Source organism: Paenibacillus antarcticus, from assembly GCF_001637225.1.
GTDB lineage: Bacteria > Bacillota > Bacilli > Paenibacillales > Paenibacillaceae > Paenibacillus_AQ > Paenibacillus_AQ antarcticus.
Genome location: NZ_LVJI01000001.1, coordinates 346,029 through 403,699 on the forward strand (window position 1 = coordinate 346,029; position 57,671 = coordinate 403,699).

The following is a 57,671-nucleotide window of genomic DNA, read 5'->3' on the forward strand; positions in this document are numbered from 1 at the left end:
CTATACAAAAGGAACCCTCCGATAACGATGCACATAACTCTCTCAGCTCTACTCAGCTCATAGATGCTATAGTCAGGAAGAGCGGGGCGCGATGGATCTATCGTACTAATTCTGGCTGTCTTCTCTTTCGACTTTGTATTAGACTTCACTTTAGTCATTACTCTCACTCATACTTCACCTCCTCACCCCCCATCACAATTACATCATCAAGACCAGCCATCTTTAACTTTTCTATATGTTGCATGGATTGACCGCAGGGCTCGAGCTCTCCTATGATTCGTCCATCCTTCTCCCCACTCTCCCTAAATCGAAAGAGAGGACTCACGTGTACCTCTCCGCTCTCCATACCCAGCACCTCACTAATTTCTGTAACTCGCCTTGAGCGATCACGTAACCTAGATAGATGAACTAAAATATCGATAGCCGAACTAATCTGCTGACGAACGACAAGAATGGGAAGATTAGCCCCACTGAGTACCATTGTTTCAAGGCGACTAATCATATCCTTTGTGCTGTTGGCATGCCCAGTTGAGAGGGAGCCATCATGTCCCGTATTCATTGCCTGTAGCATGTCTAAAGCCTCACTCCCACGGACCTCCCCGACCACGATTCGATTCGGACGCATACGTAAAGACGATCGAATCAGATCACGAATCGTAACTTCTCCCCTTCCCTCCGTATTAGCATTCCTTGTCTCCAAAGAGACTAGATTAGGGACAGTTACAATCTGGAGTTCTGCTGAATCCTCTATCGTAATCACACGTTCATCTACCGGTATGAACTGAGATAAAGCATTAAGAAACGTTGTCTTCCCCGATCCTGTACCTCCACTGATGAATATGTTGTATTTTCCAACTACCAATTTCTGAAGAAAGCGTGACGTCTCCTCACTTAATGCACCACGCCTCACTAAATCACTCATCGTCATCGGTGACTCTGGAAATTTACGAATCGTCATGGTGGGCCCCTTCAGAGCAATGGGTGGTAGAACAATATTGACACGCGATCCGTCTTTCAACCTCGCATCCACAATTGGTGATGACTCATTAACTACACGGTTTACGCCTGCCACAATAGTCTGAATAATGTCTTCTAAGCGGTTCTGTGACTCGAACTGTTGCGTGATACGTTTTACCTCTCCCTCTTGTTCTATGAATATGTCTTGATGGCTGTTAATCATAATTTCCGTAATGGACGGATTATCTACTAAGGGCTGTAGAACATCTAATCCACGGAAAGAGTCATATATACGACGAATGAGTGTACGTTTCTCCATTGCTGTTAAATCCTGTAATTCTCCTCGCTCAAATACCGTTCTTTCGATATATTTAATTAGCTCAGCATCATCCACAGAAGATGTCACGTCTAGACCCGATCTAATACTACTTCGAATCATCTTGAACATTTCTTCATCCATGTGGCGCTCCCCCGACACCAGAAGGTAAGATATCTCCTACTAAGTCTCTACATAGATTCAGAATATCTCTTTGAAAGATCGGTGAACTCAAAAGTATCTCCTCATGACATACCTGCTTCCACGAAGGGATATATGGTAAGACACCATCAATTTGTTCAATATGGATCGGGAGTGTATTCGTTAAACTTCCAACATAACGATTCAATATAAATCGACTCTTTTGCATCATGTCATTGAATAAAGAGGGGTTACTTCTCTCTATAAAAGAAAGCCATTGTCCGCTCTTGTACATACTGATCACATCATCAAGCAGCATCCATACTAGACTCTCACAAGACTCCATGACAGCTTCGCACCGTTCTCCTGCTCCTGTATCTGTATCCACGATCAGGACATCATATTGTCCGCTCTTTGCTAATAACTGCATGAGTTGACAGACATCGTCCTTACTCATCTGAAGCCATTCCTTAATGTTAGTTAGTGGCTCGAATATATCCGCCTTTATTGCTTCATGTGAAACTACATAAGATGAAATAGAAATAGATGAGTAATCTTTCAATTCTTGTGCAGCCTTCAATTCGTATAGCAGACGAGAAAGCCCTTGCCCACTTTCTCTACTTCTAATCTGCCTTGGAAAGACAGCACTACTATTCATTGTCTCCAAATTAAGATAGAACACCGATAAGCCAGAAGCCCCTAACTGCTTCGCCATATTTAATGCCGTTGTCGTCTTTCCACTCCCTCCAACGGCAGATAACATTCCAATCATTGCTGTCTCTCCCAAAGTTCGAGAGGATGCTAGCCTTGCCTGACTTACAGTCAGATCGAGAATAGCATCAATCAATTGCGAAAGAGGTTGATATTTCGCAAGAACAGGACCCTTCAAAGAACTCTGTCCCATGTCATCTAGGACAATCCATGTTACTGTCTGATCTCCTTGATTCAACCAAGGGTCTAGAAATACCCTTTCCGCTACTACGACTTCTGGTCTTTCATTTCCGTTCATATACTGTAGAAATTTGTTTACCTCAGTAAATGCGATGACTCTCATTTTCTCACCATACTCACTACCATGGACATACCGAAGTAAAGGCTCTATATATTCACTTTCCTCTACCGCTAGCACTACTCTTACAGGAATCACAAATCTCCCTCCTTCCAAATACAAAAAAAAGCACCGTTCAACAGCCGCAATCATGCGGTTGTTAAACGGTGCTTCCGTTTACGATCTATTAATTTACTGATAGAATATCACAGTTTATTCCAGCCAGCAAGAACATTTTAATATCTTCATTACTTCACCATAATTCATTCCATCATCGGTGCTCCATTAATAGATACATCTCTGCACACATTTCATTCACATTATAAGGGTAACATATCTTCGGAATTCACTTTGGATTTACATGCCTTACATACACCTACCACAGTCCCATTGGCACTTGCATAGAAAGTGATTTTATTAATTTTTTTACAATAGGTACATTTCTGCATCATTTGCATATTATTCTTCGCCTTCTCAAACTGAATGACATTCCGACTCGATTTCCGAGCCTTTAGAGTCCTTACCCACAAAATCAGTCCACCGATAATCAAGAGCGCAACGATAACTAACCCGATATATTTCACTGAACAGACTCTCCCCACTTTATTCTAGAAATCTTTCCTTAAGCTCCGGTGACGGTAACATGCATTGATCCGACTTTCCGAACCACCGATAGCGGTTGAGAGCTACGTAATGGTATATCGCATCCCTTATAGCTCTCGGAACGATAATGAGACCATATACAAGCGGCCATGGAAATTTCAAGTGTCTAGAAATACGTAAAGCTGCTGTTGATTTCGTATAATAATTCCCATCTTGAATTAAGACAATCGTATTTATTACATCTGTAGGCAATCCACCTTCAGCTAACAAGGTCTGTCCCGTATGCGACTGTAAGGAGGCAAAGTGAAATTTCCCGCCATGATCATGTCGGACAATAAACTTGGTGGCACCTTGACATAGATTACAAATACCATCAATGAGTACAATGGATGAAGGACACGTTATTGAAGAACCGTTCTTAATCGTATCCTGATTGCTTTCTTCCATGCTTATCCCCGCCTCTCATCATTTCTCATTTGACCTCATTATCATACCACGAGACAAACCATCTTTCTTATAACAAAGAAAAAAGCGCAGGATAATTTCCCACGCTTTCTTACTATCCAAACATTACTTAGCAATAGCCTTTTCAAGCCATTCGTTATCAATGATCTGCTGCTGTAGAACGCCACCAAAGTTCTCCATACATTTGCAAATGAAGTCTTTGCGACATATAGGACAAGGTGTTTTTAACAGCCTGCTGATGTTGGTCATTTTCCATTCTGGATAACGGTTATAAAACGTGCGGCACTGTGTTCCGTCTGCCAAATAGATGATGAATTCATACAATCCATCTTTCTCATTGTTACTGGCTTCTTCCACGTTCGAAATTATTGGTCTGTACGACATCAGTATCACCCATTTTATATTAAATTTGCTAACAAAATCTAAAGAATGCTCATCCAACAAGTACTTAGACATTTTAATGAATTTTCAACTTGATGTCAATTTATTATACCACTACTATGATCCGAATGAGTAGTTCTTGCCAAGTTCATATGAAAACAACCATTTTTCTGACGACTTAAGAAGTTTCCACAGCCTGCAAAGAAGTTTGTATTAACACAATATAATTATATATTAATATTTCTTTATGATAAAATAACAGGGTATGGTGTACGCTCGCTTCGATCCATTTCGCTTTTATTTGTTTTTCCGTACATTTAATGAATAAGGTATTAAGAGTTAATACTTAAAAAAATGTTAGGAGATGAATACCATGAGTATATACAATTATCAAGTGAATACCATCCGTGGAGAACAGGTCTCTTTATCAGATTATCAAGGAAAAGTACTTCTTATCGTCAATACGGCAAGCAAATGCGGGTTTACCCCTCAATACACGGGACTGCAAGAACTCTACGAGAAATTTAAAGATCATAATTTCGAAATTTTAGGGTTCCCTAGCAATCAATTTAAAGAACAAGAGCCAGGATCTAGCGAGGATATTGAGCAATTTTGCCAAATAAATCATGGCGTAACCTTCCCATTATTCGAAAAAATAGATGTTAAGGGCAATACTGCCCATCCATTATTTCAATACTTATCGAAACAAGCTCCAGGTGTTCTTGGTTCTACAGCAGTGAAGTGGAACTTCACTAAATTTCTGGTCGACAGTGACGGCAAAGTCATCCAACGTTTTGCTCCGGCGACTACGCCTGATAAACTCGAACATATCATTGATGATCTATTGAAGTAAATGACAACTCTCCATCCGAAGTTTCTTACAACAAAAAAACCCACTTCAAATCTGAAGTAGGTTTTTTTGTGATCCTAAAGGTAAAGAGACTTACTCGATGCGGTCGGCGGGATTTGAACCCGCACACCCAATGGGCACTACCCCCTCAAGGTAGCGTGTCTGCCGTTCCACCACGACCGCTTATAATAAAAAGAATCATCTTTTAGCAATACAATATATTTTACATGTATGACCACTAAAAGTAAAGAACGGTACACTATGGAGCTGAAAACAGGTACCTTCACGTTCATGATGAGTACCCGTTTTTAAAGCATATAAGCTAAGCAAGTTATTCTAATTGACGGTTTCGTCTGTAATCTGTAAATTTAATGTATTCCTTTATAAAATCAATTTCTCGTTTGCTTAATTTAAATGTTTCAGGTTGTAGCGTATCTATTATATATTGTTCTCGCTCTTCCTTTAACAATTCATTCTTCGATTCTTTACCCAAGATGAGCCAATCTAAGCTAGTATTGAAATAAGCGCCAATCTCAACTAATTTATTCGTACTTGGTGTGGACTTCCCTCTCTTCCAATCACCCAAATTCCCAGTACTGATTCCTAACTCTTCGCAAAACAACTTCTTAGTCATCCTTTTGTTCTTAATTAGGTATTCAATTCTCTCGTAAATAGTCTTCAACTTATGACCGCCTTCCAATGTTGCAAATAAAATTAAAAATGACGTATATAAGTAAAACCTCTTGAACTCTGACGTAACAAACGTATATAATAATCGTTAGTTTCTCATTGAATTATATCACATAATTTCCACCTATTTGTAATATTTCATTCATTTTGCAGGGAGAGAGTAACTTATGCCTAATTTGACCTCCACATTTCATAACGAAGTCATTCATTCATTGCAGCATAGCATTGCAGTCCTAGATTGTGATGGTTATGTGATTGCTGTAAATCCAGCTTGGGGTTTAATGTCTACGTCAAATAACGTCCCTTCAAATTTTCAATGGATTGGTATTAATTTTTTTCAAATTTGTGAATCTCCTTTTCGTACAGAGAATAGAGAGATAAGCACTTTGTTAATGAATTCTTTTCAATCCATTTTGCATGGACAGTTACAATCATTTTCTCATGATTTTAGCTTGATGGTAGGTCATAAGACGCAATGGTTCATGTTAGATGTATCTCCACTTGTAGCCTTTGGGATGAATTCTATTAAGGGGGCTATTCTATCTCTAACGAATATTAGTTCAAGAAAACAATTAGAACATGATTTACAGGAATCTCTTTCGCAAATTCGAACCCTTCGAGGACTTATACCGATCTGCGCTGTCTGCAAACGAATCAAAGATGAAGAGCTATGGAATGCCATTGAACAATTTTTGGAGAAACATACTTATGCTGAGTTCACACATGATATTTGCCCAGATTGTATACGTAGTCTATACCCTAAATATTCTTCTGTGTTGGATCGCCCAACCGAATCATAATCCAAGACCAAGTAAACACTAGGTTTGAATTACTTTATATCGTGATTGACAATTTTAGTTGTCCTACATATAATTGTTATGACAACTATATGACTAAGGAAGTGTTTATTTTGCTTAGATTTTCTTCCCCCGAACAGGCTATTGGATATAGATATACCCCTGTATTCCGTAAAATAAGCACCTTATTTGCACATCAACTCAGACCTTATGACATTACTCCTGAGCAACGATCCGTACTCTATCAGTTATATCTTGAAGAGGGCATTAACCAGAAAGAACTCGCATTACGTACCGATAAAGATCAACCTACCGTAACTCGAATCTTAGATGTCCTAGATAAGAAACAACTCATTATTAGACGCACGGACCCTGCAGATCGCAGGGCGTTTTTGATCTGTGCAACAGATTCTGCTAAGAAACTTATTCAGGATACGATTCCCCTCGAGTTAGCTTTGAATGAGCTGTTAGTATCCGGAGTCACAGATGAACAGCTCCAGTTATTAGAGCAAATCATGCAACAAATCCAACATAATATCGATAAAATATATCAAGATTAGGAGTATTGAAAGCATGAAAAACATTCAAGAGAAACTCTGGACCCGAGACTTCATCATGCTCAGCTTTTGTAACTTGCTATTATTTTTAAATCTACAAATGATATTATCTCCAATGTCTGCCTATGTTAAAAACCATTTCGGTGCAAATGATCTGACTGTTAGTCTGTTCACAACTGTTTTTGCGCTATCTGCCATTGCTTCACGATTGTTCTCTGCCAAAGCATTAGAAAAAGGAAAAAGAAACACCATCCTTTTCACAGGACTTATTCTCATCATACTCGCTACCTTCGGATATTTATGGAGTGGGACATTAGCATTATTACTAACTATGCGTGTTGTATTTGGAATCGGCTTCGGAATGGGAAGTACAACCTTGCCAACGATGGCATCCGGCGTAATATCCGTCAGACGATTAGGTGAAGGTTTAGGTTATTTCGGTTTATCAACGAGTATCGCCTTGTCTCTGGGTCCCGTCATCGGGAGCTTTTTATTAGATCAACAAGGTTTCACCACATTAGTATATGCAACCTTGGGTATTTCTCTGCTGATACTGCCCTTAATCTATCCCTTAAGTAAAAAAGTAAAGGTGCCATCTATACCAACTAAAGATCTATCAATAGCAACGAAACAACCAGGTTTCAACAAAAGTCTACTTTTACCAAGTTTACTTAACATGTTGATGTCTATCACATATGGCGGGTTATTAAGCTTTTTAATTCTTTTCGGAAAAGAAGCTCATCTCGCGAATGTATCGTTATTCTTCTTATTTAATGTTATTTCCGTTATTATCATCCGTCCGATATCAGGTAAACTTTATGACCGTAAAGGCCATGTCGTTCTTCTCATACCAGCCGCTCTATTTCTAATTGCCGGATTAATTTTACTTTCTTATTCAACGACTACCGGTTTCTTAAGCATTGCAGCATTATGTTATGGTGTGGGTTTCGGTACCGCACAACCTACACTTCAATCTTGGATGATTCAATCTGTATCCCCACAACAACAAGGCATGGCCAATAGTATGTATTTCAATTCACTTGATCTCGGGGTGGCCATAGGCGCTCTCCTTCTAGGACAAATCGCTTCCCACTCCAATTATGCTATGATGTACCGCTATTCATCTATATTCCTTGTATTATTCATTGTAATCTATGCTATTTATATGATGAAGCAATTCAAGACTAATGCATCACGAAAACAATCTTTAGGATGATTTCAGATCTAACGCCCTTGTAACCATCGAAAGACGGTTTCAAAGGCGTTTTTTTCAACCATATCCAACTAACTCTATCCTTCTTTCGACAGCACTTCAGCATAGTAGTCACCCCAGTGCGGTTGTGTTCCATCCTTATCCTGATATCCATACTCTTCTACAAGGCCCCATGTACTAAATGCTTTTCCAGATTTCCTCATAATTTCAGGATCTGCAGCCAGTGATGCTACCGCACGACCAATGTAACATGGTGTTTCTGAAGCTATAAAATGAGGATCTTTACGTGCACCCTCTTGCCAGTTCTCCTCCATCACACCAAAGTACTCAAGCATAGCTTCCGAACGTAGAAATCCAGGTGAAAGCGCAAGTGCACTGACATTTGAATCAGACAAGTCTGCACCCATTGCATTAGCCAGATGAATCACGGAGGTTTTAGCCAGGCTGTAATAAAGATTGCCGCGGTAATCGTAGTTACACCGTCTGTTATTTCTATAATTAGTCCGCTCCTCCTCTTCTGCATCAGTGGTGCCCCATAATAGCTCGTAATCATATGCGAAAAAACAGCACGTTGCTGCAATGCCTCTACCTGCTCCCCGAGTAGCTCCAGCCACAAAGCGACCTTCCCTTGTAAATCCGGCACTTAATGTTCCCTCCACTCCAACAATTCTGTTGGTCAAAAGTGTAGTTTAAACTTGCATATTGAAGCAAGAATGTGCAGACAACAAAAAATAATCCCTACCGTAGTAAGGATTACTTAAATGAAACTATAATGCGGGCGAGAGGATTTGAACCTCCACGGGGTTACCCCCACTACCCCCTCAAGGTAGCGTGTCTGCCGTTCCACCACGTCCGCGTAATAATGGTGAGCCATGAAGGATTCGAACCTTCGACACCCTGATTAAAAGTCAGGTGCTCTACCAACTGAGCTAATGGCTCTCGGTGACTTCACAATGATGTGTGCCATAAGTGAGGAAAAAATTAAGATTAAAATGGTGACCCGTAGGGGAATCGAACCCCTGTTACCTCCGTGAAAGGGAGGTGTCTTAACCGCTTGACCAACGGGCCATAATGAATGACTTCTTGTGACGACAAAAATGATTATAACAAAAATATAATACCATGACAAGCATTTTTTTATAAAAAAAAGAACCCGTTAGGTTCATTGGTTAAACACTAATCAAATCAGCTAATAAAAATGGCGGAGAGAGTGGGATTCGAACCCACGCACCGCTTACGCAGTCTAACCCCTTAGCAGAGGGTCCCCTTATAGCCACTTGGGTATCTCTCCAAATAATAATGGCTCCCCGAACAGGGCTCGAACCTGTGACAACTCGATTAACAGTCGAGTGCTCTACCAACTGAGCTATCAGGGAACAATAAACATGAATACAAACATTAATATATCATCCTGATGAATTCGAGTCAAGTTCATATATTCGCAGCTTACCGCTACATTTTCCACAACGGTAGCGCTTGGGGTCCACCTTCCGCTTACGAAGATACGCCATTCCGCATTGACTACAAGTCAGCTTATACCGGTAAGGCTGAGGCTTTCTGGCTTTAGTTCCAGGTAGAGACTGACAGAATCTACTCCCCCCTACTTGCTTCAAAAGCTGTTTGAATTCTTGATCACGATGTCGGTATCCTCTACCTCTCAGATGGAGGTGATAGTGACACAATTCATGTTTTATAATTTTTTCTACTTCTTCATTGCCGAAGTTATCCAGTTGATGCGGATTAATCTCTATATTGTGCCCTTTCAGGAAATACCGCCCTCCTGTAGAAGACAATCGACCATTAAACATGGCACGATGTTGAAACGGGACTCCGAAACTATCCATAGAAATCTTCTCTACCCATGCCTGTAGTTCCTCATTCGTCATATTTTCTTTCATAGATTCGGTACGTTTCCTTTCGAATGGTCATATAGAAACAACAATTTGAGGGTTAGCATAACTTTAGTTCAATCCATATACTTGAATTTTAACTTCATCATACGCTACACTGTCAAGTATAGCGATTGAGAGAAAAGATAGTATAGCATTTATTTATTTTATAAGGAGGATTCCAACAAGATATGGCAAAGATGAGATACGTTATTCTACAGCAACAACAGGAACTTCAGTTTGTAGAAATGCCTGCAGACTACGCTTACCAGTTAAGTGCCCTTAATTTACGCCTCAATAAAGAGATCAGTAAACTGACAGCCCTTGAAATCCCAACCTTGCCACTGGCTATCGCTGAATGCGATACTTTAGATCTTTTACAAGAACAATATTCGATACAAAATGGACTACATTACATCAATGAATTAGAACAATCCTTTTCATCCATTGATGAGAAAAGCTATCCAATTATATCACTACTCACGGAAATCCGCGCTCTACAAGCTCAACTAGAGCAATGGTACGAAGAAGAATTCGAATAGATAACATGTAGACCTGCACAAATTGGGCTTCTCCTCCATATGTTAAACATACAGATGGAATGCAAGAGGAGGAGATACCCTTGCCGCAATGGCTAAGCAATCAATTAATGCGTGCTTTCATTAAAAGAGATCGTCGCCAAATTAAACTGCTTAATGAGTGCTGGTTTTTCTACCACAATGCTCCTGATGATAACAGTAGTCGGTCTTCATAAGTGACATCATACTTATATGTACATGAAAAAAAGCTTCGCCATCCTTATAGGGAGGCGAAGCTTTTTCTTGCCTAGTGATCCGTTGATTAAACCTGATCCTTCCTAGGGTTCCTCATCGTAAGTCCAACACGGCCCTTTTTCTCATCTATATTGAGTACCCATACCGTCACATTATCACCAACAGAGACGATATCCATAGGGTGCTTAACATAACCATTACTTAATTGTGAGATGTGTACTAATCCATCATTTTTGATTCCGATATCCACGAAGGCTCCGAAGTCAATAACATTACGTACAGTACCTTGCATCTCCATACCCGGTGCTAAGTCTTCCATCTTCAACACATCTGTTCGGAAGATAGGCAGAGGCAGCTCCTCACGAGGATCGCGTCCAGGACGCTGTAAGCTTTCCAATATATCACGTAATGTTGGTACACCAACATCTAGTTTGGTTGCTAGAATCTCAACATCTTGTTGTTCCAGGATGTGACTAAGTTCTTGGCTTCCCAACTTCTCTAACCCCACATTTAATTCACGGAAAATACGATCTACAACGGAATAGGACTCTGGATGGATCGGAGTGCTATCAAGCAGATCCTTTCCTTCCGAAATTCTCATAAATCCAATACATTGCTCGTACGTTTTTGCTCCTAAGCGTGGAACCTTTTGCAGTTGTTTACGAGTTAGGAACTTACCATTCTCTTCCCGATACTTAACGATATTCTTGGCAGTTGTCGCATTCACTCCTGCTACATAAGACAATAGCGACGGTGAAGCCGTATTTACATCAACACCAACATGGTTAACTGCTGATTCAACAACTGCCTTGAGGCTCTCTTCCAAATGTTTCGGACTCACATCATGCTGATATTGACCGACACCGATGGCTTTGGGATCAATCTTAACTAACTCAGCTAATGGGTCCTGAATACGACGAGCAATGGAAACTGCACTCCGCTCAGCAACATCCAGATCAGGGAATTCTGCTGCCGCTAACTTAGAAGCAGAATACACACTTGCACCTGCTTCATTGACGATTAGATATGCAAGTTCTTTGTCGTTCAGATCACTAATGATTTCAGCAACGAATTGTTCAGTCTCTCTAGAAGCCGTTCCATTCCCAATAACAATCAATTGGATCTTATACTTAGAGATCAATTCTTGGAATTTCTCGGTTGCTTCCCGCTTCTTATTATGTGGTGGCGTTGGATAGGTAACTGCTACTTCTAGAAGTTTACCTGTATCATCCACTACCGCAAGCTTACAGCCTGTACGGAAGGCAGGATCTACACCCAACACACAACGACCTTTCACTGGCGGTTGTAAGAGCAAGCTACGTAAGTTGCCTGAGAAAATAGAAATCGCTTGATTCTCACCCTTTTCCGTCAGTTCTGCACGAATCTCCCGCTCAATAGATGGTGCGATTAGACGTTTGTATGCATCTTCAACAACGGATTGCAGTACTTTTTTCACAACAGAATCGCCCTTGATTACTTGATTACCCATGTAGGAATGGATGGATTCAGCTGGTACGTCGAGACCCACTTTAAGAATGTTCTCTCTTTCACCACGATTAATAGCAAGAATGCGGTGAGGAGGCATCTTCTTAGCTAATTCTTTGTAACTATAGTAGTTCTCGTATACAGACTCTTGTTCTTTATCCTTTGCCTCGGAATCCAACAATCCATGATCCATCGTATATCGGCGTACCCAAGCACGGATCACAGCTTCATCTGCAATGTTCTCAGCAAGGATATCCATTGCGCCTTGGATCGCATCCTCAGGTGAATCCACACCTTGTTCAGCATCTACATATGACGTTGCCTCACTGGTTAAATCTCCTTGCTTAGGCTGATCCCATATCCAACTCGCCAAAGGCTCCAAACCTTTTTCCTTCGCCATACTTGCGCGAGTTTTGCGCTTTTGCCGATATGGACGATACAGATCTTCCACTTCTTGCAATTTGACTGCTTGTACAATAGACGCCTTTAATTCAACTGTAAGTTTTCCTTGCTCATTTATAATTCGAATGACTTCCCGCTTACGTTCTTCTAAATTCCGCAAGTAGCCTACGCGTTCTTCGATATCCCTTAATTGATTCTCATCGAGTTCTCCCGTCATTTCTTTACGATAACGAGCAATGAATGGTATGGTATTCCCCTCATCCAATAAACCTACTGTTGTACGAACTTGCTTCAAAGAGATGTTCAATTCTTTAGCGGTCTGTTTAACAATACGTTCTTGTTCTTCCGCTTTCATCTCGGCTTCATCTATCTCTACAACTGCTTCTTGTTCTGACAATGATATCCCTCTTTCCAACTTAGCTATAGAACCCTATTATCACAAACTTTCGAGTAGATTTCCACCCTACCCACTTTAGGCACCTTGAACTGAAGCAGATCTCAACCTCTTCTTTTGTCTATAATAATTCATTACTTACCAGACATCAGGAAAGGCGCACCCTTAGGTCCGCCTTATTTCCCGCTATAATATAAACCGAAGATAATCCTTTAAAAATCAATTAAGCTTAAAGAGATTAGCAGAGCTTCATCTACCTTCTTCATGGTTTCCTCATCAAGATGTGTAATTTTATCTGTTAGTCTTTGTTTGTCAATCGTCCGAACTTGCTCCAGTAAAATGACGGAATCCCTGTCAAATCCATGAGAGATTGCATCAATCTCTACATGGGTAGGAAGCTTTGCCTTTTGAATTTGCGCGGTAATCGCTGCTACGATTACCGTAGGACTGAAACGATTACCAATGTCATTCTGAATGATCAAAACAGGCCTTACCCCTCCCTGTTCAGATCCTACAACAGGTGAAAGGTCCGCGAAAAATACATCACCGCGTTTTACAATCAATGTTCACACCCCGCTTACTGAGCGGCCTAAAGTGCTGTCCGCATCTTCCTCTGCGTGGAAAGCCTCAGACGCCATGGTCAAGTTAATCTTTGCCATTTCCATGTAGCCACGTTGCATGGACTCACGGATGTATCTCTTCTTCCGTTCCGTCAAATACAGTTTCATGGCTTGCCTTATGAGTTCACTACGATTGGAATTCTCCAGCGCGACGATCCCGTCCACTTCCTGCAAAAGATGATCTGGTAAACTGATCATTATTCTCTTCGTGTTCTGCAAATTAGCCACCTTCTCTTCCACCCCCACAACACCTTATCACCTGAGCACCAGTATAGCTTAATTCAAGGAAATTTATACAAAGGAATATATATGCTAATCGTATATCATGTATGCTACATTCCATTATAAACTACAATCAGCATTTACGTAAGACATACTCTTACTTTCAAAAGACAACAATTGAGATCTTATCTTACGATCCTTTGTCCTTATTAAAAGCCAATTGGTGATCATACCTAAAGCATTAAGGGGTTGACTACGTGTTGAAGGACTCCACCTTGAATATAGTGGCGCGGAATCCTTGCGGCTAACATACAGATCACTTCGTAATGGATGGTACCTAGCTTGGATGCCAACTCATCTGCAGTAATACAATCGCCAGACTGTTGGCCGATGAGAACAACCTCTTCACCCACTTGAATTTCTTTTGCCTCTTCAGCAAAAGATTGCATTGATACCATACACTGGTCCATGCAGATTGTTCCGACGATAGGAATGCGGCGTCCGCGTATCAGTACTTCTGCCTTGCCACTCAACCTACGAGAATATCCATCAGCATAACCGATCGGAAGAGTCCCAATAACTTCATCATCTTCCGTCACATATTTGCTACCGTAACTAATTCCCGCATGTGGAGGAAGCGTCTTTACATATACCGTTTGCGTCTTTAGCGTCAATACCGGGATCAATGCAATCTTTTGAGCATTCACTTCATCTGACGGATAGAGTCCGTACAAGCTGATGCCTATACGCACCATATTATGAGATATAAGTGGCATGTCGATTGCAGTCGCACTGTTTCCCGTATGTATAATAGGGATATGATACCCCTTCTCTCCTAGTGCATCAGCAACGCATAGAAACCGTCGGTACTGCTCCAGTGTATAACTTTTATCTTCTTCATCTGCCTTGGCGTAATGAGTAAACATCCCTTCAACTTCAATACCTGTGGTCGAGAAAGCCTTTTCTATAAAAGATTGCGCTTCATCAGGGAATAGTCCAAGTCGTCCCATTCCACTGTCGATCTTGATGTGTACTTTTAGAGGTTTAACAGTACTTTGAACCGGTAATTGACTCATGGCATCAAGTACTTCCTGAGTAAATAATGTTACCGTAATATCATTCTCCCAAGCGACCTGGATAGCTTCAGGAGGCGTATACCCCAGAATCAAAATTGGGAGCTGTATACCTGCTCGACGAAGCTCTAATGCTTCATCTAAGAAAGCAACACTCAGATAATTAGCACCCACTTTCTCCATCACTTGAGCCACTTTCACCGCGCCATGTCCATATGCATTGGCCTTTACACAAGCTAATATCATCATATCTTGTGGTAATGCCGAGCGGAAAACATGATAATTTGCAATGAGATGGTCCAAATTAATCTCCGCTATTGTTGGTCGATAGTTTACTAGCAATTCCAGTCACCTTCTCTGAAGTTTGAGCAATCATCTTTAGATGTTTGTATTAAACTAATGGTAATGTTCTGGAAGGCGTCTGTCAATTGTCCTTAAGCTATCTGGTACCGTCGTTTATCCACATACGCCATAACCTATAAAGAAAAGACGGATGTCCTTAATTGTAGAGGGAAAGTACCCCAACAATACGGACATCCGTCTACAACTATTATTTACCCGTTTGTTCGGATAAAGACTCTGCGATTTTTCTCATTTCAATATCTGGAAGATTAGCACTCGTAATTCGGAATTCAATTCCATCATCCATCCACGTTAATGTCTTCTGTTCATCCCCAGTCAATAGTCCCACCGTAAACCCTAGATCGATCACTTCACCTGGTGCAATGGATACCGCACGATCAAGTGGCCGTGCTTCCATTACTGTGTATTGATACGTTCCGTCATATCGTAATACTACGGCATGATCTTTACTATTAGCTATTTGAGTTATACCATTCTTCACAACACCCTCAGGAATATAGTTTGGTTCGATAACACCGAAGCTACCTAATTCCTTCTTAACCGGTTCAGGTTGCGTTCCTTCGGACAAGACTGGTTCGATTGCATTACCAGACTCATCTACTTCTGTAATCGTTCCAAGCGAATCACCCATAGCTGTCATGTTACGTTGCATATCGAATGAATCTTTTTCGAATTTGGCATTGAATTCAAATTCATTAAATTTCACTTCAACAACAACATTAGCTTCGGAATCCGATACCTGTACCTGCTTCGGTGCATAACTGTCTTTATTCAGCCAAATCTTTTGCCGAACAAGAGATTGACTGTGATAATTCGCTGCAACATCAAATACATAACTTTCCTTGTCATCTACGAATTGGCGGGTGTTGTCCGTGAGGATACCTCTGGCCAGTGTCTGAAATAAATACACTTGCCCTTGATTCTCTGGCCAATCACTTTGGAATCTAAAGCTTTTGTTCAGACTTGGTGTAAGAACGAATACCCCATCATCATTACGTAGAACGACTTGCGTAATATTCTTCTGAGCATTCTTCAAGCTAATCCGATAAAACGAAGGATTCTGATACCATACTTCCACATCATACTGCTGTGGCTTCTCACCTGTGTACAACGTCATGTTACCTTTACCTTTGTACGAACCATCCTTGCTTTGTAACTTGTCGACCACGTTGTTCAGGTCTTTAACGACGGAAGCAGCATCCTTCTTTCCACCGCAACCTGCCAACACGACGGTAACGCATAACACCATAGCAAGCACCCACGATATCCGGCGCATGACATCATCCCCTTTATCCACATGTATTGAATTGATTAGTACATGTTTATGAGGGACTTGGTCACATTATGCAGACTAGCATGACAAGCTTGAAAAATCGCTCGTTAATGTTCTTGTGACAGACGATAGAACCGCGTGTGAATGACCTCTCTCGTGTAAGCCAATAGATGCTTAGTGAAAAGTCTACGTTTTCTGAACAAAAAGAGGCTTAGTGAGAATATCCCACCAAGCTTCTCTAGCACACTAAATTATACGAGTTACTTGTTCAATAATATGAATAGCATTTTCGCAATTTCAGCGCGAGTTACACTACCTTGTGGATCAAATTTATTGTTCCCTTTTCCATTCATCAGTCCGGATTCTTTCACTTGAGATACGGCCTCCTTGGCCCACACAGACACATGGCTCATATCAGCAAATGCTGGAATAGAAGATCCTCCACTTGCTTGTTTCTTATACTCTGACATTTTCATCAAAATCGCTGCGGCTTCCTCACGACTGATCGTATCCTTTGGACGGAATTTCCCGCTAGTTCCTTGGATCAGCCCCAATTTAGCCGCTTGCGCTACAGCGTCTGCATAATAAGCATTCGTAGGTACATCCGAGAATGAATGTTCTACGGCCTTCGTATCCAGTCCCAATGCACGTACAGCCAATGTAACAAAGTCGGCTCTCTTTACGTTCAGCTTAGGACTATAGTGATTCTCATCCGTACCGTTGATGATATGTTTCGCTGTGAGCTTGCCGATATAATCAGCTGCCCAACTTCCTGATACATCTGCAAACTCCTTGTGGTACTCCAGTACTGCAAATGATGAGAAATGATTCGTAGTAAAGGTAACCGTGTTGCCACTAAAGATGCCCCCCTTGTATTCGGGCTTCGTACCGTTTAAGTAATATACTCCCGCATAGTCAGTATTCAGCGGATATTGTATTCCATTAGGCCAAGTTCTCTCAACCGTAACTGGACCTGTTAATTCATGTATTTGCGTCTCCGTTTGTCCCATGATTGTAACCATGCTGAGCGTGTATACCAGACCCGATATTGTATATTTCTTGTTACTACCAATAGACTGGGTAATGGAGTTCTGCATGGAAGTATTCATCGTCGTATCCATCCGAAGTACAAGTAGATCCGCATCATTTAGATGTTCCGGTAGTGAAGCTGCAGACAGTGTCACAGTCAATTCTGGTGCAACAATTATGATGGTTAGGTTGTTGTTCTTCGCTTTTTGAACGCTGGCGGAGGGTAGATGAATTACAGGTACTATTCCTTGACCAAGCTTATTATTCAGCGTAATCACAATTTTACCATTCACTGCACCTGTAATAGCCTTATCTAGAACAGCATCTTCTACTTTATAAATTCCGTCCGCCGCTGGATTAATGGTAATTTCCCCTTGAGCTATCGGTGGCACGGGTGTAGGAGTTGTCCCGGCTCCCTGATTAGGCGATCCGTTATTACCACCCGTATTACTTCCCCCGCCAGGAACTTCTGGATGTACGACTTCGTCAGCTGCTCCGGTATAGAAGCCCCAAATATCTGAGAGCGTACTTCCACTGTTCTGATCTTCAGCCTTTGTATACCACTGCTGGTAACTGTTCGGGCTTAAGTTCATCAAGTTCACGGAAGTCTGAGCACCACTCCTCACTTTCGTATTCGAACCGATTAGTTCATCGGTATAGACCTTCACGCTAATATAATCAGTCGCAACACGTTTGGTCTTCGGTTGTAAATCTAGATCTAACGTAAATTCGTCTTTATTCGGATTCGTAAGTGGATCATAGAAATTATAGTCGTCCAAATGCGGTGAGTATGTCTTGATATGAAGCTTATTATTCTTCATGTCGAACTGCATCAGACGGATATATCCAAGTCCGCCTTCCGGTGCTCCTTGGTAATCAGCAAGCATCTGGAATACTTTACGATCAGCTACGCCGTCACCGTTATCATCCAGCTCGTCCACTTTCAACTGAGCATCGTGATAATGTCCCGACAATGTAGCAAAAACATTCTTATTCGGTTTAACTACTTTTTCAAAAATTTTATCGGCAATGGGTGCCCTGTTATTCGATACCAGCATATATTCATGCAGACTGAGAATCGCTTTACGTTCCGGATATTTAGCAACAACCTCATTCATCCAGTCGATTTCCTTGTCCCCAAGTCCCCAGCCCATGTAGACGATAATAAAATCATTTCCGTTAGATGACACTAAATCATAGTGTCCACGGTTGTTTTCATAGGAACCTGCAAATGTTAAATTGTTCTTAAAACGATCTTCACCGAAATACTGTTGGAACTTCGTATAGTCATTATCCTGATGACCTACATCATGATTACCTGCCAGAACGCCGTAAGGAATCTGAGCATCTTCAAGTACCTTCATATCCTTACTAGCTTCATCCCATTGATAATCCTGATAGGATTTATCTACAACGTCCCCTGTGTGAATAACATATTTGATATTCATCTTTTCTTTTTGATCAACAACCCAGTTCACAATCTTCTCATAAATCTTCGGATAGCTTTGGGAATAGTATTGAGTATCAGACATCCATACGAAAGAGAAATCATAAGGATCCTGTGTTTCCGGTGTTGGTTTATTAGTAACTGCCGGGGTACCCGCTTGTACGGCAATCTCATCTTGCACCATAACCTGAATGATCTGAGCGTTTGCATACTCTCCTGCTTTCACGACTGCATTTAATTCAAAATCTTCTGTACCTGCAATAGTATGGTCAAGCTGTATCCATTTGTTCGGTGAAATGCTCCATGCATACAGACTGACTTTGCGACCTTCTAGGGATTTACCCTTCCAGTTGATCTCCACTACATCCGATTGCTTCACGGATGAGTCTAACTTCACTTCAAAACGCTGATATGGGAATTTCTCCACGGAATCATTAATAAGATACTCCCCATCTACTGCGCTAATCTTCTTATAGTCATCAGGGCTAAGTGCCTTTTCACCAGACGGAACCATTTCCTTCGGCGGTTCAGTCACCGATGCATTGATGTAACCCGTAAATCCTTCTGCGCGGTTGCCGTCATATTTAAATCCTTTGTAGAATAAAACATCCAATAAATCACCCGTCGGATCCTGTACCTTCACTGTAAGTTTAGCGTTGCTACCAACATTGTTTTGTCCATGTGTTGGACTAATCAGCTGAGGTGCTAGCGGATTCTCATCTGGTACGTTAAAGTTCACATTTACTTTCGCAATGTTCCCTACTTTATCCGTTGCATTGATTAACAATTTATGCGTTCCACCAACCATCTGACCGGATGAAGTTGTGTAAGGAAGTTCAATAATCTTATCGTCAAGTTTCACTTCAACCGTATCTACACCTGCAAAGGCATCTTCAATGATTGCATCCAGTGTCATAGCACCACGATATTCTTTGCCTTCTTCAACCGATGGCTTAATGGAAGGTGCGGTATTGTCCACGATTACTTTAGAAGTAACTTCATGTGAGCCACTCGACACAGATATCTCATGCGGGCCATCCGCAACCGTCGTTGTATCCCATGAATAGGCTTTGGAATTCACCTGATTCGCATTTAAGTCGAATCTGAAACCGATCGATTCAGACTTGCCCACTGAATCTCCCATTTTGATCTGCTTGTCCCGTTCAGCATAGGCCGCATCCCAAATTTCAGTGCCATCCGCGAGTAAGAGTCTTACATTCTTAATCTCGAAATCATCCTTATTCTCTTCTGGACGCTTATCGAATGGTGATGACTTGGAACCTGCCCGAACGTAAATCACATTATCATTACCGACCTTAAGACGATCTGCACTGATCGGGAAAGAGAGAGTCGTGTAGGAAGTAATCGGATCCATAAACGTGTATAGAATCGTCTTATCTTCCTGGTCCGATGGTCCCATCGTTACAGCATTTTTGAAGTAATAATCAACATTGGTCGCATCGAAAACAAAATAAGCATCATTCTCAAGTTCGGAGAACAAGTTCGCCTCCGGTAGCGACTTACCATCAAGGTTCAGCTTCAACGCATCGTTACCTGCGATTTGAGCTGTTCCTTTAATCGTATGCTTACCTTTAACAAGGTCATTGTCCTTCACATTAAGTCGAAGTGCTGACCGATCCGGTCCGCCTGTAATAGACACTCTTACAACATCCGACGTCGTCTCATTCATGCCATCGGAAACAACGAAATAATAGTCAATGTAATCTCTACCGATCAGATCTGCAGAAGATATCTTATGGTGATACATCGTATCATTGAAGTCTTCTGACAGATTATGCCTAACATACTCCACTTGTTTGTCAGAACGAATATAGACTCCGACCGATGTCACTGCACGGTTATCCTTGGCATCTGCTTTTAGTTCTAAGCTATTTGCCTGATTAATCGCTTGTACACCTGTCAGATCCTGCACTGTTGGAGCTATATTATCTATCTCCACATGAACGGGTTCAGCTGGAACCTGAGTAGCTATGATCGTCCCTGGTGTAGGTGCTAAAGTACCTGAGCTCGTCTTAAGCATAACGGTACTTCCATTTATCGGATAAGCGTACACAAGCGCTTTATCTTCCTTCGTCTCGTCGCCTTTACCACCTTCATATACTGTATCCGCATCGTAATAAGCTGCAGATATTTCTTTACCTGTATTCGTTTTAATTACGATCGCACGTCTGCCGGAATTGGCCATTCCATCACTCTGAATCGTGAATAACGTTTGATCTGCTATAAGGCTAGTATTGTGAAATTGGTTAAAACCCTCTGTTGTATACGAGGAATTCACACTGTTTTTAATCCATAACACAACGGATTGCTTAGAAGGAATTACAAAACTCTCCTTTGTGGATGGCCATACTACATCACTAGCTATACCTTTGTCTGGATAGCGATAATAAAGTTTATAATTGTTGAAATTAACCGATTGATCCGTATTGTTATATACCTCAACAAACTCATAAGCATCCGAGGAAGTAGTAGGTACGTTGATCGTATTCGGTACAAGTTCCGTAATCAACAATACGGGTGTCTTAGTCGAGTCAAAGACAGGCATGTTTACTTGTGAGGAATAAGCCCTCTCTGTGGTCTGTACTTGTATTCTATAGTCAAGGCTTGCTTCTGTAAGTACAGATGCAGGAATCGTCGCTGTATAGTCTCCTGTATTTTTCGTATCTACCATCGTTGCTGATGTATATCTGGTCTGCGATGGTGTTTTGTACAGAAGCAGCACAGGGCTCTTCGACCCTTCAGCATTCATACCTGGATTCACAACCTGAGCGATAATCTCAAGGTCCTTAACATCCACTGATGCAGCAGGTATATGTGTAATTACTGCCTTATTGTTATCTTCAACTATAACGGGTATGAGCTGTTCAGGATCTATCGCTCCAGGTGTTGCCGGTAGTTGACCTGAATTACTCATAACAACCATGTTCGTACTTCCAATAGCAGGATGCTTGAAGAATATGCCCTGATTTAATTTAACATGTGCTGCCTCATAGGCTGCAGTAACAATCGGATTTCCTTTAATGTCCTTAATTACCAGTGTTCTGGAGCTAGTATTAGCCATGCCGGTTCCACCAAGAATGCGGAACAAATTCTTCCCTTCTTCGAGTGAAGATCCAGCATAATTTTGATTAAAACTCTCTATTTTTTCCCCATTATTACTTCCGTTCATAATCCAGAACACAACCGGAGTATGAGCTGGAATGATCATGTCTTTGTCAATCACAGGAGTCCACGTGTCCTTACCATTGTAAAAGAAAGTATAATTCTTAAAGTCCAGATCATGTTCCGTATTGTTGTAGACTTCTACGTACTCGTAACCATCTGCACTTATTCCTGGAAGATTGCTTGTATCTGGAACCATCTCAGTAATCAGCAGTGACGGAATTTGCGGTACAGCAACATTTAGTAGATTATCTTGATTGACTTGATTAGCCTCGATGATTACCGAATATGTAGTAGATAGAATAGGCTTGGATTCTTCATCTAGAGCGGTAATCGAATAATTCAATTCATTACCGAATATCTCTGCACCTGGGATGGTGGCTGTATAGGTATCTGCCTGTGTTCCTTCCGGCATTAGTGGAATCGACATCTCATCTTTACCATCAATTGAATACTGTATATGGCCAGTCCACGGCTGTGTATCACCGTTAATAACAACTGTTACCGTTAGATCCTGAAGTTCTGAAATCATATTTGCAGGGGTATGTCCTATTTGTAGTTCTTGGAGTTTACCTTCTTGCGGATCTTGTGCTGGGGCTAATACTTCATTCTTCGTATCAGCACCGGTTGTAACGGGTATAATAATGGGCTCTACTACATCTGTTCCTGCGGCAAAACTAACAGGTGTCAAAGTACTCAATATCATGCTGCTTAACATTAGTATAGATACGCTTCGTTTTACCTTATTTATCCTGATCAATGTAACTGACATCTCCCTCTGAATATGTGTTTATAGGTTGTGTACTACCTAATTGTAGGAGAGTTTTGTTTGGTGAATATCATTCTATTGTTAATGGATAGTTAACATTGCTAAATATCATCTAAATGATTGGTGGATTCTTTACTCTGTATGCCAACATAGCCACTCCTGAAACAATGATGGCGCCCGTGGGGTCTAAAAGCCATCTCTAATCCATTGACAATAAGAAGCGTTAATAGTGGTTTGAACACTTCGGTTAATCGGTTATACTCCTTCACTCGGAAACTGCACTAAGAATAATAACTTTATTTGAATCTGAATCGGCAGGAAACATCGTAGCTTTAGCCACTGAATACAAATATCCCTCTAGCTAGGCCAGAGGGCTGAATACTCATTTCATAATATGATATTTATTCGTAATTCTTCATCATTTCAACGATCAGTGAACCCTTCTCCTATTTTATCTGAAATCAGGTGGAGTACGCCGTGCTACCCCCGTCAAAATAGCTGCTTCAATAATGGCTTTGCGCACTGCTGGCACGACCTGATCATTGAATATACTTGGGATGATATATTGTTCGTTCAGTTCATTATTCGAAACAACGGATGCGATTGCGCGTGCAGCTGCTAATTTCATAGGCTCGTTGATTCGTGTGGCACGGCAATCCAGTGCCCCTCTGAATAACCCAGGAAATACGAGCACATTGTTAATCTGATTCGGATAATCACTTCGTCCAGTTGCCAAAACAGCTACATGCGCAAGCGCCTCTTCAGGATTTATTTCAGGCTCTGGATTAGCCAAAGCAAATACAATGGATTGCTCGTTCATTAACTGAATATCATCTCCGTTCAATAAACCTCCACGTGATACTCCGATAAATACATCTGCTCCACGAATGAGTTCTTTTAATGACCCAGACTCCTTCTCAACTTGCGGTTGTTCTGCAAGCCACTGCCACATCGGATGTTCATACTTTCCACCATGGATAATAGCACCTTCCTTGTCAACAGGCACAAGACGCGTAACACCTGCATCCAACAGCATTTTACAAATAGATACGCCTGCCGCTCCAATCCCGTTAACAACGATACGAACATGATTTATCCGTTTATTTACAATCTTTAGCGCATTTAAGAGTCCTGCGATCACCACCACTGCGGTCCCATGTTGATCATCATGGAAGATCGGTATATCGAGCTCTTCGGTCAACCTTTGCTCAATTTCAAAACAACGAGGTGAGCTAATATCTTCAAGGTTAATGCCACCAAATATAGGGCTGACCGCTTTAATAGTACGGATAATTTCTTCAGTATCTCTCGTATCTAGACACAGTGGAAATGCATCTACACCCGCTAATTGTTTGAATAACATGGCCTTCCCTTCCATGACAGGGGCTGCTGCATAGGGACCAATATCGCCAAGTCCAAGTACAGCTGTTCCATCTGAAATCACGGCGACTGTATTCCGTTTGATAGTTAACGAATATGCTTTACTCGGATTCTCATGAATAGCCTTACACACTTTAGCTACACCTGGTGTGTATACCTGTGACAAATCCTCACGATTCCTGATCGGGAGTGTTGGTTGAATAACGATTTTCCCTCCCAAATGAACGAGAAAGGTACGGTCGGATACGTTAATCACCTTAATACCACTAAGATTTTTTAACGACTCAACAATTAAAGGTTCACTATGGTCGCCTCCATCTACCGTTATGTCTCGAATCGATGTTTCCTTACCCGGACGGATGACGTCAATCGATGTAATATCTCCACCGGCTTTACTTACTGCGGCGGCTACATCTCCGAAGCTCACTTTGGCATGATCTAATTCCAACCTTACAATAATACTTGTTTGGGCCATATGGAACTCCACCTCCGCTATATTTGTAAGCGTATTCATAAACTTTTAAATATTCTTTCATTATACTCACAATATACAATATTTGAATGCATTGAACAATGTATACTCCCATTTCACACTGGAAATTCTACCAATGCTTTGAGTGATATTCCCCCTATGAATTAGCCGAATGCTCCTCTAGAGAAGTATTCCTAACTTCCATTTCCGAGACATATTTCTGATCCTACCACATCCTATTATATTACATACTGATCAATAAGTAACAACACAAAACAACCATGCGCGTGCTACAATAGTCGTATATACTTTCTACTTAAATTGACTAGGGAGACCTCATGGAACTCGAAACGACGATATACACACCAGTAAAACCTTCATTTCCCTCACGAATGAGATTTCGGGTCAAGACAACGTTCGCCTTAGATACACGTTTTTGGAGGATCGCTCAAAGTGGTGTTTGGGCTTCATTCTGTTTTATATTTGCGTTAACATCACTCAGTATGCCAACTGGATTAGGAACTACCCTTGATATATTCTTATCTATCACAGTTGGTACTCTTGGACTCGCAATTTCAGCGATCCTACTAGCATTACTACTCGCCTTGATTGGACTTCCTATTCCACGTCTATTTATTGGTGGGGTTTTATTTGATTTGATCGCTACTTACTTGTTGTTTTGGATTCCAGGAAGTGGCATAGCCGTATCCATCGCTTCATCCGTGATCATCACCTTACTAGGTGTGCTCTTAGGTTGTTGGATGGCGATTATAGCTAGCCAGCATATCAAGACACGGACCAAATGGATATTCTCTATTACGCTTTGCATCCTGGCATCCATCGTCATAAGTCTCCTCTCTAGTGAAAAGTCAGATATCAATCGGGAGTTCAGCATCTCCAATAGTGAAGTCTCTACCATTCCACTTTCAAGTCCAGCGGACCCAGGATTATTCGACACGACGTATTTCACTTACGGGAGCGGTTATGATTTACACCGAGAGGAATACGGACTTAAGGCCGAACTCAAATCATCGACCGTTGACGCCTCTTCCTATATTAACAAATGGCCTAGGCTACGTTCCCTGTTTTGGGGATTTGACCAGAAGTCACTCCCTTTAAATGGTAGAGTCTGGATGCCTGCGGGTGAAGGCCCATATCCGCTTGTGTTGATGGTTCATGGCAATCATTTAATGGAGGATTATTCCGATGGTGGATATGGCTATCTCGGTGAGTTGCTCGCTAGTAGAGGATTTATTGCCATTTCGGTAGACGAGAACTTCCTGAACTATTCTGTGTGGTCGAATATACCAGAGAATGATATCAAGGCACGTACTTGGCTTCTTCTCAAGCATTTACAACAAATCGAAATATTCTCTGACCAGTCTAATTCTCCGTTCTATCATAACGTCAACTTCGAGCAAATTGCTCTCATAGGTCATTCTCGAGGTGGCCAAGCGGTTGCTATGGCTGCAGACGCAGAGCGTTGGTTCCGATCGGATCCAGATTTAAAAAATGATCTTAACAACTTTTCTATTAAAGCCGTGATCGCTCTTGCACCGACGGATACAAAGGTCGATGGAATACAAGCGAAACTCCGTAATATCAGCTATATGGTACTTCAAGGGTCACGCGACGGAGATTTGAACGAATATTTCGGTGAACGTCAATATGATCGTGCTAGCTTCACCCCTGATGCAGTAGGATTTAAAACCTATCTTCATATTCCCAATGCGAACCACTCCCAGTTCAATACCTCATGGGGAGGGCTCGATATAAGTATGCCGAAAGGGCTGTTGCTCAATCGAAGTGAAATGATGCTGGCATCTGATCAAAGACAAATCGCTAAGGTGTATATTTCTGCCTTTCTAGAAACTACGCTACATGATTCTCAAGACTATAATCCATTATTTCGTGATTACCGAACAGGACGTGATTGGCTACCTGATTCCATCTATTACAACAGATACGAGGATGGTAATTTCTTGGCGCTTGCAAGATACGATGAAGACAAAGACAGAACAACCCTTTTAAATAAAGGTACAGCCGAAGCAAGTAATGGACTACGGTGGAGTGAAGAAGCTAGCACCTCACAGAATAAGAGTGTTCTTTTGGAAAAAAGAGGAAACAAATCGCAACCATCGTCCTACTCACTGAGTTGGGATGAGGGCAAAATAATAAATCAGTTCACAGAAGCCGACGGATTGTCCTTATCGATCGCAGACCAAAGTATGGAAGTAGGGCTTGAACAGAATAATATTCTCCCTCTTTCCGAAATCACGATTACATTAGACACGAGTGATGGCGTGTCAGTTACCCTTCCATTGTCTCAATTCATGACTCTACAACCCATGATTATCCCTCAGTTCACAAAAAATAAGTGGCTAGAGAAACATTTCGATGATGGGAACTATAATTTGCCTGAGAAAGCAATATTACAAACGATTGAATTACCTTTTGAAGATTTTGAAAGAGCTAATTCCAACTTCAAACCAGCTCATATCCATAGGTTTACATTAAATTTCAATACGGGTCCTATCAAAATCATATTGGATGATGTGGGGCTATATCGAAATTAAAGAAAAGTGTACAATAGTTAGGGAGGTGATTGACGTGGACAACGAAATACTTCGTTATACATTTGCATATAAGGTCTTATCCACAGGTAATGAGGAACAGATTAGCGTATTTGCCGATAGCAAAGAGAAAGCTTCTGAGCTAGCTTTAGAAACTGCTTATGATTATGAGTTTACTTCTAAGGAAGACATTGAAATGGGACAACTCTTGAGCATTTCTAAAGCTGTTGGTGACAATTACGTTGAATGTGCAGGTTGCGCATCCTAAACACAACAAGAGGCATCCCGAAGTCATAGAAATGGCTGGGATGCCCTTTTTTTAAGATTATTAATTCGGACGACTCTCCATCCATTCACATATCATGCTAATCTCTGCGTTATCACACTCGGCTCGTATAGAACCTCTCATTTTCTCCATTAAACTTTTTGTAATCGAGAGTCCAAGTCCCTTACCAAGACCTGTCCTAACTTGATCCTCCGTATAGAATCGATCGAAAATCATACGCATATCGACCGCGACATATACCTCATTACAAATAATAAGTCGAATATATCTTCCAAATTGCTCAAGAGCAACAGATACATTACCTTTACCATGAGAAAGTGCATTGTTTAAAAGGTTTTCAATCACTCGTTTGACCGCTGATTCATCAGCCATGATATATAGAGAATGTTCAGGTATAGTGACCAATGGCTCTTTGTCTTTTTCCATAAAAGAATCATAATACCCCAATAGAGTATTCGTCAGCAGGTCATTCATATTCACACGCTTGATCGATAGTTCATAATCCATAGACTCTATGACAGACAATTCAAAGAAATCGTTCAGTAAGCTCTTGAGCCTGTTTCCTCGACTGATAGCAACTCCTTGATACTCCACTCTCTCTTCGATAGTCAAATCTTCCCCATTCAATAGTTGTAAGTAGCCAAGGATAGATGTTAATGGTGTCCTTAAATCGTGTGATATATTCGCAACAGCTTGTTTCAGTTCATGTTCCGTTCGTCTCTTCTCCGCCGTCTCTTGAGCAATCGTATCCATCAGTAGATTCACTTCCACAGTAAGTTGTTCCATATCTTTATCTATAAGTGATACTTCAATTTTTTGCAAAGAGTCAGAATTACGATAATATGTAAGTTGTGTCGTCACACTTTTAATCTCTCTTTTCAACAATAACCAGCGAGCGAACATCCACCCGAGTAGTAGTAAAGTAACCACGTTAAAAATTAGCATGAATGTTCCCCCCGCCTGTTCTGCTATATTATTTCACTTCTTTTCGTCCAAATGCCCCAATTCCGCTAAAGAGAAGTACAAATAAAGTAATCAATCCAATACATATATTCCGGACAATTTCTGTTGTTGATAGAATAGGGCTAAACGCAGCACCAATCTGATGTAATATCGTATATTCATAGACCGTAAGAATAACAGGGAAGGAACTTCCTAGTATCAAGAAGAACAAGCATAGGCCTACAATGATTGTAATCGATAGAATAATTGCCTTTCCACTCTCTTCTACCACAACACCTATAAATACGAGTAAGGCAGAGAATGCAGCAAGTTGGACTAAGGCTAAGCCGAGGATTCGAACGATAAGTACCAACGATATGCTATCACTTGCCGTAATGAATCCATTAGCTAACATCGCACCGCAAGCTGCAATTAACGGGAAGATGAGCCAGATCACAATAACACCTATAAAGTATGCTATCCATTTTGAAATGAAAATTTCACTGCGACCTCTTCCACAACCAATTACATTCTTTACGACACCTGTCTTATATTCATTTGATATAAAGAACCCCGCAAACATCCCAAGTAACAGCGATAGAAATATAGGATTACTTGCTGCTCGTAGTGTAATTAGGAAGGTTGCCATACCCGTCGCACTATACTTGGGTCCTTCTTCAGGTCCTCCCACCATAAATCCGCCTGTAATATCAAGAAAGAGTACCCCTTTAGAAGATAAGGTAATAAACACCGCATGAAGAATGCCCCACATTGCCATGATCAATAAGAGTACCCAGAACATTTTATCTCGTCTTAACTTGTAGAACTCTGCTCTCACCAGATTACTCAAACGTGACCACCTCCGACTAATCTTGTGAAATAGCTCTCCAAGTCATCACTTATCGGCGTAAGCTGCTCGAGGAGAATTCCATGCTCTATTAATAGCTTAGAAATCTTCCCGGTTTCGTTGAGAAAGCCGAACAGTTTGATCGTACCGTCTTGCATGACCACAAAGTTCGTGGTCCCAAGTTCTCTTTCCAACACTGTAACTGCCTTCTCGACTTCATTTACCTTAATAAGTAAAAATTTCTGCAAATGATTGTTTAGTTCTGTCGCCGATAGTTGCTCCAGCAGTTGTCCGTTGTGAATGATGCCATAGGTCGTTGCCAATTGATGAAGTTCCGCTAAGATATGGCTTGATATAAATACGGTCATTCCCTTTTCACGATTAAGCTTCTTAAGGAGATCTCGTAATTCAACAATTCCCATAGGATCAAGTCCGTTCGTCGGTTCATCGAGAATAAGAAACTCCGGATCACCTAGAAGAGCAATTGCCAATCCAAGTCTTTGTTTCATCCCTAACGAGAAGTTCTTCACCTTCTTACGCCCTGTATTCCCGAGCCCAACTAGGGTTAACGTACGTTGAATACATTCGCTACCTGGAATACCTCTCTGTAGTCGACAGACTTCTAAATTCTGTTCAGCCGTCATGTGTAAGAATAATGCTGGCGTCTCCACAATCGCTCCCATGCGTTTCCTTGCTTCGACTAATCCCTTATCATCACTATTACCGAACAATTCCACTTCTCCATCACTTGGCTTAGCTAGTCCCATGACGATCCGAAGTAACGTGGACTTCCCAGCGCCATTTTGACCAATAAATCCATAAATATCACCTTTTTTTATCGTTAAATCTACCTGGGTAAGCGCATAGTCTGACTTATATCTTTTGGTGAGCTTCTTGGTTCTCAGTACATATTCACTCATGGTTACAACACCCTTCTCATGTGATAACCTTATTCTACGAACTAAAACATAAGAAACGTTTAAGAAATGTATTAAGAATTCCTTAATTCCTTAATTCCTTAATTCCTTAATTCAAATTTCTAATACAATCGATAACCCATACCCCAGATTGTCTCAATATAGTCCTGTTCTGAATCTAACTTAGCAAGTTTGCTACGCAAATGACTTATATGTACATTAACTGTGTTCGTATCCTCATGCATATATTCTTCGCCCCAGATGCTTTCGAACACATTTACCTTGGAGAATACTTTGCGAGGATTCATCATCAGTAGCTCAAGAATGGCGAATTCTCTAGCTGTCAGTATCAACTCACGCTCCAGAACAAACACACGCTTCAACTCTCTGTCTAATGAAACGGATTGGTACTTAAGAATATGACTCTCTATGGGTTCATCTAATCGTTGATATCTTCTAAGAAGAGAATCTACTCTAGCTGCAACCTCTTCAACGTCGAATGGTTTGGTAATATAATCATCCGCACCCGCGCGGAGTGCAGCGACTTTGGTGGACTGTTCACCTTTCGCTGAGATCACGATGATGGGCACAGCAACTTTCAGCTCATTAATTTGTTCTATTACCTGTTCTCCGCTTAATCCAGGAAGCATTAGATCCAGTAGAATCAATTGCCACTTCTGTGCTCCAAGATATAATAAGGCTTCAGTACCTGAAAAAACAGGCTGTACGTGATATCCACTATTTCTCATCATTCTGCACAATAACTGGTTAATATCGTTATCATCTTCTGCTACTAGAATATGTATAGGCATCTTCATCGCTTCATCTCCTACTGTTATTCTACAATACAATTGGACAATTAACCCAAATGAAAAACACACTAAATAGACGCGGAAGCATTGATCCGCGCCATTAAATAAAATATTCTTGACCCTAGTTCACACATTTGATCTACCACAGATTAAGTGCCAGTCTCAAGAAGCCACTTCCGCTTTTTATCGACAATACGAGGCGGAGCCAAAGCACCAAATTAAAAATCGTTACCTTGCTCTTCAGGGAGGAACGACAATAACCTAATGCCTTCTCTCTGTTGAGCCTATTAATATAGCTTAAAGTGAAATACTTACTAGAAATGCCTATATCTATATTTCGCAAAGATCTATGCTTCCCCTTCAAGTTATCCGCATTCTCTACCTTACTTCTTATAAGAGTCCTTACTTGAATAGATTTATGCGATAATGCTTCCAACTTCTCCATAACCACCTTGTTCGTATGAAGCGTATCGGGATCTAGCTTCCATCTGTCGCAGAAGAAATATATGCTGTCAGGCGATTGATTATACACAGAATGAGGTTTTGTAATTAACGCTATCTTGCAACGATCGAAAAATTGAATCAAAAATGTAGTGTCCTCTCCCAGATACAACTCCTCATTAATGAGTCCAAAGGTTTGGAGTAATTCCCTCTTAAATACCATCGTATTTAACTGAAAGAAGTTTCTAGTATGCGATAGAAATTGCTCGAATAACCCGTCTTCAAATAGAATGACGTCAGGATAAGATGTATTGATTGTTCTCATCTTACTTATGAGCTTCTGTTCCACCTTATTATCAAAATTATGTACCGTCTTAGGACCATGCTGCTCCACCCATAAGGCAAAGCTGATTTCGGCTTCAGTTCGAACTATTACGTCTAAGCTGTCCTGCAAATGACAAGTGTACCAATGGTCATCAGAATCAAGAAAGGAAAGCAACTCCCCTTTCGCACATAACATTCCGAAGTTTCTTGCTCCACCCGGTCCCTTGGATCTATCATTAACTACGTAATTGATTCTTGCATCTTGTCGTACAAATTGCTCCACTACTTCCCTAGTATTATCAGTACTACGATCATCCACGACAATTAATTCCCAATGAGTATAGGTTTGTTCTAGGATCGACTTGATTGATGCTGAAATAACGTTCGCTCTGTTGTATGCAGGCATCACAATACTAATTAAGGGCTGATTCATCCATTTCTCCTCTCAAATCGTAGTGCACGTAAAGGCATCTCCACGGAAAATCCAGTATATTGGCGGTTGATAGATTCATATGAACTTTCAAAGTTATTTTAAGGTTTGAATATTTACTAGTCAAGTCAATATTGTAAATAAAGTAATTTTATTACAAAAAAATAATTCGACTATTTCTAATGAGGGAGATGACTCCTGATTCCTCAGAAGTCATCTCCCTCATTATTTAAGACTACAATGTACAATGCAGCTAAAGTTAAGGAATCAATTTCCAAACATCAGCTCCAGCGGAACCTGGAGCTTGTCCCTGAGTCCACCATTTGGCCTCATAGTTAACACCGTTATATGTCACCTTGTTGCCTCCAACATAAGCGGTTGAAGAATTCCATGCTGGATAAGTCGTAGGGGCAGCCGGCGTAGTAACGTTTAGCGTATTACTAGCTGCTGACACGTTACCTGCCGCATCAACAGCTTTCACTGTAAATGTATAAGCTGTATTCGGGCTCAGATTGCTAACAAGATAATCTAGAGTCGATCCTGAAAGGTTAGTCACGAGTGTAGTGCCCGAGAATACACGGTACCCCGTCACTGCTACGTTATCACTCGATGCGTTCCACATCAAAGGCACTGTCGTTGAAGTTGTACTACCCATGACATGCAAGCTTGTTGGGGCAGATGGTGCCTCAATATCAGGTCCTACGACCGTAAGCGTAGTGAACGCAGCAGCATTGCTCACTGGGGATACGTTGCCAGCTGCATCTACTGCTTTTACAGTTATATTGTACGTTGTATTGGATGTTAGACCAGTCAAATTATAGCTGAGTGCCCCAGTAGTGGAAGCAATCTGTGTTGAACCATTAAAGATCTTATAACCAGTTACACCAACATTGTCCGTGGCAGCACTCCATGTAACCGTTGCACTTGTCGTTGCAATATTAGATACTGCTACGCTTGCAGGTGCCGTTGGCGCTGCGGTATCAAGATTACCAGGGAAGTTTACATCGATGACATTATAGAAGGCATTAGCTGTGTCTGAAATTGACCAAACGGCCAGAATGACTTGGTATCCCGTTCTGCTAGGAACGTTGCACGTATCCGAATAGCTATTTCCTGGCGTCCCAGAATAGGATACATTACAGAAAGGTGTTAGATCGAAGGAAGCACGGGTAAGTGGTGCATTAGGATCCCAGTCTTGCTTCGTAATGTAATATTTCCAGCTTGACGTGGCGTGAGGAACTTTAATATTCCAATTGAACGTCGTCGGACCAGCGCTTAAGTTCACCTTAGACCAGCGAGTTGCTGATTGTTGGTCTAGTGGAGCGAACTGACCGTTAGCACTTGCAATTTTACCGTCAGTTGGACCTGCCGCTGGAAATCCTTTAAGTGCTTCAAGACTGTATGGTTCATAAATGATAAGACCACAATTCGTGTTGACCCCACTAGCACATAGCGCTGCACGGCTCGATGGATTACTTACATAACCGTGCGCAGACGCATTCCCCTCGAAAACAAAGAACATAGCAAGAGCGAGCAACGTCATTATGCTACTTGCAACTAGTGATTTAATCTTTCCTGGTCTAGATAATCGTAGTGTTGTCATTATAAATACCCTCCTCTTAATGTTCTTACTGATACGAATCAGAGCTAAGTAACCGTCGCGACCGAACAGCAAATGAGCCTTAAATAAAAGAACTCCAACGCCACCCCCTAGAAGCTCATAATCAATAACTAGCATGATTTTCAAAGAGACAGTTACCCTACCCTCCTTGGGAAGAATGTTTATATAAACTCTCTATGAGTTTATATCGATACAAACTATGAAAGCGGTTACAACTTGAGGTTGAATTTATACTAGGATGTTCAAGATAGCCACATATATCAATAAAATTATTATATATGTATAATCACATATTATACATATATTGGACTATTATACAATAATTATTTATTTAAAATTTGATTATTTTATAAATATACTTAGTTCAGCGCATGGACTTGATAGATAATCTTACCTGAAAATTATTTTGCTTATGTCGCTCTCTCTACTTTCCTCAACATTTTCCAACAAAAAAAGTTCTGCCAATTACGCAGAACTTTGTCATATTTAGACTATACGGTTGACTATACAATATCCACTCTATCGATATTCCTAAAAGTGAAATAGGCTATACCCACACCTATCACAGCAAGTGTAAGAGGAATCGCGATAATATTACTAATTGAAAAATTACCGTTGTTAGAGTTAACTAAACTAATAATTAAAAGGGATGAAACAATCGTTGTAGGAACTGATTTCTTTCGCATTCCAAAATATATACAGATGAGACTCATCCCCGTTGCCGCTATAGACTGAACGACAATATTGACTAAAGCTGGTAATAACCATTTGTTAGATAGATCATTCGGAAAAAGGTTAATATAATGATTGAACATGATAAAAGCCCCTGATACAAACACATTTGAACCCACGATTACGATGAATGTCATCCCAGTGATCAGCAGGATCTTAGCAAGGATGATTTTTTTACGTTGGATGGGGTAGGTAAACAAAACCGAAATGGTATTACTCTTATATTCATCAATGATTAATTTGGCATAGAGTACCGATGCGAAAATAACAAACGTCACTCGAACGAAAGTTCCCACCACCGATAATGCGTCGGTTACGCCTGAAAACATCGGACCTTCATCTATACTCTCTACATAAGGAATTAAGCACATGAATAGAAGTATAAAGAAATTAGCTATCACAACCCCTTTGAAGTACCATCCAAATTTATTCTTCTTCATCTCCAGCTTCATCAAATTAAGCATAATTCTCAACCTCCTCAATTTGTGTTAAGAAGTATTCCTCTAACGACGCTGTCTTTTTATTAATCGATTCGATCGCAATGTCATTCATGATCAACATTTTGGAAATGTCAGATTGAGCTATGCTAGTCTCGTAAATACGAATAACTGAGTTATCCATTACTTTGAAATTCGTGATATGAAGCTTATTCTCCAGAATAAAGGTAGCCTTCTTGTAATCAGGTGTCTTGAGCTCCACATAGTCGGTATTCTGTCCCTTGATCGTGTCCATAGGTATCTCTTGAATCAGTCTTCCACTCTTAATGATGCCTATCGTATCCGCGATCATTTCAACCTCTCCCAATAGGTGACTGGAGATTAACAATGTCATTCCATACTCTTTACTCAACATACCGAATATATTTCTCATGTCTTTCATACCAACAGGGTCCAGTCCATTGATAGGTTCGTCTAGAATTAATAACTCTGGTTTCGTAATAATCGCTCTCGCGATACCAAGTCGCTGCTTCATACCTAGTGAGAACTCTCGGACAGCCTTATGATCCACGTTAGTTAAATGCACTAATTCCAGTGCTTCTTTAATGGCCTTCTTATTATAGAATCCCATATAGGCACAGTGGAGTTCTAGATTCTCAAGCGCAGTCAGCTTGTCATAAAAGACTGGGTACTCAATAATGCTACCTATTCTCTTTAGGTACTCGATTGACGATTGCTTTATTGGCTCTCCGAATATTTCAATGTCACCACTAGTCGGCTTAACCAGATTCAGTAACATCTTCATTATGGTCGTCTTACCTGCTCCATTGGGACCTAGGAATCCATATATCTGACCTTGGCTTACTCTCATACTCACATCAGTAACGACGTCTTTGCCTTGAAATGTTTTGGATAAATGGCTCGTGCTAAGGATAATACTCATTTTTATTGGCTCCTTCTAATGTTCTTATCTATAGATTAGAGCATAACCTTTTCTTTTTTATTTCTTAATTCTTAAGAAAATCTTACGAATACACAACTTGCTAATATGTAGCTCGTGGAAGTTGGACGGTAAAGGTCGTCCTTTTAAAAGGTATACTGCGAAGATGGATTTCCCCACCTAATTGTTCCACCAATCTTTTCGTTATGGTGAGACCCAGCCCGCTTCCTTGGAATGATCTATTCCTTGAGTCTTCGAGCGTATACATCCTTTCAAATACAAGATCATGATGTTGCTGATGAATACCTTTCCCTTGATCCCAGACATCAATATATACATAAGTCTCGTCATTTCTTAACGTTATACCTATGACTTTACCATCAGCTCCGTATCGAATTGCGTTATCCATGAGGTTATTTAATATTCGTTCCAAGGCTTCTTCATTCGCGTAGGCATATACCGGAGTTTCTGCAATTTCAATCGTAGGTTGAAGGAGATTTCGTTGGATTACATCATAGAACGAAAGAATACTATTCTTACACACACTATTCATGTTCACACGTGTGATAACAAAATCCTGATCATCTGACTCTAACTTAGCCAAATCAAAAAAGTTATGAATCATCTTTACGATCTCTTGCGCTTTTTGATGAAGCATCTTTAATAAACGTTCTTGTTCTTCCTTATCTAAGTTAGGTTCATGAAGAATCATTTCAATTGTTCCGAGAATGACGGTTAATGGCGTCTTTAAATCGTGGGACATATTAGCAAGCATTCGTCTCATAACCATTTCTGTTCGCGTAAAATGTGCTGTTAATTCTTGGTTAGCATCTAATAATAAATTCATCGACGTTAATAGGGATTGAAGGTTTACATCATCAGTCACTCTCAGTAGTTTCTCTGAAGAATTATTCTCTACAATAGCATTTAGTTTGTTATAACAATATTTCAAATCATCTGTTCTTCTACTCGAAGCTATGTATTGAAGCATAATGATGATACTTAATAGTAGAATGATACTAATAAATAGAATTGTCATACTAGAACTCTCCTAGTCTATAACCAATTCCCCATAGGGTCTTAATATACTGAGGCTCCGAAGGGATGTCTTCAATCTTCTCTCTCAATCTTCTCATATGTACATTAATGATATTCTCATCTCCATAATAGGGTTCATCCCATACCGATTGATAGATATGTTCCTTAGTGAATACCTTTTTAGGATTCGTCATTAATAACTTCAGAATCTGCAATTCCTTAGAAGTTAACTTTAGTTCTTGTCCATTCTTGCTAACCGTTAGATTGTCCATATCCATCACGATCTCATGAATCTCGACGATGTTCGTTCTATGAACAACAGGGACATTCATATGATAATTCGCTCGCCTTAGCGCCGCTTTAATTCTAGCCGAGAGTTCTATCATTGAGAACGGTTTAGGAATATAATCATCTGCTCCAAAACCCAGTCCTAGTGCCTTATCTACCTCACCGTCTTTCGCAGATACAATCAGAATCGGAATCAGACTTTTCTCTCTAATTATTCTCAAGAAATCCATCCCACTTAATTTCGGAAGCATCAAATCTAGAAGAATTAAATCGAATGCACCTTCGGTAAATTTCCGTAAGGCCTCTTCTCCGTCATGCGCATGAACGACCGAAAACCCCTCTTTTTTCAGGTAATTCATTACCATCTCGCTAATGGAAGGTTCGTCTTCTACGAGTAATATTGTTCCTGACATTTTATTTCCCCCTGCTACGTATCACTTGTTATATCTATGATTGTATCTTACTTCTAACACATTATCATCCCACTAAATGGAAAATAAATGCTAGTAAAATCCATTATTTCAAACGAATGATCTACCCTATCCTAACTCCTTGGCCTCCAACTACTTTCTACCTAAAGATTGGATATATTCCATTGACCGGTATACTATTAGTATATATAATTCATATATACTTACAATGTGCCAAATAAGTGCTTAATATTGCAGTCATGGAGGTGTTTTCGTTGATGAAACAAAACACTACGGTCCGATCAGAAATAGAAGAATACATAAGACAATCAGGAGTGGACCTACAATCATTCTCCAACTCAATCGGCTTGGACCCACCGATGTTAAGTGCGATGTTACATAGTAATCCCCTAACCATGTCTATAGAACAACTAGATCTTATTACTGCTGGTATGGGACTCTCAGAAGGAAAGTTATTCGAATTATATATAGTAGAGTGCTTCGAAACTACTAATCCGGACTGGGAGAGAATAAGACCCTTTCTAAATCGATGTGCAGAACTAAATCGTCATGATTCTATTCGTAAAGTACTAAGTGGTCTTGTTAAAGATTCAAATCAGACAACCGAAATATTTGATGCAGCCGAATTTCTATTAGAACGAGGCTTGCAAGAAGCTGCTGCAATCATTTACCAGAGTGTTATAGAGACTGAGGAATTAAATCATTCGGAACGCTTAGCGATTAGTTACTATAGACTCTTTCAGATTTATAGACAAGATGGACATAAGAGCTTCATGATTGCTATGCAATTCATTCCTTATCGACATCGATTGCCAGATGCATATGCTCTTGATGGGCTATTAATGCTAACCCAACTGTTTGCAGTTAAACAAAAGTGGGATGAAGTCGAAAATTATTCTGTTGAATTGAGTCAACTAGCTGAAAATATCTACCTTAAGCAGCAGCAGTGGGAAGATCCTGAATTCAATCCTTCTCGCCCTCTTGTATATTACTATGCACAAGGATATTTGTTTAAAGCAGGTTCTTATGAGCATCGTGGGATGTTTGAAGAATCAAAGAAATGGATTGCAAAATATGCTGATATGAGTTGGCTTGAAAGGCTAGATGAGATAGGTATCTCGGAAGTGGAACGTTTTAAGATGTATGCTAAAGCTAACTTATTGTCCATTGAAATTAAAGAAGGAGACTTAACAAGGGTTTCAGAATACTTAGATTTTCTCAAACAGTATCCTGATGAACTTGTAGATGGATTAACGACGTTGCTGGATACTTCCAATCGGAACAATGTGTTTATTGACGAATACCTCGATGTTTTTGCCGATAAAATTGCACAGTATAAAATTAATCACAAAGAAGGTTGGAATAATCAAACCGTTACATATTACTACAAGGAACCCTTTTACTCCTATCGCTTTCACTTGTTTTTCCGAAAATATGCTTTATATTGTTTCCGAAAAAACCTTCTAAGAGAAGGTCTAGAGAATGTTTTAAAAAGCTTTAGACTTTCATTCAATATAAATAGTAAAGATGGTATGGTCAACAGTATGGCGTTATTTGAAATGCATCGACCACATGCAACCGAAGCACAACAATCTGTTTATAGTGGAATATGTAAGGAGGTGTGGGAATATGAAGAAAATCTACGTCCGTTTGGCGACTCAATTTATGACGGTTAGTATTGTAGGAACCGGTATAGCACTTTATACTCATGGTTTATTTAATTAAACAAACAAGAGCTGTCTGCAAGAAGTCTTAAAGACTTCACGCGGACAGCTCTCTTTTATATATCTAAATGAAATGGTTGTTTATTTATTCATTCAAATCCTCTTTCTTCGATTCCTTCTGCCCCTCCGTTGTCGTAACAGTTATAGGCGACCATTCCGCAATTACGGTCTGTCCATGGACAGATACACTTCCTTCAGGCGATAAGTCCTTCTCTGTCATCATGCCCAGTGCAATTGTGAATTGATTCAACTTGATCGGAATATTCTTGTCTCGTCTGATCTCTTCGCCATTCAAATAGAAAATAGCTTCATCCGTAACACGGTTATACGTAATTTTATAGGTGTTAAATTCTCTTGCTTTGAAGTTCGTATCTTCTTTAAAGATGCAGAAAAAGCGTGTCTTATCCGATGGTGGCACTACAACTCCAGGAAAAGGAAGAATACCAAACACACTAGCATACTTATCATTTCCAGCAAAGAAGTCCAGCGCTGCACCCGTTGTGAAGTCAAGTAAATTCAAGGACACATATCCATCGTACAGGTCATTTGGAGCTGTATTCTGTGTACGAGCACGGATATCAAGTTCGAAGCTTATTTCTCCTGCTTCAGGTACAATGACAGGCTCTACGGAGTAATACATATGTTTCGCATTGTCTAGAATTTGAACGTGGTCATTCTGGCGACTTAGTGTAGCGCGAGCATATAGAATTCCATTACGTACAATTACGACAGCGTCCGGTTCACGATACTCCCAGAAGGTTCCGTCTGGAAGTGGGAAGCCACCCATCTTCCAGACTTGTCCTTCATCTAAAATGGTATGAAAATCACCAATCACTCGTGTATGTTCCATCTACAATCCCTCATTTCTTCTAATTATGATTGTTTCTATTATTGTTAAATTAACCCTTGAATGATCATGATTACGATAAGGAGTAGCCCGAATCTAAACGTTGCCTTTACGGAACCCCCCATGAGTGGTAAATAAGCTCTTGAAGGGTTCTGATCCTTCAATTTACCATAAACTTGGTACAGCGGAATGAGCACTAACCATGCAATCAACGCATAATACGGTAGCGATCCCACGAGAACAGCTACTAACAGCGATATTACAGCAAGGAGAAGTAATACCTTTGAGAATCGAAGTGCTTTTGCCTCACCCCATACTACAATCAAGGTTTTCTTACCCGCTTGAAGATCTAGCTTCCAATGTAAGAAGTGATGATTAAACAGAATAAGAGTTGTAAGTAATCCTATTGGTAAAGATAAAACAAATGCACGAATATCCATATGGGATGTCTGAACATAATAAGCACCCATTACTGGTAATACACCAAAAGAAAGTAAAATAGCAATTTCACTGAAACCTTTTCCTCGATAACCTAGTCTCAATGGTGGAGCTACGTAGAAATAAGCGATCAATCCACCAAGCAGACCAAGAACAAATGCCCACCAACCACTAAAGATACTAAGAATAACACCAGACAGAATAGCTATTCCAAATAAAGACCATGTTACGATCGTATATACTTTAACACTCCATGTTCCGTTTGTCAGATACCCAGAGTGACTAGTTATCGCATCCACTTCTTCATTTGCACCCGTATCTGCACCATTCTTATAATCCCACAAGTCATTAATCATATTGGAAAATAGATGGGCAAGCCCTGCTCCAAGAAGTGTTAGCAAGAATAGCCATACATTAAATACGCCATCCCATACCCAAGCGCCTAGTGCGCCTAGAGCAACTGGAATGAGCATAACCATAACAATTGAAGCTCGTGAGGCCTTTAAAAACTGTCTGAACTTGTCCAAGTCCATGCCTTCCTTCTCTATAAGATATTGAACCAATCATGCAACTTGAAAATACCGCCTACACATATCATCGTAGACGGATTACTTGTAACATTCCTAACATACAGAATATCATATTTTGTTGGATTTTGTCATGATTATGAGACTGGATTAATCTTCTGTCTCCTTACAGTAACTTCTCATATTTACTAAATCCATTAACACCACCCATATATTTGTATCCACACTGGCTATAGAAACGATTTAGCGTTATATTGTCGCCGATACAATCCAGTCGAATTCGATCTTTATCGTTATAACAAACACCACTTTCAATCCAACGTAAAATATCTGCTCCAAGACCTTTCCCTGCATGATCACGATGAATAGCAAGTCTATGTACAAACACAGATGTGTTCAATTCACCTTCGTTCTCGCCCCACAAATCTTTATCCCATTCACTTACCATCTGCTTCAGAATAACAGTACCCACGCATACGCCATTTTCTTTAAATGCGAATACTTCACCACGCGAAATAGACCCAACCATATCATGACTATCTTCTCCACGCAACAAACCACTCCATTGACTTGAGCCTCTACTTTGCAACCATCTTGCAGTCTCAATTAGTATATCCATAATATCTTGGGTATCCCTCATGTTAGCTTGAGATGCCGTAACTCGCTCATTCACATAAGCATTACTTACGATTGATTCCATTCATTTCCTCCGTATTATTTATTATTAATCATAGAGACAGGCAAAAAGTAAAGCCGGTAGTATCTTAACCGGCTTTTCATTTTTCGCCTGCATCATAACTATTTCAATCATCTAATTATAGAATAAATGCTTTAGAAATAATAACTAACAAGATGAAAAGAACTAAAATTGCACCTGTAGATCCACCTAAACCGATTCCTCCGAAACCTCCAACTCCACTCATGATTCATTCCTCCTTTTTGACTAGGATACATCATAGCTTATTCAGGATACAGAATATGGAGAGGGCTAAAAGGCAATCAAATTAAAAAAACTCAGTTATTTATTATATCTGACAGGTTCCAATTTCTTAATAATGGTCTTAATTAATGGATCTAATGGATTTATGATCGTTCTATCGTGTTTATCTTCCACTTGTTCAGATGCTTCGACCATAGATAATTGGGCCACGGAAATGACTTTGTTGTCATTAGCAATGATTGTACTCAAGAACTTAGATACTGCCAAGTTATATTCTTCCCTTCTTCCTTGCATGATCAACTCAAACGTATCTTGAATAACGATAACCTCTACGTCGAGGAACTTCCCTTGAGTTGTAGCATGCTTGTAAAGACGACTCATCGTACCTTCTACCGTGGCAGGATTCGTAAATACAATAATCTGTGGTTGCTGGATATTGCAAATATATTCAAAGAAAGGTTCATCAATTTTAATAATTGGAGTAGTTATCGATAATCTCTCTTCTTCTAAACATGCAATATAATTTGTGCACGTAATGAGAATAGCATCCACCTTGTTTTGAGCAATCCATTCTATTTGCTCCTTCACTTTCCTCGCAGCATCTGAACGTGTGAAACTTTCATCACATGTAACTCGGTACATTAAGGCAGGGTCCACAAAATGTACTAATTCAATGCCATATTCGGATAGTGCCTTTTCTATATATTGAATATTCGAATAATGCGCGTGTAAGCATGCTAATCTCATCCTCAATTCACTCCCTCTTTTCATAAAACCTTTTGACTATTATACCTCTATCTATCATGTATACGAGCATTCGTCTTTAGTAGATTGTATCCATATTAATCCATAAAATGTTCTTTTTATACATGCAAAATACATCGAAAATATCATTTTATTTAATTCTTATAAGAAAACTTGGTTTAATGTCTTGTTTTGTCGAAAAGGACAGTTATAATAGAGTATAAATTACAAAAACATCTTAGGGGGATTTTCAAATGAAACACAGAAAACTATGGTTAACCGCTGTCTTTGCGCTTGTATTGGTACTGAGTGCATGCGGCGGTAACAACACAGCTCAAACAGATACTAGCGTTCCACAAGATACTGCTTCAACAGATAGCGGCCAACCGAAAGATGGCGGTTCGATCATCATCGCAGTTCAAGATGACCCTAAGGTTATGAATCCAATCTATGCAGGAGATCGAGTAACACTTACAGTTGACCAATCCTTGTACGCTCCGTTGTTTAATATTAATGATGGTAAGAAAACATATGTGCTTGCTGAAGATATAAAAGTATCAGACGACAACCTTACTTATACGATCAAGCTACGTGACGGATTGAAATGGCATGATGGCGAAGCCCTTAATGCAGATGATATCGTATTTACAGCGAATAGCATTCTAGATGAGAACCAACATAGCTTTCTACGTAGTCAATTCGTGTTGAATAATAAGCCAATCAAAGTTAACAAAGTGGATGACTTGACTGTAGAATTTATACTTCCGGAAGTAACTGCCGCTTTTGACGGGGCTCTTGTACAATTCTTCCCGATTCCAGAACATATTTTTGCAGGTGTTGCAGATATTGAGAAGAGTGACAAGAACAATGCTCCTATAGGTTCAGGTCCCTTCAAATTCAAAGAATATCGTGCAGGTGAATATGTGACGTTAGAAAGATTTGATGATTATTTTGCTGGTAAGGCTCATTTAGATACGGTAACTTATCGTGTCGCTAAAGATACGAATGCAGCTAATCTAGCACTTCAGAATGGTGAAATCCAAATGCGTATGGTAGACACTCAAGATTATAAAAAACTCAATGATACAGGAAAATTCAATCTGCTAACGTATTCTGAAGGTCGTCTTCAGTATATGGTCTTCAACCTCAATACCGATGTCATGCAGAAGAAAGAAGTTCGTCAAGCGATTGCTTATGCACTAGATAAGAATGAGATCATTACAGCTTCCTATACTTCCAATGAATTTGCAGAGCCTGCGTCTTCCATTCTCACACCTGATACATTGTACCAAACTAGCGATCTTGAAAAGTATGACTATAACCTAGAGAAGGCTAAACAACTGCTTGCCGATGCAGGCGTTAGCAACTTGAAGATTCGCTTAGCCTATACAAATACAAATAAGCCGCAAGAAAGCCAGGCCCTATATATCCAACAAAAACTCAAAGATGTAGGCATTGAATTGGAATTGTTACCAATGGATGGTACAGCATACGGAAATAGAACATTAGATTTGAACAACAAAGATTTCGAACTATCCTTTGGCGGCTACATTATGGGATACGAACCGGACGCTTATAAGACACTCTTCCAGAGTGATGCTGCATATAACTATTCACATTATAAGAATGCTGAGTTCGACAAACTATGGGACACTGCAGCTGTAGAAGTGGATACTACGAAACGTGCAGAATTGTATAAAGAAATTCAACAAACTGTAGCTAATGAAATGACCGTTTACCCGATCGCTTACACCAAAGCTATCGTTGCGGTGGACAATACTTATAGCGGTATAGAGGAAGCTACTCCAAAACCAGTCGTGATGCTAGAAGACTTTTCCCAAGTATACAAAAAATAAATGTAGCAATTCTTACTATAAACGCCGGTCGGCAACGTCCGGCGTTGGTCCGGAGGGGTATTCTTGAGAAGATATATCTTGCGAAGGGTTGGACAAGCTGTCCCCCTTCTTTTATTTATTTCAATAATATCGTTCGCGCTTATCAAGCTTGCACCGGGTGATCCAGTTCTTTCTTTTGTTACACCCAATATGGGAGCTGAGGACGTCGAACGTATTCGCCAAAACTTAGGCCTTGATAAACCTGTGTATGTTCAGTATTTATTGTGGCTCAAAAATGTACTTTCAGGTGATCTTGGCTACTCGATAGTTAACCATCGTCCCGTAATGGAACAAATATTAGGTCGTCTTCCTGCTACAGTAGGTCTTATGGGGGCAGGGTTACTTCTTTCTCTAATTATCTCTATTCCATTAAGTATGTATGCTGGATCACGTAAGAATCGGCCTATTGACCGCATTCTTAGCTTATTCTCTTATATCGGGATTTCAATTCCGAGTTTCTGGTTTGGTATTATGCTTATCTATTTGTTCGCAGTTAAACTACATTGGCTTCCTAGTATGGGCATGCGCACTGTAGGCTCCGACTCCATACTAGATATTATTAAACATGGCATTCTACCTGTGACCGTACTACTCTATATGAACGTTTCTGTCTATATGCGATATATCCGATCTAATACCATCAGTCAATTGGAAGAGGATTATGTACAAATCCAATATGCCTATGGGTCGACTACGGGAACCGTATTGTGGAAGCATGTATTCAAGAATGTACTCCTACCCGTCATTACAATTCTAGGGATGTCTCTTCCAGAACTCATTGCTGGAGCTTTCATTACGGAATCTGTGTTTTCATGGCCTGGCATGGGTTCTCTAGGCATAACAGCAGTATATGGGCTCGATTATCCAATTATTATGGGTATTACGATGCTCTCCTCCATCATGCTTGTTGTGGGCAATCTGGTGGCGGACATCTTATACGGCGTGGTTGATCCACGAATCAAGACGATGGGGTGAGATGCAAGATGAATTCAATTAGATGGCGTAACATAACTACACAATTACGTGAACAAAAGATAGGGATAGCAGCGATAGCCGTTCTCGTGTTTTTTGTGATTGCCGCCTCAGTGGCTTTCCTATCTAAATATGACCCCAACCAAATCGTTGTGCTTGATCGATTAAAACCACCTGATTCTAACCATTGGTTCGGAACAGATGATTACGGACGAGATTATTTTGCCAGAGCTTTATATGGGGGTAGAATTTCTCTTAGCGTTGGTTTTCTCTCTATGGTTATCTCTGTCACACTGGGAATGACTGTAGGAACGATCAGTGGATATTTCGGTGGTTGGGTAGATAATCTGCTTATGCGTTCGGTTGACGTACTGATGGCCATCCCTTCCTTCTTTCTCATGCTTATATTAAACGCATATATGAAACCAGGGGTTGGAACAATCATTGTCATAATAGGTGCGCTCAGTTGGATGGGCATTGCCAGAATTGTAAGAGCTGAGACACTCTCCGTTAAAGAACGAGAATATGTACTATATGCACGAGTGTCGGGCCAGAGCAAAATTCGTATTATTATTAAACATATCATTCCGAATATTATGCCTACCATTATAGTATCAGCCACGATCAATATCGCTTCAGCGATTCTTATGGAATCTTCACTTAGCTTCTTGGGACTCGGTGTGAAGCAGCCTAATTCCTCATGGGGAAGTATGCTAAATGATGCACAGAGCTTCATTAGTGAAGCACCTTATCTAGCTATTATTCCTGGGGTATTTATATTGCTGACTGTGCTATCTTTCAATTTCCTTGGTGATATATTCCGGGTAGCCTTTGAACCTAAAGCGAATAAACGTTAAGGAACCCACTAATTCATTTAGATATATTGGAGTGAGGGGTATTATGAACAACTTACTATCTGTGCGAAATTTAAAGACTTCGTTTATGACTCGTGCCGGTGAAGTTCAGTCCGTCAGAGGGGTTAGCTTCAATGTAGAAGCTGGAGATGTTATTGGCATTGTTGGAGAATCAGGAAGTGGCAAGAGCGTCACTGCAAAATCAATTATTGGATTAATACAACCTCCAGGTAAAATTATAGACGGACAAGTCATATTTAACGATAAGAATCTAGTATCTATGTCAGATAAAGAATTACGTAAAATCCGTGGCAACGAAATTTCAATGATCTTTCAGGATCCTATGACTTCCCTTAATCCCGTTATTCGTGTTGGTAAGCAATTAATTGAGGTCATCAGACGTCACCGTAAATTAGACAAACATGAAGCAAGACAGCGGGCTATTGAATTACTTCGTGAAGTTGGGATCCCTTCACCTGAGCAACGGATTGATCAGTATCCTCATGAGTTTAGCGGTGGTATGCGGCAACGCGTGATGATAGCTATGGCTCTCTCGTGTAACCCTCAACTACTCATTGCAGACGAACCAACCACAGCGCTGGATGTCACTATACAAGCCCAAATTCTGGGACTCATGAAGCAACTCAAGGAACGTACGAATACAGCTATTTTATTAATTACACATGATCTCGGCGTTGTCGCTCAGGTATGTACGCGGGTCATCGTCATGTATGGGGGGCTGATCATGGAAGAAGGAACCGTGGAAGAAATCTTCGAGCATCCACGTCATCCTTATACACAAGGATTGTTGAAATCAATCCCTCGGGTTACCTCGGGTGGACGGCAACGACTAGCCACTATAGAAGGTACACCACCAGACCTTCTTTACCCTCCTTCGGGTTGTCCTTTCATGGAAAGATGTCCACATGCAGGGAGCATCTGCAAGACGATGCCTCGCTATACCGAATTCAATGAAGAGCACCGCGCTCTTTGCTGGCTATATGAATCTGCTGAAGGCAATGATGCGAAGTGGAGAGAGGGGGATACACCATGAATCCAAATTCAGAAATCCTACTAGACGTCATAGGATTGAAGAAATATTTCCCTGCTCGTGGAGCTGGAAGTAGTGGCCGCAATATGTTAAAAGCTGTAGATGATCTCACCTTTCACATCAAACGAGGAGAAACTTTCGGCTTAGTCGGGGAATCAGGATGTGGTAAATCTACGACAGGTCGAAGTATTGTCCGCTTATATGATATAACAAATGGCGAGATTCATTTCGATGGACATAATATTGCCAATATGAATGAAAGGCAATTGAAACCCTTCCGTAAAAGGATGCAAACGATATTCCAAGATCCCTATTCCTCATTGAATCCAGGTATGAATGTCGCGCAACTCATTAGCGAACCGATGGAGATTCATGGTATAGGAAGCAAACAAGATCGCCGTGATACGGTATTAGAATTACTTGAGAAGGTTGGTCTGAAAGCTGAACATGCCCAGCGTTATCCACATGAATTCAGTGGAGGTCAACGCCAACGGATCAGTATTGCAAGAGCCCTATCCGTTCGGCCTGAATTTATATTGTGTGACGAACCTATCTCAGCGCTCGACGTGTCTGTTCAAGCTCAAGTTGTTAATATGCTTGAAGATCTCCAAGCAGAATTCGGTCTAACTTATCTGTTCATTGCACATGATCTGTCTATGGTACGCCATATCTCAGATCGTATCGGAGTGATGTATCTTGGTAAGCTTGTCGAGCTTGCTCCAAGCGATGAATTATATGATCGCCCAGCTCATCCTTATACTCAAGCTCTGCTTGATGCTATTCCGAAACCCGATCCGAAGATAGCTCAACAACTATCTTCACCTTCAATTACAGGTGAATTACCAAGCCTGATACAGAATTTCCAAGGCTGTAATTTCGCCTCAAGATGCCCCTTCGCTACGGAGCAGTGTCGCCAAGAAGAACCTCAATGGCTTGAAATTTCACCAGGTCATTTTACAGCATGCCATTTACATGGAATGATCTAAAGACGTTTAGTCAACTTTAGTTCATTACATTTACATGGAATGATCTAAAGACGTTTAGTCAACTTTAGTTCATTACATTTACATGGAATGAATTAAAGACGTTTAGTAAGCTTAGTTCATTCCATCTATATTAGAACTAATAAAATATAAGAATACCGGAAGGCGGAGTTATCACATGAGTCTTGAAATCATGATTTCACAACATACTGCGATTTTGCTAGAACATGCCAGAAAATCGTTGAATGATGAGGCGCTGATTAGAGAAGCTGTTCGCTTAAAAGATGTTACACTTCTTAAGAATGCAGAAGAAGAACATTATCAATATGAAGATTTTTTTAAGTATGCTGAGGAGCATAACGAACAGCTCGAACTAGCGCTTGAAGGATATCGAATGACCTTTAATACACGAAATGGTTTGAAAATTTGGACTGAAGAAAAATTCGATCTTCAAGCCCACGTAGACTTCAGCTTTGGTGAGGATAGAATGGATGAAATTAAACTTACTAAACACCAAGTTTCACAATTAAAGAAGTCTCTAGCAGTCAACTGGGTCGTATTAGAGAAGCCACATCATGAAGGCATTCAAGAAGTTTCTCTAGTTCTACGTGAAAATGTCAAATAGAATACCATATACATTGTTATAAGAAATCTCTCACCCCTACTCCACGTATTTAACAATTAATTTACACTTATATGCGCTCTAGCTAACGGTTGATCGATACAATACATTAAAGCGCACATGAATAAAGGAGGCTATGTATTGAAAATCGACTTTCACTTTCACCTAGAAGAGGGAACTTATTCCTTAGCATGGCTTAAACGTACAGGATTAGCACTGGAGCAAACCTCTCGTAATTATTCCAGTCAGACGGAATATGAATCCCGTGCTTGGATTGAACATATCACCCGAAGTCTAGCCCGTAGAATGAAAGAAGGCTGTTACTCCGAAGACTGGATTACAAGATATCTAGAACAAGGTCGCAAAAAAGGTGTCACCAAGTTCGGAGTTGTCGATCATTTATATCGTTTCCACGAGTTTAAGAGCTATTATGAAGAATTCATGCTGTTAGATGACAGTCCCATTGGTAAGATGCAACGTGAATGGTTAGATCTTGTATGCACTTACTCCATAGAGGATTATTTATCTGGCATGCGTAATGCAGCAAGGTTCTATGAAGATCTATCCATAGGTGTTGAAGCTGATTATTTCCCAGGCGCTCAGGATAAACTTAAAGCTCTTCTTGAACCTTATCAACTCGATTATGTCATCGGTTCTGTTCATTTCCATGAGGGTTGGAAGTTCGATCATCCGGATACCCAGCGTCATTTTGAAGATTATGATCTCTCTTTACTCTACAATCAATATTATCAGACCGTGATTGAAGCCGTGCACAGTGGTCTTTTTCAATTCATGGCTCATTTGGATCATATTAAGGTGTTCTGTCCTCTTCCTCCACAAGATGAATTAGAAGTTCATTATAACAATGTAGCTGCTGCCCTTAGCATTGCTGATGTCGCTACAGAAATAAATACAGGGTTAGCTTATCGTAATTCAACAAATGAAATATGCCCGAGCTCATCATTTCTATCTATTTTGAAGGATTATGATGTGCCGATCACACTCTCTTCCAACGCTCATTTCCCAGATGAATTAGGCAATATGCTCGATGACGCCCGCAATCTCGCTAAAGAAATCGGCTATGAAGAAATCGTATATTTCAAAAATAAACAACGATTCAGTATTCCTTTATATACGCCTGTGAACATGCCCCTTGTTAGCCTATCTCTTTAAATAAATACCCGACCTTTCATGTGTTCTCCTCCTCTATTCTAATTACACAAAAAGATCCCCTATGCACAATGGCAGGGGATCTTTCATTTGTTCTTTCGATTAGCTTCTTTTATTATTGCTGTTAACTTCCCTTTTTGAGTAATCCTGCGATCGTAGTCGTACGTTTAGCTTGATGCTTCACTGCCGCCTGAACATCCTCTATCATTTTCCCATCTTGTCCAACCGTAACACTTGTCCCGTATGGATTCCCACCCGCTCCAAAGGTTACAGGATCGGTAAAACCAGGCGCAACGACAATCGCTCCCCAATGATACATTGTTGTGTATAGAGATAAAATAGTGGCTTCTTGACCTCCGTGTGGATTCTGCGCAGAAGACATCGCACTAACAGCCTTATTTGCAAGTTTACCATGAAACCATAGACCACCTGTCGTGTCAAAGAATTGCTTCATTTGAGCTGGCATGTTACCGAATCTTGTAGGAACACTAAAAATAATAGCATCTGCCCATTCAAGGTCAGCTAATGTTACTTCGGGTACACATTGCGTTGCTTCTAAATGCGCCCTCCAACTAGGGCTCGAGTCAATGACAGCTTGTGGGGCTGTTTCTGCCACTCGTAATACTTTCACTTCTGCCCCTGCTTCTTTAGCACCTTCTCCTGCCCACTCAGCCAATTGATGATTCGTTCCACCAGAACTATAGTAGATGATAGCTGTTTTTACATTTGTCATGGTATAGTCTCCTTTTCAAATTAACATATAAATTATTAACCTAAAGCCTCGAATTCATGCAAGATATCGCATTTTCAAAACATACTTAATACAAGAACACTTATTAATCTCTTTGATCGGTTAGTTTATAATTATAAATATTTACCATAAATGGATGTCAGAATATATTGGTAACGCGATACATAATGTAACTATGCACTTATCAAAAATTTACAAAGAGAAGGGACGGCTTTCCCATTATGAACAAAAAAAACATCAAATGGCTTAGCATCAGCTTACTTACATTCATTTTTTTACTTGCTCTACCTTTGGCCACTTTCGCAGCAAGTACAACCACTGAATCCGATCTAGTCATCAAGTATGATTGTTCATCGACAGCTACCCAACAAATCTGGAAAATCAAAAACCCCACTTCCTCCGACTACAACAGTAGTTATCCGAATGGTGGATACTGGATTGCGCATAATTCCAAAGGGAATGTAGTACAGGATCGTTGGTTACCTAACATTGCTGCTGGTGGAGAAACCACCCTTGTGTTCGATATCACGGAATGGGGAACGTATTCTGGTCAGAACATCCCTACAAGCTTAACCATTGCCGATAAAGACTATAAGTCACTTCAATCGAAACCTGCCTTGTGTGAGGTTGAGAAGAAAATAGAGATTCAATTCGTTAAAACCGAAGGTACTAAAACGTACTTTAGCGTAACGAATACAACTGATAATGAGTATAAAGGCCAGTGGTACGCTTTTGTTAAAAATAGCCTTTATGCTAATGATGGATCTATCCTCATTCCAAATGATGGTCAGCCTCATAATCTCGTTGTAAACTATTGGGATACCAAAATAACTAACCCTCTTACCAAACTGATTCTTTCTGATGTGAATTCCGGTTGGTTGGGTGCCCTAAAACCACCTGTAGCTGTTTGGATACCTTAGATACAATCCGATATAGATCCCTAAAATAAAAAAAAGCTGGCATCGATATTCCATCGATGTCAGCTTTTTTATTTATTAGGATACTGCTTATTCATCCAAAAATAGTCGCTCAAGCGCAGCTGTTAAATAACCTCATACTCGTCTGCATGTATCTGTTCTGAACACTTATGGAGAACAACTAATAAGATATCAATGTAATCGCCTAAACAATACAATAAATGGAATAACCAGTTGGATAACTTTTAATAAAATAAAGTTTTGCCATTGCACAACATTATTGGTACAGGGACAGATTTATTCGCATAGACTAACATTGTGGTGTAGAACAAAAAAATACCCCTTACGCAAAATATAGCCCATCAACTATAGATGAAAGAAGGAGAACTTATGTCTGGAACGAGTATTCCATTATCTGAAGCCAAGAACGGCAGCATACTGTGCATCAGTGCCATCGAAGTACAGGGTGTGCTAAGAAGAAGATTACTTGACCTTGGATTTGTCGTAGGAAATATCGTAGAAGTATTACGGCGCAGTCCACTAGGAGACCCTACTGCATTTCGAGTAAGTAACACGACCATTGCCCTACGCAGAGAAGAAAGCTCAATGATTTATGGAGAATTAATCGGAGGTGTCGAAGCATGAGTCATTATACTGTCGCCTTTGCAGGCAATCCTAATACGGGAAAAAGCACACTGTTCAACCTATTAACTGGAATGCGTCAGCATACAGGCAACTGGGCAGGCAAGACAGTCATTACCGCCGAAGGCGAGTTCACTCACAACAACCATATGTACCGTGCAGTTGATCTCCCTGGTACATACTCGTTGTATTCCAACTCCGCGGATGAAGAGGCTGCTAGAGATTATATTATATTTGAACAACCGGATGTGACACTTGTCGTTCTTGATGCGACTTCCCTAGAACGAAATCTCAACCTCGCACTACAGGTTCTAGAGATTACTGGGAGAGCCGTTGTCTGCATTAACTTGATTGATGAAGCTCGTAGACTCGGTATTGATATCAACCTGAAGGCCATTTCGAAACGGTTAGGCGTCCCTGTTGTAACGATTTCCGCCCGTAATAAAATAGGAATTGAAGCGTTATTAGATCAAGTAGAACGTGTGGCTACTGGTGCTTTCATAACAGATCCGATGCGAATCATTTATAACGATGAGATCGAACGAGGTATTGCAGAGCTCACCCCAATGGTTGAGCAAATGATCGGTTCTAAGTATCCGGCGCGATGGATTGCACTACGCCTGTTGGACGGTGACGATAGTCTGCTTGCCTCTCTCAAAGAGAATATCAAGAGTAAAGAAATACCTGAAGCAAAGGAGGTTATCGGCTATGGAGTCACATGTTAGTAAAGGATCCGATTCTCTAGACTCTCTGCTGTCAGTAGCGAAGAAGCTAGCAGATGGAGGCGCAATAAGAGATGAAATTGTCAGCGGCATTTATGGTGTATCTGCAAGTATCTGCAGTGATGCTGTAAGTTACCGTGATAAGAAGAAGCTTAACAGTACCTTCAAGTTGGATAATATCGTTACTTCTAAAATATGGGGATTCCCTATTATGCTCTCGATCCTCGGCATCGTATTCTGGATTACAATTGCCGGAGCAAATTATCCTTCGAGCTGGCTCGCGTCTTTTTTTGGAATCATTGAAGGCTATTTAACAGCCGGATTTCAAGCCATCCACGCACCGGATTGGTTGCATGGCGTACTAGTACTAGGGCTATATCGGGGAACATCATGGGTCATTAGTGTCATGCTCCCACCGATGATGATATTCTTTCCTGTATTCGCACTGTTGGAGAATTTCGGCTATCTTCCCCGCGTTGCTTTTAATATGGACCGATTATTCAAGAAATCTGGTGGTCATGGCAAACAGGCTTTGACCATGTCGATGGGATTCGGCTGTAATGCTGCAGCTATCCTCTCCACACGTATTATTGAATCACCTCGTGAACGGATGTTGGCCATTCTAACTAATAATTTCGTACCTTGTAACGGACGTTGGCCTACTTTGATTCTGTTATCCTCCTTATTTATGACAGGAGCTGCTTCCACGGGAGCGTTCAAGACACTTACGACAGCCTCCGTGCTGATGGGTATGGTACTGATTGGAATTGTCGTTACACTGAGTGTCTCATGGGTGATGTCTAAAACTGCACTACGTGGCGTTCCTACACATTACACACTGGAGCTTCCACCGTATCGCCGTCCGCAAATTTGGAGAACGATCCTTATCTCCTCTAAGGATAAATCCCTAAATGTACTTACTCGGGCTATCGTCGTAGCTGCTCCGGCAGGGATTATCACATGGGTGTTAGGCAATACATTCATCGGGGGCGAAAGTGTCCTGAATCACATGGCTGCTTTCTTCGATCCATTCGCTCAAATGCTCGGCATGGATGGTTATATTATGATGGCCTTTATCCTTGGATTACCAGCGAATGAAATCGTACTACCGATTCTACTCATGGGTTATATGTCCTCTGGAGCCATGGTCGATATTGACAGCCTTAGCAGTATCAAAGACGTATTCCTGAATCACGGTTGGACCTGGCTGACAGCGCTTAGTATGATGTTATTCTCACTACTACATTATCCTTGCGGTACCACACTAGTGAATATTTATAAAGAAACGAAAAGTATGAAATGGGCTGTATTGTCAGCCGTGATTCCACTTGGTATCGCCATCGGCGTAACCTATGCTGTTGCGCAGCTTGCTAGAATCTTTGGCTGGGTATAAATATATCAACACTATAGAAGGCAAGAAAGGATGGCTCTATAGCCAACCTTTTCTTGTTGAATCATATTATAATGTGCTTGAAATAATTCATAAGTGCTTCTTTGACCTGTTTTCTTGGTTCAAAAACATCATGTCCAGCTTGTTCTACTCGTACTACTTCATGATTATTTTGTTGGTATACCATTATTTGTTCATCGCTCAAAAGGGAACCTTCTTCATTGCCTTTTAGTATTAATATCTTGCCGTTTATATTGTCCATTGCAGATGAAAGGTCATAATCATTAGATTCAAGTTGAAGCCTATAAGGAAATTCCTTCAAGTATCTATTCTGTACTTTCCCTTCTCTTTCAACATAATAATCTTCTCTTCTGGCATCGAAATCTTCTCTACTTAAATGCTCGATTGATGTTATTGCTTTGTATAAACTATCCCAAGAATCATACAATTCATAGGAATTCACCATTCTTTTTACCCAGTCTTCATTTAACTTCGTGTAATAAGCTGGATAATCACCAATAATCATACCTTGAACATGATCAGGGTTTCGTAAAGCGTATTGTAGAGCATAGGCTACACCCCTTGAATATGCGATGAAATACGCTTTGCTGATTCTTAAATGCATCATTACAGCCTCAATATCCATAGCCATATGCTGCAATGAAAATCCTTTTTCAGGCATACCACTTTCGCCACAACCTCGAATATCAATTGCAACGACGTGCCTCGGATTCTCGCTTCGCTCGGAAGATAGTTCATCGCCGATCCATTTATACATTCTTGCATTAGATAAGTTGCCATGTATGCAGATTACAGGAAGCTCATTACACTGTTTCTTTGGTTTCCACTCCAAAAAATGAATTTGAAAACCTTCATAAGTTTCTAAGAAATTGCTCTGCATTAACACACCCCCTCCCTAGTCATACTATCCCAAGAATTATATTACATATATTGGATTTTGCAATGAATAGTTACACGATCACAAAGTCCGCGACAACGCCGTTAGTCGTTGCATCCCTTCACGTAAGTCGATCTCATTTGCAAAGGAAAAGCTGAGACGAATCCATGATTTCAACTCTCCCAACGGATCACAGATTTCTCCAGGAACAAAGCTGATTGACTGCTCTATGCTTTTTCTAAAAAGCAGATCCGCCGAGATATCTCCCGGCAACTTAACCCATAGATTGAGCCCGCCCTTCGGAGCCGTCCATTCCCAGCCTGCTAAAGCGAGCTCTTCCTCCATAATCTCTTTATGTACCTGAAGTGCAATACGCAACTTGTCTAGATGCCGTTGTAGTCGTGGCGAGGTGTAATAATGTAGAAATATCTTCTGATTAAGTTGCGGAGTCCCGTTATCCGCCAGCGACTTGGCCTTGATTAACTGCTCCATGAATGGATACCGACAGGCTACAGCACAAATTCGCAAGCCCGGAGCAATGTACTTACTGAAGCTACTAATGTAGATCACCCAGCCCTCCGTGTCATAAGCGAATAGTGGTAGTGGTGGCTCCTCTTCGAAATACATATCCCGGAACGGATCATCCTCCACTAGCAGACAATGATAGCGCTCCGCCAATTCCACCAGCAATTTACGCTGCCACGCCGGAACCGTATATCCAGTAGGATTGTGATGGGTCGGATTCATATAGAACATACGTGGCTTATGTTCACGCATCAGAGCTTCCACTTCCACTAGGTCATATCCTTCAGGCGTGATCAGAACGGGAATAAGGCGCGCTCCTTGCCTACGAAATATATCCATCGCTACGCTGTATGTCGGACGTTCAATTAACACTGTATCCATAGGCCGGAGCATCATCTGAGCGATCAGATTAATCGCCTGCTGAGCACCTGAAGTAATCAACAATTCCTCTGATGATAATTGCAAGCGATGATGCTCCCTGAAATGTTGGCTGAGCGACTCCCTTAGCTCATCATCGCCCTGAATACTGGCATATGTTCCCATAACCTTAGGGTATAGATCGAATACTTTCTTAACATAATCCGATAAATATATATTTGGTAACAGATTGGGATCAATCAATGCCTGTGAGAACTGGTACTTCGCTTGGATTCGATGAATATCGGATAACGAATTGGATATTGTATAGGAAGAAACGAATGAACCCTCTTCCAACTCACTGGAGAGCACGCCGTCCGCCGATACGTAATAACCCGATTTATCCCTAACATATACTTTACCTTCCTCAGACAGCAGTCTATATGCTTTAAATACTGTCAATCTGTGGACTTTGAGTTCTTCAGCAAGCATCCGTATCGATGGTAATTTGTCATCCGTCCTCCATTCGCCCCGCTCCATACGATTCAAGATGTTGTCATACACTTGTCTGAACAACGGGCGACTTTGCGGAACGCCCTTCACATTTTTCATTTGTCTACAACACCTCATTTTGAAATAACCTATTACATTATTGTACACGCAAACCATCACAATCTGTTCTGTCATATATAATCTGTTCTGTCACACTCCCTATATGATTAACGAAATACATTCAATGAATGACATCAAAGGGGAAATGAACATGATTATTGTAGCTTATGCACTTGTATGTCTAATATTTGGAACGACCTTTCTCGCAATCAAAATCGGAATAGATGCCGGTGCGCCTC

Annotated in this window: 54 protein-coding genes, 6 tRNA genes and 1 pseudogene (2 of these 61 cut by a window edge); 21 read left to right on the forward strand and 40 right to left on the reverse strand. The window is 40.6% G+C overall.

Annotated features, from left to right (window positions below):
* From PBAT_RS01680 to PBAT_RS01705, 6 genes are all read right to left on the reverse strand, one after another.
* Window positions 1-158, reverse strand: the beginning of a protein-coding gene (locus PBAT_RS01680) for a type II secretion system F family protein (RefSeq protein ID WP_084402797.1). Its footprint begins 661 nt before the window's first position; the window shows 158 of its 819 coding nt (coding positions 1-158); it begins with the start codon at window positions 156-158; its stop codon lies beyond the left edge, outside the window.
* A 5-nt stretch (window positions 159-163) separates the two neighbouring features.
* Window positions 164-1,417: a TadA family conjugal transfer-associated ATPase gene (locus tag PBAT_RS01685; protein ID WP_068646008.1), complete on the reverse strand. Its 1,254-nt coding sequence runs from the start codon at window positions 1,415-1,417 to the stop codon at window positions 164-166.
* Window positions 1,410-2,561, reverse strand: coding sequence for an AAA family ATPase (locus PBAT_RS01690; protein ID WP_068646009.1), 1,152 nt, complete (start codon window positions 2,559-2,561; stop codon window positions 1,410-1,412). The genes PBAT_RS01685 and PBAT_RS01690 overlap by 8 nt, the downstream gene beginning before the upstream one ends.
* A gap of 221 nt (window positions 2,562-2,782) precedes the next feature.
* Window positions 2,783-3,046, reverse strand: coding sequence for a hypothetical protein (locus PBAT_RS01695; RefSeq protein WP_068646010.1), 264 nt, complete (start codon window positions 3,044-3,046; stop codon window positions 2,783-2,785).
* A 19-nt stretch (window positions 3,047-3,065) separates the two neighbouring features.
* Window positions 3,066-3,512 carry a thiol-disulfide oxidoreductase DCC family protein gene (locus tag PBAT_RS01700; RefSeq protein WP_068646011.1) on the reverse strand — a complete coding sequence of 149 codons (447 nt, stop codon included), beginning with the start codon at window positions 3,510-3,512 and terminating at the stop codon, window positions 3,066-3,068.
* A gap of 123 nt (window positions 3,513-3,635) precedes the next feature.
* Window positions 3,636-3,914, reverse strand: a complete 279-nt coding sequence (locus tag PBAT_RS01705; RefSeq protein ID WP_068582432.1) for a hypothetical protein — start codon at window positions 3,912-3,914, stop codon at window positions 3,636-3,638.
* Window positions 3,915-4,284: 370 nt separating this feature from the next.
* On the opposite strand from PBAT_RS01705, the gene PBAT_RS01710 reads away from it, so the two are divergent.
* Window positions 4,285-4,764 (forward strand): glutathione peroxidase, encoded by a 480-nt coding sequence (locus tag PBAT_RS01710; RefSeq protein ID WP_068646012.1) that lies wholly within the window; start codon window positions 4,285-4,287, stop codon window positions 4,762-4,764.
* Window positions 4,765-4,862: 98 nt separating this feature from the next.
* Here PBAT_RS01710 and PBAT_RS01715 read toward each other — a convergent pair.
* Window positions 4,863-4,944: transfer RNA gene (locus PBAT_RS01715), tRNA-Leu, on the reverse strand.
* A gap of 148 nt (window positions 4,945-5,092) precedes the next feature.
* A complete protein-coding gene (locus PBAT_RS01720; protein WP_420848716.1) occupies window positions 5,093-5,395 on the reverse strand; it encodes a helix-turn-helix domain-containing protein in 303 nt (100 codons plus the stop codon).
* Between the two features lie 223 nt (window positions 5,396-5,618).
* On the opposite strand from PBAT_RS01720, the gene PBAT_RS01725 reads away from it, so the two are divergent.
* The 3 genes from PBAT_RS01725 to PBAT_RS01735 all read left to right on the forward strand — a co-directional run bounded on the left by PBAT_RS01725 (window position 5,619) and on the right by PBAT_RS01735 (window position 8,021).
* Entirely contained in the window at window positions 5,619-6,251 is a 633-nt protein-coding gene (locus PBAT_RS01725) for a nitrogen regulation protein NR(II) (protein WP_068646014.1), read from the forward strand.
* Window positions 6,252-6,361: 110 nt separating this feature from the next.
* Complete coding sequence (locus PBAT_RS01730) at window positions 6,362-6,808, forward strand: MarR family winged helix-turn-helix transcriptional regulator (protein ID WP_169810071.1); 447 nt, start codon at window positions 6,362-6,364, stop codon at window positions 6,806-6,808.
* 13 nt (window positions 6,809-6,821) lie between these two features.
* On the forward strand, window positions 6,822-8,021 hold the full coding sequence (locus tag PBAT_RS01735) for an MFS transporter (RefSeq protein WP_068646016.1): 1,200 nt from the start codon (window positions 6,822-6,824) through the stop codon (window positions 8,019-8,021).
* 74 nt (window positions 8,022-8,095) lie between these two features.
* Here PBAT_RS01735 and PBAT_RS25735 read toward each other — a convergent pair.
* From PBAT_RS25735 to PBAT_RS01775, 7 genes and pseudogenes are all read right to left on the reverse strand, one after another.
* Window positions 8,096-8,598, reverse strand: a pseudogene (locus tag PBAT_RS25735) (SDR family NAD(P)-dependent oxidoreductase); the annotation flags it as partial.
* Between the two features lie 193 nt (window positions 8,599-8,791).
* Window positions 8,792-8,874 (reverse strand) — tRNA-Leu (locus PBAT_RS01750).
* A gap of 7 nt (window positions 8,875-8,881) precedes the next feature.
* Window positions 8,882-8,957: transfer RNA gene (locus PBAT_RS01755), tRNA-Lys, on the reverse strand.
* Window positions 8,958-9,011: 54 nt separating this feature from the next.
* Window positions 9,012-9,086 (reverse strand) — tRNA-Glu (locus PBAT_RS01760).
* Window positions 9,087-9,217: 131 nt separating this feature from the next.
* A tRNA-Ser gene (locus tag PBAT_RS01765) sits at window positions 9,218-9,309 on the reverse strand.
* Window positions 9,310-9,318: 9 nt separating this feature from the next.
* Window positions 9,319-9,394, reverse strand: a tRNA-Asn gene (locus PBAT_RS01770).
* A gap of 30 nt (window positions 9,395-9,424) precedes the next feature.
* Entirely contained in the window at window positions 9,425-9,904 is a 480-nt protein-coding gene (locus PBAT_RS01775) for a SprT family protein (protein ID WP_149466462.1), read from the reverse strand.
* 194 nt (window positions 9,905-10,098) lie between these two features.
* On the opposite strand from PBAT_RS01775, the gene PBAT_RS01780 reads away from it, so the two are divergent.
* The gene (locus PBAT_RS01780) at window positions 10,099-10,449 is read left to right on the forward strand and encodes a hydrolase/acyltransferase (protein ID WP_068646020.1); all 351 of its coding nucleotides are present in this window, start codon (window positions 10,099-10,101) and stop codon (window positions 10,447-10,449) included.
* Window positions 10,450-10,529: 80 nt separating this feature from the next.
* Window positions 10,530-10,661 (forward strand): cortex morphogenetic protein CmpA, encoded by a 132-nt coding sequence (gene cmpA, locus PBAT_RS25090; protein ID WP_149466395.1) that lies wholly within the window; start codon window positions 10,530-10,532, stop codon window positions 10,659-10,661.
* An 86-nt stretch (window positions 10,662-10,747) separates the two neighbouring features.
* Here the strand turns inward: cmpA and PBAT_RS01785 are convergent, their stop codons facing one another.
* The 7 genes from PBAT_RS01785 to PBAT_RS01815 all read right to left on the reverse strand — a co-directional run bounded on the left by PBAT_RS01785 (window position 10,748) and on the right by PBAT_RS01815 (window position 24,795).
* Complete coding sequence (locus tag PBAT_RS01785; protein WP_149466463.1) at window positions 10,748-12,922, reverse strand: Tex family protein; 2,175 nt, start codon at window positions 12,920-12,922, stop codon at window positions 10,748-10,750.
* 251 nt (window positions 12,923-13,173) lie between these two features.
* Window positions 13,174-13,524, reverse strand: a complete 351-nt coding sequence (locus PBAT_RS01790; protein ID WP_068527880.1) for a type II toxin-antitoxin system PemK/MazF family toxin — start codon at window positions 13,522-13,524, stop codon at window positions 13,174-13,176.
* 3 nt (window positions 13,525-13,527) lie between these two features.
* Window positions 13,528-13,809: a CopG family ribbon-helix-helix protein gene (locus tag PBAT_RS01795; RefSeq protein ID WP_068528371.1), complete on the reverse strand. Its 282-nt coding sequence runs from the start codon at window positions 13,807-13,809 to the stop codon at window positions 13,528-13,530.
* A gap of 227 nt (window positions 13,810-14,036) precedes the next feature.
* Window positions 14,037-15,218: an alanine racemase gene (alr, locus tag PBAT_RS01800; protein WP_068646022.1), complete on the reverse strand. Its 1,182-nt coding sequence runs from the start codon at window positions 15,216-15,218 to the stop codon at window positions 14,037-14,039.
* A gap of 208 nt (window positions 15,219-15,426) precedes the next feature.
* Window positions 15,427-16,515 (reverse strand): outer membrane lipoprotein-sorting protein, encoded by a 1,089-nt coding sequence (locus PBAT_RS01805; RefSeq protein WP_068646023.1) that lies wholly within the window; start codon window positions 16,513-16,515, stop codon window positions 15,427-15,429.
* Window positions 16,516-16,772: 257 nt separating this feature from the next.
* Window positions 16,773-22,871 carry an S-layer homology domain-containing protein gene (locus PBAT_RS01810; RefSeq protein ID WP_169810072.1) on the reverse strand — a complete coding sequence of 2,033 codons (6,099 nt, stop codon included), beginning with the start codon at window positions 22,869-22,871 and terminating at the stop codon, window positions 16,773-16,775.
* A gap of 520 nt (window positions 22,872-23,391) precedes the next feature.
* Window positions 23,392-24,795 (reverse strand): NAD-dependent malic enzyme, encoded by a 1,404-nt coding sequence (locus PBAT_RS01815; RefSeq protein WP_068646025.1) that lies wholly within the window; start codon window positions 24,793-24,795, stop codon window positions 23,392-23,394.
* 389 nt (window positions 24,796-25,184) lie between these two features.
* On the opposite strand from PBAT_RS01815, the gene PBAT_RS01820 reads away from it, so the two are divergent.
* Entirely contained in the window at window positions 25,185-27,368 is a 2,184-nt protein-coding gene (locus PBAT_RS01820; protein ID WP_169810073.1) for an alpha/beta hydrolase family protein, read from the forward strand.
* Window positions 27,369-27,402: 34 nt separating this feature from the next.
* A complete protein-coding gene (locus PBAT_RS01825) occupies window positions 27,403-27,633 on the forward strand; it encodes a hypothetical protein (protein ID WP_084402752.1) in 231 nt (76 codons plus the stop codon).
* A gap of 60 nt (window positions 27,634-27,693) precedes the next feature.
* Here PBAT_RS01825 and PBAT_RS01830 read toward each other — a convergent pair whose 3' ends face one another.
* The 10 genes from PBAT_RS01830 to PBAT_RS01875 all read right to left on the reverse strand — a co-directional run bounded on the left by PBAT_RS01830 (window position 27,694) and on the right by PBAT_RS01875 (window position 37,833).
* Window positions 27,694-28,596: a sensor histidine kinase gene (locus tag PBAT_RS01830; RefSeq protein ID WP_068646027.1), complete on the reverse strand. Its 903-nt coding sequence runs from the start codon at window positions 28,594-28,596 to the stop codon at window positions 27,694-27,696.
* A 28-nt stretch (window positions 28,597-28,624) separates the two neighbouring features.
* On the reverse strand, window positions 28,625-29,443 hold the full coding sequence (locus PBAT_RS01835) for an ABC transporter permease (RefSeq protein ID WP_068646028.1): 819 nt from the start codon (window positions 29,441-29,443) through the stop codon (window positions 28,625-28,627).
* On the reverse strand, window positions 29,440-30,360 hold the full coding sequence (locus PBAT_RS01840; RefSeq protein WP_068646029.1) for an ATP-binding cassette domain-containing protein: 921 nt from the start codon (window positions 30,358-30,360) through the stop codon (window positions 29,440-29,442). The genes PBAT_RS01835 and PBAT_RS01840 overlap by 4 nt, the downstream gene beginning before the upstream one ends.
* 119 nt (window positions 30,361-30,479) lie before the next feature.
* Window positions 30,480-31,175, reverse strand: coding sequence for a response regulator transcription factor (locus PBAT_RS01845; protein WP_068646030.1), 696 nt, complete (start codon window positions 31,173-31,175; stop codon window positions 30,480-30,482).
* 133 nt (window positions 31,176-31,308) lie between these two features.
* Window positions 31,309-32,367: a glycosyltransferase family 2 protein gene (locus PBAT_RS01850; protein WP_068646031.1), complete on the reverse strand. Its 1,059-nt coding sequence runs from the start codon at window positions 32,365-32,367 to the stop codon at window positions 31,309-31,311.
* Window positions 32,368-32,623: 256 nt separating this feature from the next.
* A complete protein-coding gene (locus tag PBAT_RS01855; protein WP_068646366.1) occupies window positions 32,624-33,967 on the reverse strand; it encodes a lytic polysaccharide monooxygenase in 1,344 nt (447 codons plus the stop codon).
* 521 nt (window positions 33,968-34,488) lie between these two features.
* Window positions 34,489-35,181, reverse strand: a complete 693-nt coding sequence (locus PBAT_RS01860) for an ABC transporter permease (RefSeq protein ID WP_068646032.1) — start codon at window positions 35,179-35,181, stop codon at window positions 34,489-34,491.
* Window positions 35,174-36,097 (reverse strand): ABC transporter ATP-binding protein, encoded by a 924-nt coding sequence (locus PBAT_RS01865; protein ID WP_068646033.1) that lies wholly within the window; start codon window positions 36,095-36,097, stop codon window positions 35,174-35,176. Before PBAT_RS01865 ends, PBAT_RS01860 begins: the two co-directional genes overlap by 8 nt.
* 100 nt (window positions 36,098-36,197) lie before the next feature.
* On the reverse strand, window positions 36,198-37,133 hold the full coding sequence (locus tag PBAT_RS01870; RefSeq protein WP_068646034.1) for a sensor histidine kinase: 936 nt from the start codon (window positions 37,131-37,133) through the stop codon (window positions 36,198-36,200).
* A gap of 1 nt (window position 37,134) precedes the next feature.
* Window positions 37,135-37,833, reverse strand: coding sequence for a response regulator transcription factor (locus PBAT_RS01875; protein ID WP_068646035.1), 699 nt, complete (start codon window positions 37,831-37,833; stop codon window positions 37,135-37,137).
* Window positions 37,834-38,108: 275 nt separating this feature from the next.
* On the opposite strand from PBAT_RS01875, the gene PBAT_RS01880 reads away from it, so the two are divergent.
* Window positions 38,109-39,527 carry a DNA-binding protein gene (locus PBAT_RS01880; RefSeq protein ID WP_068646036.1) on the forward strand — a complete coding sequence of 473 codons (1,419 nt, stop codon included), beginning with the start codon at window positions 38,109-38,111 and terminating at the stop codon, window positions 39,525-39,527.
* 133 nt (window positions 39,528-39,660) lie between these two features.
* On the opposite strand, the gene PBAT_RS01885 is transcribed toward PBAT_RS01880, so the two are convergent.
* From PBAT_RS01885 to PBAT_RS01900, 5 genes are all read right to left on the reverse strand, one after another.
* The gene (locus PBAT_RS01885) at window positions 39,661-40,425 is read right to left on the reverse strand and encodes a DUF6081 family protein (protein ID WP_068646037.1); all 765 of its coding nucleotides are present in this window, start codon (window positions 40,423-40,425) and stop codon (window positions 39,661-39,663) included.
* 44 nt (window positions 40,426-40,469) lie between these two features.
* On the reverse strand, window positions 40,470-41,393 hold the full coding sequence (locus PBAT_RS01890; protein ID WP_246168300.1) for a prenyltransferase: 924 nt from the start codon (window positions 41,391-41,393) through the stop codon (window positions 40,470-40,472).
* Window positions 41,394-41,553: 160 nt separating this feature from the next.
* On the reverse strand, window positions 41,554-42,087 hold the full coding sequence (locus tag PBAT_RS01895) for a GNAT family N-acetyltransferase (RefSeq protein WP_068646038.1): 534 nt from the start codon (window positions 42,085-42,087) through the stop codon (window positions 41,554-41,556).
* 115 nt (window positions 42,088-42,202) lie between these two features.
* Complete coding sequence (locus tag PBAT_RS25740; RefSeq protein WP_211267811.1) at window positions 42,203-42,310, reverse strand: YjcZ family sporulation protein; 108 nt, start codon at window positions 42,308-42,310, stop codon at window positions 42,203-42,205.
* Window positions 42,311-42,405: 95 nt separating this feature from the next.
* Window positions 42,406-43,074: a hypothetical protein gene (locus tag PBAT_RS01900; protein WP_246168301.1), complete on the reverse strand. Its 669-nt coding sequence runs from the start codon at window positions 43,072-43,074 to the stop codon at window positions 42,406-42,408.
* A gap of 251 nt (window positions 43,075-43,325) precedes the next feature.
* Here PBAT_RS01900 and PBAT_RS01905 point away from each other — a divergent pair, with 251 nt between their 5' ends.
* The 7 genes from PBAT_RS01905 to PBAT_RS01935 all read left to right on the forward strand — a co-directional run bounded on the left by PBAT_RS01905 (window position 43,326) and on the right by PBAT_RS01935 (window position 50,621).
* A complete protein-coding gene (locus tag PBAT_RS01905) occupies window positions 43,326-44,927 on the forward strand; it encodes an ABC transporter substrate-binding protein (protein ID WP_068646040.1) in 1,602 nt (533 codons plus the stop codon).
* 63 nt (window positions 44,928-44,990) lie between these two features.
* A complete protein-coding gene (locus PBAT_RS01910; RefSeq protein WP_068646041.1) occupies window positions 44,991-45,941 on the forward strand; it encodes an ABC transporter permease in 951 nt (316 codons plus the stop codon).
* Window positions 45,942-45,949: 8 nt separating this feature from the next.
* On the forward strand, window positions 45,950-46,795 hold the full coding sequence (locus PBAT_RS01915; RefSeq protein WP_068646042.1) for an ABC transporter permease: 846 nt from the start codon (window positions 45,950-45,952) through the stop codon (window positions 46,793-46,795).
* 43 nt (window positions 46,796-46,838) lie between these two features.
* Window positions 46,839-47,846 carry an ABC transporter ATP-binding protein gene (locus PBAT_RS01920; protein ID WP_068646043.1) on the forward strand — a complete coding sequence of 336 codons (1,008 nt, stop codon included), beginning with the start codon at window positions 46,839-46,841 and terminating at the stop codon, window positions 47,844-47,846.
* Window positions 47,843-48,829 carry an ABC transporter ATP-binding protein gene (locus tag PBAT_RS01925; RefSeq protein WP_068646044.1) on the forward strand — a complete coding sequence of 329 codons (987 nt, stop codon included), beginning with the start codon at window positions 47,843-47,845 and terminating at the stop codon, window positions 48,827-48,829. Before PBAT_RS01920 ends, PBAT_RS01925 begins: the two co-directional genes overlap by 4 nt.
* A 175-nt stretch (window positions 48,830-49,004) precedes the next feature.
* Window positions 49,005-49,451 (forward strand): hypothetical protein, encoded by a 447-nt coding sequence (locus tag PBAT_RS01930; RefSeq protein ID WP_068646045.1) that lies wholly within the window; start codon window positions 49,005-49,007, stop codon window positions 49,449-49,451.
* 138 nt (window positions 49,452-49,589) lie between these two features.
* Window positions 49,590-50,621, forward strand: a complete 1,032-nt coding sequence (locus PBAT_RS01935; RefSeq protein WP_068646046.1) for a PHP domain-containing protein — start codon at window positions 49,590-49,592, stop codon at window positions 50,619-50,621.
* A gap of 121 nt (window positions 50,622-50,742) precedes the next feature.
* Here the strand turns inward: PBAT_RS01935 and wrbA are convergent, their stop codons facing one another.
* Entirely contained in the window at window positions 50,743-51,351 is a 609-nt protein-coding gene (gene wrbA, locus PBAT_RS01940) for an NAD(P)H:quinone oxidoreductase (protein WP_068646047.1), read from the reverse strand.
* Window positions 51,352-51,590: 239 nt separating this feature from the next.
* Between wrbA and PBAT_RS01945 the strand changes: the two genes are divergently transcribed.
* The 4 genes from PBAT_RS01945 (at window position 51,591) to PBAT_RS01960 (ending at window position 55,043) form a co-directional block, all read left to right on the forward strand.
* A complete protein-coding gene (locus PBAT_RS01945) occupies window positions 51,591-52,289 on the forward strand; it encodes a hypothetical protein (protein ID WP_068646048.1) in 699 nt (232 codons plus the stop codon).
* A 387-nt stretch (window positions 52,290-52,676) separates the two neighbouring features.
* Complete coding sequence (locus tag PBAT_RS01950; RefSeq protein WP_068594619.1) at window positions 52,677-52,931, forward strand: FeoA family protein; 255 nt, start codon at window positions 52,677-52,679, stop codon at window positions 52,929-52,931.
* The gene (locus PBAT_RS01955; protein ID WP_068646049.1) at window positions 52,928-53,653 is read left to right on the forward strand and encodes a FeoB small GTPase domain-containing protein; all 726 of its coding nucleotides are present in this window, start codon (window positions 52,928-52,930) and stop codon (window positions 53,651-53,653) included. The genes PBAT_RS01950 and PBAT_RS01955 overlap by 4 nt, the downstream gene beginning before the upstream one ends.
* Window positions 53,637-55,043: a nucleoside recognition domain-containing protein gene (locus PBAT_RS01960; RefSeq protein ID WP_068646050.1), complete on the forward strand. Its 1,407-nt coding sequence runs from the start codon at window positions 53,637-53,639 to the stop codon at window positions 55,041-55,043. The genes PBAT_RS01955 and PBAT_RS01960 overlap by 17 nt, the downstream gene beginning before the upstream one ends.
* A gap of 61 nt (window positions 55,044-55,104) precedes the next feature.
* Here the strand turns inward: PBAT_RS01960 and PBAT_RS01965 are convergent, their stop codons facing one another.
* Both PBAT_RS01965 and PBAT_RS01970 read right to left on the reverse strand, forming a co-directional pair.
* Window positions 55,105-55,941 carry an alpha/beta fold hydrolase gene (locus tag PBAT_RS01965; RefSeq protein WP_068646051.1) on the reverse strand — a complete coding sequence of 279 codons (837 nt, stop codon included), beginning with the start codon at window positions 55,939-55,941 and terminating at the stop codon, window positions 55,105-55,107.
* A 78-nt stretch (window positions 55,942-56,019) separates the two neighbouring features.
* A complete protein-coding gene (locus PBAT_RS01970) occupies window positions 56,020-57,432 on the reverse strand; it encodes an aminotransferase-like domain-containing protein (RefSeq protein ID WP_068646052.1) in 1,413 nt (470 codons plus the stop codon).
* Window positions 57,433-57,583: 151 nt separating this feature from the next.
* On the opposite strand from PBAT_RS01970, the gene PBAT_RS01975 reads away from it, so the two are divergent.
* A protein-coding gene (locus PBAT_RS01975) for a DMT family transporter (protein ID WP_068646053.1) crosses the window boundary here: on the forward strand, window positions 57,584-57,671 show its start. 824 nt of this gene lie beyond the right edge of the window; only the first 88 of its 912 coding nucleotides appear in the window; the start codon lies at window positions 57,584-57,586; the stop codon falls past the right edge of the window.

What these genes read in the sequence shown, in the direction of transcription:
- PBAT_RS01925 (WP_068646044.1), top strand. Translation starts at nt 47,843, where the DNA reads ATGAATCCAAATTCAGAAATCCTACTAGACGTCATAGGATTGAAGAAA.
- PBAT_RS01780 (WP_068646020.1), top strand. Translation starts at nt 10,099, where the DNA reads ATGGCAAAGATGAGATACGTTATTCTACAGCAACAACAGGAACTTCAG.
- PBAT_RS01820 (WP_169810073.1), top strand. Translation starts at nt 25,185, where the DNA reads ATGAGATTTCGGGTCAAGACAACGTTCGCCTTAGATACACGTTTTTGG.
- PBAT_RS01735 (WP_068646016.1), top strand. Translation starts at nt 6,822, where the DNA reads ATGAAAAACATTCAAGAGAAACTCTGGACCCGAGACTTCATCATGCTC.
- PBAT_RS01970 (WP_068646052.1), bottom strand. Translation starts at nt 57,432, where the DNA reads ATGAAAAATGTGAAGGGCGTTCCGCAAAGTCGCCCGTTGTTCAGACAA.
- PBAT_RS01720 (WP_420848716.1), bottom strand. Translation starts at nt 5,395, where the DNA reads ATGACTAAGAAGTTGTTTTGCGAAGAGTTAGGAATCAGTACTGGGAAT.
- PBAT_RS01915 (WP_068646042.1), top strand. Translation starts at nt 45,950, where the DNA reads ATGAATTCAATTAGATGGCGTAACATAACTACACAATTACGTGAACAA.
- PBAT_RS01860 (WP_068646032.1), bottom strand. Translation starts at nt 35,181, where the DNA reads ATGCTTAATTTGATGAAGCTGGAGATGAAGAAGAATAAATTTGGATGG.
- PBAT_RS01890 (WP_246168300.1), bottom strand. Translation starts at nt 41,393, where the DNA reads ATGGACTTGGACAAGTTCAGACAGTTTTTAAAGGCCTCACGAGCTTCA.
- PBAT_RS01960 (WP_068646050.1), top strand. Translation starts at nt 53,637, where the DNA reads ATGGAGTCACATGTTAGTAAAGGATCCGATTCTCTAGACTCTCTGCTG.
- PBAT_RS01905 (WP_068646040.1), top strand. Translation starts at nt 43,326, where the DNA reads ATGAAACACAGAAAACTATGGTTAACCGCTGTCTTTGCGCTTGTATTG.
- PBAT_RS01895 (WP_068646038.1), bottom strand. Translation starts at nt 42,087, where the DNA reads ATGGAATCAATCGTAAGTAATGCTTATGTGAATGAGCGAGTTACGGCA.
- PBAT_RS01930 (WP_068646045.1), top strand. Translation starts at nt 49,005, where the DNA reads ATGAGTCTTGAAATCATGATTTCACAACATACTGCGATTTTGCTAGAA.
- PBAT_RS01955 (WP_068646049.1), top strand. Translation starts at nt 52,928, where the DNA reads ATGAGTCATTATACTGTCGCCTTTGCAGGCAATCCTAATACGGGAAAA.
- PBAT_RS25740 (WP_211267811.1), bottom strand. Translation starts at nt 42,310, where the DNA reads ATGAGTGGAGTTGGAGGTTTCGGAGGAATCGGTTTAGGTGGATCTACA.
- PBAT_RS01920 (WP_068646043.1), top strand. Translation starts at nt 46,839, where the DNA reads ATGAACAACTTACTATCTGTGCGAAATTTAAAGACTTCGTTTATGACT.
- PBAT_RS01865 (WP_068646033.1), bottom strand. Translation starts at nt 36,097, where the DNA reads ATGAGTATTATCCTTAGCACGAGCCATTTATCCAAAACATTTCAAGGC.
- PBAT_RS01855 (WP_068646366.1), bottom strand. Translation starts at nt 33,967, where the DNA reads ATGACAACACTACGATTATCTAGACCAGGAAAGATTAAATCACTAGTT.
- PBAT_RS01815 (WP_068646025.1), bottom strand. Translation starts at nt 24,795, where the DNA reads ATGGCCCAAACAAGTATTATTGTAAGGTTGGAATTAGATCATGCCAAA.
- PBAT_RS01725 (WP_068646014.1), top strand. Translation starts at nt 5,619, where the DNA reads ATGCCTAATTTGACCTCCACATTTCATAACGAAGTCATTCATTCATTG.
- PBAT_RS01805 (WP_068646023.1), bottom strand. Translation starts at nt 16,515, where the DNA reads ATGCGCCGGATATCGTGGGTGCTTGCTATGGTGTTATGCGTTACCGTC.
- PBAT_RS01685 (WP_068646008.1), bottom strand. Translation starts at nt 1,417, where the DNA reads ATGGATGAAGAAATGTTCAAGATGATTCGAAGTAGTATTAGATCGGGT.
- PBAT_RS01875 (WP_068646035.1), bottom strand. Translation starts at nt 37,833, where the DNA reads ATGTCAGGAACAATATTACTCGTAGAAGACGAACCTTCCATTAGCGAG.
- wrbA (WP_068646047.1), bottom strand. Translation starts at nt 51,351, where the DNA reads ATGACAAATGTAAAAACAGCTATCATCTACTATAGTTCTGGTGGAACG.
- PBAT_RS01775 (WP_149466462.1), bottom strand. Translation starts at nt 9,904, where the DNA reads ATGACGAATGAGGAACTACAGGCATGGGTAGAGAAGATTTCTATGGAT.
- PBAT_RS01785 (WP_149466463.1), bottom strand. Translation starts at nt 12,922, where the DNA reads ATGAAAGCGGAAGAACAAGAACGTATTGTTAAACAGACCGCTAAAGAA.
- PBAT_RS01900 (WP_246168301.1), bottom strand. Translation starts at nt 43,074, where the DNA reads ATGAGATTAGCATGCTTACACGCGCATTATTCGAATATTCAATATATA.
- PBAT_RS01870 (WP_068646034.1), bottom strand. Translation starts at nt 37,133, where the DNA reads ATGACAATTCTATTTATTAGTATCATTCTACTATTAAGTATCATCATT.
- PBAT_RS01880 (WP_068646036.1), top strand. Translation starts at nt 38,109, where the DNA reads ATGAAACAAAACACTACGGTCCGATCAGAAATAGAAGAATACATAAGA.
- PBAT_RS01700 (WP_068646011.1), bottom strand. Translation starts at nt 3,512, where the DNA reads ATGGAAGAAAGCAATCAGGATACGATTAAGAACGGTTCTTCAATAACG.
- PBAT_RS01965 (WP_068646051.1), bottom strand. Translation starts at nt 55,941, where the DNA reads ATGCAGAGCAATTTCTTAGAAACTTATGAAGGTTTTCAAATTCATTTT.
- PBAT_RS01830 (WP_068646027.1), bottom strand. Translation starts at nt 28,596, where the DNA reads ATGCTAATTTTTAACGTGGTTACTTTACTACTACTCGGGTGGATGTTC.
- PBAT_RS01705 (WP_068582432.1), bottom strand. Translation starts at nt 3,914, where the DNA reads ATGTCGTACAGACCAATAATTTCGAACGTGGAAGAAGCCAGTAACAAT.
- PBAT_RS01945 (WP_068646048.1), top strand. Translation starts at nt 51,591, where the DNA reads ATGAACAAAAAAAACATCAAATGGCTTAGCATCAGCTTACTTACATTC.
- PBAT_RS01850 (WP_068646031.1), bottom strand. Translation starts at nt 32,367, where the DNA reads ATGAATCAGCCCTTAATTAGTATTGTGATGCCTGCATACAACAGAGCG.
- PBAT_RS01845 (WP_068646030.1), bottom strand. Translation starts at nt 31,175, where the DNA reads ATGAAGATGCCTATACATATTCTAGTAGCAGAAGATGATAACGATATT.
- PBAT_RS01885 (WP_068646037.1), bottom strand. Translation starts at nt 40,425, where the DNA reads ATGGAACATACACGAGTGATTGGTGATTTTCATACCATTTTAGATGAA.
- PBAT_RS01840 (WP_068646029.1), bottom strand. Translation starts at nt 30,360, where the DNA reads ATGAGTGAATATGTACTGAGAACCAAGAAGCTCACCAAAAGATATAAG.
- PBAT_RS01950 (WP_068594619.1), top strand. Translation starts at nt 52,677, where the DNA reads ATGTCTGGAACGAGTATTCCATTATCTGAAGCCAAGAACGGCAGCATA.
- PBAT_RS01710 (WP_068646012.1), top strand. Translation starts at nt 4,285, where the DNA reads ATGAGTATATACAATTATCAAGTGAATACCATCCGTGGAGAACAGGTC.